Source organism: Salinicola sp. CR57, assembly GCF_003206585.1.
In the GTDB taxonomy this organism is placed as follows: domain Bacteria; phylum Pseudomonadota; class Gammaproteobacteria; order Pseudomonadales; family Halomonadaceae; genus Salinicola; species Salinicola lusitanus.
Genome location: NZ_PZJL01000001.1, coordinates 284582 through 339366, shown reverse-complemented (window position 1 = coordinate 339366; position 54785 = coordinate 284582). Strand labels below are relative to the sequence as shown.

59 protein-coding genes (2 of these 59 running past the window's edge) are annotated in these 54785 nt (G+C 64.1%); 32 read left to right on the top strand and 27 right to left on the bottom strand.

Annotated elements, in window-relative coordinates; genetic code table 11:
* The 4 genes from DOM56_RS01595 to DOM56_RS01580 all read right to left on the bottom strand — a co-directional run.
* Positions 1-522: the 5' portion of a dihydrodipicolinate synthase family protein gene (locus DOM56_RS01595; protein ID WP_110707189.1), read on the bottom strand. It extends 429 nt beyond the left edge of the window; 522 of the gene's 951 nt are visible here — the first part of the coding sequence; it begins with the start codon at positions 520-522; the stop codon falls past the left edge of the window.
* 59 nt (positions 523-581) lie between these two features.
* Positions 582-1526 carry a 4-hydroxyproline epimerase gene (locus tag DOM56_RS01590; protein ID WP_110707188.1) on the bottom strand — a complete coding sequence of 315 codons (945 nt, stop codon included), beginning with the start codon at positions 1524-1526 and terminating at the stop codon, positions 582-584.
* A 318-nt stretch (positions 1527-1844) separates the two neighbouring features.
* Positions 1845-3284 (bottom strand): NCS1 family nucleobase:cation symporter-1, encoded by a 1440-nt coding sequence (locus tag DOM56_RS01585; RefSeq protein ID WP_110707569.1) that lies wholly within the window; start codon positions 3282-3284, stop codon positions 1845-1847.
* Positions 3285-3747: 463 nt separating this feature from the next.
* A complete protein-coding gene (locus tag DOM56_RS01580; protein WP_110707187.1) occupies positions 3748-4308 on the bottom strand; it encodes a hypothetical protein in 561 nt (186 codons plus the stop codon).
* 197 nt (positions 4309-4505) lie between these two features.
* On the opposite strand from DOM56_RS01580, the gene DOM56_RS01575 reads away from it, so the two are divergent.
* Positions 4506-4991, top strand: coding sequence for an ureidoglycolate lyase (locus tag DOM56_RS01575; protein ID WP_110707186.1), 486 nt, complete (start codon positions 4506-4508; stop codon positions 4989-4991).
* A 176-nt stretch (positions 4992-5167) separates the two neighbouring features.
* On the opposite strand, the gene DOM56_RS01570 is transcribed toward DOM56_RS01575, so the two are convergent.
* The 8 genes from DOM56_RS01570 to DOM56_RS01535 all read right to left on the bottom strand — a co-directional run bounded on the left by DOM56_RS01570 (position 5168) and on the right by DOM56_RS01535 (position 12843).
* Positions 5168-6658: a sodium:solute symporter family protein gene (locus tag DOM56_RS01570; protein WP_110707185.1), complete on the bottom strand. Its 1491-nt coding sequence runs from the start codon at positions 6656-6658 to the stop codon at positions 5168-5170.
* A gap of 202 nt (positions 6659-6860) precedes the next feature.
* A complete protein-coding gene (locus DOM56_RS01565) occupies positions 6861-7253 on the bottom strand; it encodes a RidA family protein (protein ID WP_071231068.1) in 393 nt (130 codons plus the stop codon).
* A gap of 53 nt (positions 7254-7306) precedes the next feature.
* The gene (locus DOM56_RS01560) at positions 7307-8776 is read right to left on the bottom strand and encodes a D-aminoacylase (RefSeq protein WP_110707184.1); all 1470 of its coding nucleotides are present in this window, start codon (positions 8774-8776) and stop codon (positions 7307-7309) included.
* Between the two features lie 16 nt (positions 8777-8792).
* On the bottom strand, positions 8793-9656 hold the full coding sequence (locus tag DOM56_RS01555; protein ID WP_110707183.1) for a MurR/RpiR family transcriptional regulator: 864 nt from the start codon (positions 9654-9656) through the stop codon (positions 8793-8795).
* Between the two features lie 163 nt (positions 9657-9819).
* Entirely contained in the window at positions 9820-10584 is a 765-nt protein-coding gene (locus tag DOM56_RS01550; protein WP_110707182.1) for an amino acid ABC transporter ATP-binding protein, read from the bottom strand.
* Positions 10581-11255 (bottom strand): amino acid ABC transporter permease, encoded by a 675-nt coding sequence (locus DOM56_RS01545; protein WP_110602023.1) that lies wholly within the window; start codon positions 11253-11255, stop codon positions 10581-10583. Before DOM56_RS01545 ends, DOM56_RS01550 begins: the two co-directional genes overlap by 4 nt.
* 1 nt (position 11256) lies before the next feature.
* Complete coding sequence (locus DOM56_RS01540; protein WP_110707181.1) at positions 11257-11922, bottom strand: amino acid ABC transporter permease; 666 nt, start codon at positions 11920-11922, stop codon at positions 11257-11259.
* Positions 11923-12003: 81 nt separating this feature from the next.
* Positions 12004-12843, bottom strand: a complete 840-nt coding sequence (locus DOM56_RS01535) for a transporter substrate-binding domain-containing protein (protein WP_110602027.1) — start codon at positions 12841-12843, stop codon at positions 12004-12006.
* Between the two features lie 166 nt (positions 12844-13009).
* Here DOM56_RS01535 and DOM56_RS01530 point away from each other — a divergent pair, with 166 nt between their 5' ends.
* The 3 genes from DOM56_RS01530 to DOM56_RS01520 all read left to right on the top strand — a co-directional run bounded on the left by DOM56_RS01530 (position 13010) and on the right by DOM56_RS01520 (position 16263).
* The gene (locus DOM56_RS01530) at positions 13010-13780 is read left to right on the top strand and encodes an IclR family transcriptional regulator (RefSeq protein ID WP_110707180.1); all 771 of its coding nucleotides are present in this window, start codon (positions 13010-13012) and stop codon (positions 13778-13780) included.
* 23 nt (positions 13781-13803) lie between these two features.
* Positions 13804-15024 carry an amino acid deaminase gene (locus tag DOM56_RS01525; RefSeq protein ID WP_110707179.1) on the top strand — a complete coding sequence of 407 codons (1221 nt, stop codon included), beginning with the start codon at positions 13804-13806 and terminating at the stop codon, positions 15022-15024.
* 498 nt (positions 15025-15522) lie between these two features.
* Positions 15523-16263, top strand: a complete 741-nt coding sequence (locus DOM56_RS01520) for a DUF481 domain-containing protein (RefSeq protein WP_110602032.1) — start codon at positions 15523-15525, stop codon at positions 16261-16263.
* A gap of 82 nt (positions 16264-16345) precedes the next feature.
* Here the strand turns inward: DOM56_RS01520 and DOM56_RS01515 are convergent, their stop codons facing one another.
* Entirely contained in the window at positions 16346-17143 is a 798-nt protein-coding gene (locus DOM56_RS01515) for an SDR family oxidoreductase (RefSeq protein WP_110707178.1), read from the bottom strand.
* Positions 17144-17352: 209 nt separating this feature from the next.
* On the opposite strand from DOM56_RS01515, the gene DOM56_RS01510 reads away from it, so the two are divergent.
* Positions 17353-19422, top strand: coding sequence for a TonB-dependent receptor (locus DOM56_RS01510; protein WP_110707177.1), 2070 nt, complete (start codon positions 17353-17355; stop codon positions 19420-19422).
* A gap of 86 nt (positions 19423-19508) precedes the next feature.
* Positions 19509-19688 (top strand): hypothetical protein, encoded by a 180-nt coding sequence (locus tag DOM56_RS01505; protein ID WP_110707176.1) that lies wholly within the window; start codon positions 19509-19511, stop codon positions 19686-19688.
* Between the two features lie 78 nt (positions 19689-19766).
* Here the strand turns inward: DOM56_RS01505 and serA are convergent, their stop codons facing one another.
* Positions 19767-21017, bottom strand: coding sequence for a phosphoglycerate dehydrogenase (gene serA / locus DOM56_RS01500; RefSeq protein ID WP_110707175.1), 1251 nt, complete (start codon positions 21015-21017; stop codon positions 19767-19769).
* A gap of 390 nt (positions 21018-21407) precedes the next feature.
* Here serA and DOM56_RS01495 point away from each other — a divergent pair, with 390 nt between their 5' ends.
* From DOM56_RS01495 to DOM56_RS01475, 5 genes are all read left to right on the top strand, one after another.
* Entirely contained in the window at positions 21408-21686 is a 279-nt protein-coding gene (locus DOM56_RS01495) for an exodeoxyribonuclease VII small subunit (protein ID WP_232822127.1), read from the top strand.
* On the top strand, positions 21676-22566 hold the full coding sequence (locus DOM56_RS01490) for a farnesyl diphosphate synthase (protein WP_110707174.1): 891 nt from the start codon (positions 21676-21678) through the stop codon (positions 22564-22566). Before DOM56_RS01495 ends, DOM56_RS01490 begins: the two co-directional genes overlap by 11 nt.
* 17 nt (positions 22567-22583) lie before the next feature.
* On the top strand, positions 22584-24557 hold the full coding sequence (gene dxs / locus DOM56_RS01485; protein ID WP_110707173.1) for a 1-deoxy-D-xylulose-5-phosphate synthase: 1974 nt from the start codon (positions 22584-22586) through the stop codon (positions 24555-24557).
* 7 nt (positions 24558-24564) lie between these two features.
* Positions 24565-25341, top strand: coding sequence for a co-chaperone DjlA (djlA, locus tag DOM56_RS01480; RefSeq protein ID WP_110707172.1), 777 nt, complete (start codon positions 24565-24567; stop codon positions 25339-25341).
* Positions 25342-25441: 100 nt separating this feature from the next.
* Complete coding sequence (locus tag DOM56_RS01475) at positions 25442-26038, top strand: class I SAM-dependent methyltransferase (protein WP_110707171.1); 597 nt, start codon at positions 25442-25444, stop codon at positions 26036-26038.
* Here the strand turns inward: DOM56_RS01475 and DOM56_RS01470 are convergent, their stop codons facing one another.
* Positions 26039-26623 (bottom strand): TetR/AcrR family transcriptional regulator, encoded by a 585-nt coding sequence (locus DOM56_RS01470; RefSeq protein ID WP_157958135.1) that lies wholly within the window; start codon positions 26621-26623, stop codon positions 26039-26041.
* Between the two features lie 103 nt (positions 26624-26726).
* Between DOM56_RS01470 and DOM56_RS01465 the strand changes: the two genes are divergently transcribed.
* From DOM56_RS01465 to DOM56_RS01455, 3 genes are all read left to right on the top strand, one after another.
* Positions 26727-27044 carry an SMR family transporter gene (locus DOM56_RS01465; RefSeq protein WP_110602051.1) on the top strand — a complete coding sequence of 106 codons (318 nt, stop codon included), beginning with the start codon at positions 26727-26729 and terminating at the stop codon, positions 27042-27044.
* Complete coding sequence (locus DOM56_RS01460) at positions 27044-27373, top strand: multidrug efflux SMR transporter (RefSeq protein WP_198655632.1); 330 nt, start codon at positions 27044-27046, stop codon at positions 27371-27373. Before DOM56_RS01465 ends, DOM56_RS01460 begins: the two co-directional genes overlap by 1 nt.
* Positions 27374-27483: 110 nt before the next feature.
* Complete coding sequence (locus DOM56_RS01455) at positions 27484-27990, top strand: YetF domain-containing protein (protein ID WP_110707169.1); 507 nt, start codon at positions 27484-27486, stop codon at positions 27988-27990.
* A 31-nt stretch (positions 27991-28021) separates the two neighbouring features.
* Here the strand turns inward: DOM56_RS01455 and DOM56_RS01450 are convergent, their stop codons facing one another.
* Positions 28022-29881 (bottom strand): ABC transporter ATP-binding protein, encoded by a 1860-nt coding sequence (locus DOM56_RS01450; protein WP_110707168.1) that lies wholly within the window; start codon positions 29879-29881, stop codon positions 28022-28024.
* Between the two features lie 306 nt (positions 29882-30187).
* Here DOM56_RS01450 and soxR point away from each other — a divergent pair, with 306 nt between their 5' ends.
* Positions 30188-30643 (top strand): redox-sensitive transcriptional activator SoxR, encoded by a 456-nt coding sequence (gene soxR, locus DOM56_RS01445; protein ID WP_110707167.1) that lies wholly within the window; start codon positions 30188-30190, stop codon positions 30641-30643.
* Between the two features lie 32 nt (positions 30644-30675).
* Here the strand turns inward: soxR and DOM56_RS01440 are convergent, their stop codons facing one another.
* Both DOM56_RS01440 and ribA read right to left on the bottom strand, forming a co-directional pair.
* Positions 30676-31362, bottom strand: coding sequence for a hemolysin III family protein (locus DOM56_RS01440; protein WP_110707166.1), 687 nt, complete (start codon positions 31360-31362; stop codon positions 30676-30678).
* A 161-nt stretch (positions 31363-31523) separates the two neighbouring features.
* A complete protein-coding gene (ribA, locus tag DOM56_RS01435) occupies positions 31524-32159 on the bottom strand; it encodes a GTP cyclohydrolase II (RefSeq protein WP_110602060.1) in 636 nt (211 codons plus the stop codon).
* A 136-nt stretch (positions 32160-32295) separates the two neighbouring features.
* Between ribA and hemE the strand changes: the two genes are divergently transcribed.
* The 9 genes from hemE to DOM56_RS01390 all read left to right on the top strand — a co-directional run bounded on the left by hemE (position 32296) and on the right by DOM56_RS01390 (position 39783).
* Positions 32296-33411 carry a uroporphyrinogen decarboxylase gene (hemE, locus tag DOM56_RS01430; RefSeq protein WP_110707165.1) on the top strand — a complete coding sequence of 372 codons (1116 nt, stop codon included), beginning with the start codon at positions 32296-32298 and terminating at the stop codon, positions 33409-33411.
* A complete protein-coding gene (locus tag DOM56_RS01425; protein WP_157958134.1) occupies positions 33383-33877 on the top strand; it encodes a DCC1-like thiol-disulfide oxidoreductase family protein in 495 nt (164 codons plus the stop codon). Before hemE ends, DOM56_RS01425 begins: the two co-directional genes overlap by 29 nt.
* Positions 33874-34275 carry a VanZ family protein gene (locus DOM56_RS01420; protein ID WP_110707163.1) on the top strand — a complete coding sequence of 134 codons (402 nt, stop codon included), beginning with the start codon at positions 33874-33876 and terminating at the stop codon, positions 34273-34275. The genes DOM56_RS01425 and DOM56_RS01420 overlap by 4 nt, the downstream gene beginning before the upstream one ends.
* 290 nt (positions 34276-34565) lie before the next feature.
* Positions 34566-35594: an amino acid ABC transporter substrate-binding protein gene (locus DOM56_RS01415; RefSeq protein ID WP_110707162.1), complete on the top strand. Its 1029-nt coding sequence runs from the start codon at positions 34566-34568 to the stop codon at positions 35592-35594.
* Positions 35595-35679: 85 nt separating this feature from the next.
* Positions 35680-36870 (top strand): amino acid ABC transporter permease, encoded by a 1191-nt coding sequence (locus tag DOM56_RS01410; RefSeq protein WP_110707161.1) that lies wholly within the window; start codon positions 35680-35682, stop codon positions 36868-36870.
* Between the two features lies 1 nt (position 36871).
* The gene (locus DOM56_RS01405; protein ID WP_110602069.1) at positions 36872-37984 is read left to right on the top strand and encodes an amino acid ABC transporter permease; all 1113 of its coding nucleotides are present in this window, start codon (positions 36872-36874) and stop codon (positions 37982-37984) included.
* A gap of 64 nt (positions 37985-38048) precedes the next feature.
* Complete coding sequence (locus DOM56_RS01400) at positions 38049-38828, top strand: amino acid ABC transporter ATP-binding protein (protein WP_276309666.1); 780 nt, start codon at positions 38049-38051, stop codon at positions 38826-38828.
* Between the two features lie 11 nt (positions 38829-38839).
* Positions 38840-39232 carry a Rid family detoxifying hydrolase gene (locus tag DOM56_RS01395; RefSeq protein ID WP_232822126.1) on the top strand — a complete coding sequence of 131 codons (393 nt, stop codon included), beginning with the start codon at positions 38840-38842 and terminating at the stop codon, positions 39230-39232.
* Between the two features lie 134 nt (positions 39233-39366).
* Complete coding sequence (locus DOM56_RS01390) at positions 39367-39783, top strand: host attachment family protein (protein WP_110707160.1); 417 nt, start codon at positions 39367-39369, stop codon at positions 39781-39783.
* Between the two features lie 30 nt (positions 39784-39813).
* On the opposite strand, the gene DOM56_RS01385 is transcribed toward DOM56_RS01390, so the two are convergent.
* Positions 39814-40740 carry a LysR family transcriptional regulator gene (locus tag DOM56_RS01385; protein ID WP_110707159.1) on the bottom strand — a complete coding sequence of 309 codons (927 nt, stop codon included), beginning with the start codon at positions 40738-40740 and terminating at the stop codon, positions 39814-39816.
* Between the two features lie 152 nt (positions 40741-40892).
* Between DOM56_RS01385 and DOM56_RS01380 the strand changes: the two genes are divergently transcribed.
* Positions 40893-41669: a ferredoxin--NADP reductase gene (locus DOM56_RS01380; protein ID WP_110602074.1), complete on the top strand. Its 777-nt coding sequence runs from the start codon at positions 40893-40895 to the stop codon at positions 41667-41669.
* A gap of 135 nt (positions 41670-41804) precedes the next feature.
* Here the strand turns inward: DOM56_RS01380 and glnK are convergent, their stop codons facing one another.
* The 3 genes from glnK to DOM56_RS01365 all read right to left on the bottom strand — a co-directional run bounded on the left by glnK (position 41805) and on the right by DOM56_RS01365 (position 43926).
* Positions 41805-42143 (bottom strand): P-II family nitrogen regulator, encoded by a 339-nt coding sequence (gene glnK, locus DOM56_RS01375; protein WP_075568466.1) that lies wholly within the window; start codon positions 42141-42143, stop codon positions 41805-41807.
* A 168-nt stretch (positions 42144-42311) separates the two neighbouring features.
* Entirely contained in the window at positions 42312-43562 is a 1251-nt protein-coding gene (locus DOM56_RS01370; RefSeq protein ID WP_110597807.1) for an ammonium transporter, read from the bottom strand.
* A 25-nt stretch (positions 43563-43587) separates the two neighbouring features.
* Positions 43588-43926: a P-II family nitrogen regulator gene (locus DOM56_RS01365; protein WP_110707158.1), complete on the bottom strand. Its 339-nt coding sequence runs from the start codon at positions 43924-43926 to the stop codon at positions 43588-43590.
* A gap of 267 nt (positions 43927-44193) precedes the next feature.
* On the opposite strand from DOM56_RS01365, the gene DOM56_RS01360 reads away from it, so the two are divergent.
* The gene (locus tag DOM56_RS01360) at positions 44194-44520 is read left to right on the top strand and encodes an accessory factor UbiK family protein (protein WP_110597806.1); all 327 of its coding nucleotides are present in this window, start codon (positions 44194-44196) and stop codon (positions 44518-44520) included.
* A gap of 176 nt (positions 44521-44696) precedes the next feature.
* Positions 44697-46217 (top strand): YifB family Mg chelatase-like AAA ATPase, encoded by a 1521-nt coding sequence (locus tag DOM56_RS01355; RefSeq protein ID WP_110707157.1) that lies wholly within the window; start codon positions 44697-44699, stop codon positions 46215-46217.
* A gap of 13 nt (positions 46218-46230) precedes the next feature.
* Here DOM56_RS01355 and DOM56_RS01350 read toward each other — a convergent pair whose 3' ends face one another.
* From DOM56_RS01350 to DOM56_RS01340, 3 genes are read right to left on the bottom strand one after another with little or no spacing between them, the layout of a single operon-like run.
* Entirely contained in the window at positions 46231-47343 is a 1113-nt protein-coding gene (locus tag DOM56_RS01350; RefSeq protein ID WP_110707156.1) for an aminotransferase class I/II-fold pyridoxal phosphate-dependent enzyme, read from the bottom strand.
* A 24-nt stretch (positions 47344-47367) separates the two neighbouring features.
* A complete protein-coding gene (locus DOM56_RS01345; RefSeq protein WP_110707155.1) occupies positions 47368-47865 on the bottom strand; it encodes a hypothetical protein in 498 nt (165 codons plus the stop codon).
* The gene (locus DOM56_RS01340; RefSeq protein ID WP_110707154.1) at positions 47862-48857 is read right to left on the bottom strand and encodes an alpha/beta hydrolase; all 996 of its coding nucleotides are present in this window, start codon (positions 48855-48857) and stop codon (positions 47862-47864) included. Before DOM56_RS01340 ends, DOM56_RS01345 begins: the two co-directional genes overlap by 4 nt.
* 249 nt (positions 48858-49106) lie before the next feature.
* Between DOM56_RS01340 and DOM56_RS01335 the strand changes: the two genes are divergently transcribed.
* On the top strand, positions 49107-51287 hold the full coding sequence (locus tag DOM56_RS01335) for a malate synthase G (protein ID WP_110707153.1): 2181 nt from the start codon (positions 49107-49109) through the stop codon (positions 51285-51287).
* A 27-nt stretch (positions 51288-51314) separates the two neighbouring features.
* On the opposite strand, the gene DOM56_RS19630 is transcribed toward DOM56_RS01335, so the two are convergent.
* Positions 51315-51491, bottom strand: a complete 177-nt coding sequence (locus DOM56_RS19630) for a hypothetical protein (RefSeq protein ID WP_157958133.1) — start codon at positions 51489-51491, stop codon at positions 51315-51317.
* Positions 51492-51532: 41 nt separating this feature from the next.
* On the opposite strand from DOM56_RS19630, the gene DOM56_RS01330 reads away from it, so the two are divergent.
* A complete protein-coding gene (locus tag DOM56_RS01330; RefSeq protein WP_110597800.1) occupies positions 51533-51949 on the top strand; it encodes a PaaI family thioesterase in 417 nt (138 codons plus the stop codon).
* 21 nt (positions 51950-51970) lie between these two features.
* Here the strand turns inward: DOM56_RS01330 and DOM56_RS01325 are convergent, their stop codons facing one another.
* A complete protein-coding gene (locus tag DOM56_RS01325) occupies positions 51971-52363 on the bottom strand; it encodes a DUF423 domain-containing protein (RefSeq protein WP_110707152.1) in 393 nt (130 codons plus the stop codon).
* 142 nt (positions 52364-52505) lie between these two features.
* On the opposite strand from DOM56_RS01325, the gene DOM56_RS01320 reads away from it, so the two are divergent.
* The 3 genes from DOM56_RS01320 to DOM56_RS01310 form a co-directional block, all read left to right on the top strand.
* A complete protein-coding gene (locus DOM56_RS01320) occupies positions 52506-53984 on the top strand; it encodes an alanine/glycine:cation symporter family protein (RefSeq protein ID WP_110707151.1) in 1479 nt (492 codons plus the stop codon).
* Between the two features lie 86 nt (positions 53985-54070).
* Positions 54071-54271, top strand: a complete 201-nt coding sequence (thiS, locus tag DOM56_RS01315) for a sulfur carrier protein ThiS (protein ID WP_110707565.1) — start codon at positions 54071-54073, stop codon at positions 54269-54271.
* A 32-nt stretch (positions 54272-54303) separates the two neighbouring features.
* Positions 54304-54785, top strand: the 5' portion of a protein-coding gene (locus DOM56_RS01310; RefSeq protein WP_110597795.1) for a thiazole synthase. It continues 316 nt past the right edge of the window; the window shows 482 of its 798 coding nt (coding positions 1-482); its start codon is at positions 54304-54306; its stop codon lies off the right edge, out of view.

Below are 54785 nucleotides of genomic sequence, written 5' to 3'. Positions count from 1 at the left end.
GTAGCGCAGATCGTCCGCACCACCGAACTCCTTGAAACCGATCAGGTTGGGATGTTCGCGACGCAGCGCGAAGAACAGCTCGGCGCGGGTGGCGAAGCCGTAATAGGGGCTGTTGTAGATCACCGCCGGCAGTTCGGGCGCGGCTTCCAGAATCGCCGAGAAGTGCGCCTTCTGGGCGGCGAGGGCGGTACCACGGGAGAGCACCCGGGGAATGACCATCAACCCTTGCGCGCCGACCCTGGCCGCATGGGCGGCGTGGGAGACCGCTTCCTTCGAATTGACCGCGCCGGTGCCGACGATGACGGGCACGCCGGCGGCGACCAGCCGGGCCACGCCCTCCTGACGCTCGGCTTCGCTGAGCAGCGGCCAGTCGCCCATGGAGCCGCAGTAGACCACCGCGCGCATGCCGAGATCGACCAGCTCGCGCCCCTTGGCGACCAGGGCGTCGTAGTCGGGCGTGCGATCCGCGGTGCAGGGGGTCATCAGGGCGGGAATGCAGCCGGTGAAGATGGAGTCGTTCATGGTTGTCCTCTGGCACTGTTTTCGGAAGTCATGCGTGGTCGGGAGTGATGCGTGAGCGGCTAGGACGCGGTGATGCCCCAGGCGAACGGATCGCTGTCGTCGATCAGCAGGGTGGCATCGGCGGTGACGTAGGCGCTGCCGGTGATGAAGGGAAGGACGCGATCGCCCTGCCATTCGTAGCGCCCCTCGAAGCGGCTACCGGTGATGCTGGCCTGCACCCAGGTCTCGCCGGGGGCCAGCTTGCCGTCCGCCGCCAGGCAGGCCAGCTTGGCGCTGGTGCCGGTGCCACAGGGGGAGCGGTCGTAGGCCTTGCCGGGGCAGAGCACGAAGTTGCGGCTGTCGGCCGGCGGGTTGCCGTGGGTGTCCGCGGCGAACAGCTCGATATGATCGATGTGGCCACCGTTCTCGCCGGTGATGGCCTGCGCATCCAGCGCCTGGCGGATTGCCCAGGTAAAGGCCGTCAGCGCTTCCTCGTTGGCCAGCGCCAGCGTCTGGTCGTGCTCACCCACCAGGAAGAACCAGTTGCCGCCCCAGGCGATGTCGCCATGTACCACGCCATAACCCGGCACCTCGACCGGCACGCGCTGGCGATAGCGGTAGGCGGGCACGTTGCCCACGGTGACCGCACCGTCGTCGTGGAGGATGGCGCTGACCTGTCCCACCGGGGTATCGATGCGATGGGTGCCCGGATTCAGCTTGCCGAGGTGGTGCAGCGACGCCACCAGCCCGATGGTGCCGTGGCCGCACATGCCCAGGTAGCCAGTATTGTTGAAGAAGATCACTCCGCAGCTGGCGTCCGGGGAGACCGGCTCGCAGTAGAGCGCTCCCACCAGCACGTCGTTGCCCCTCGGCTCGAGCAGACAGGCCCGCCGCCATTGATCATGGTGCTCGCGCAGCAGATCGCGCTGGGCGGCCATGTCGCCGGTCAGCGCCGGGAAGCCCGACATCACCAGCCGGGTCGGCTCGCCGCCGGTGTGGGAGTCGATGACGTTGATACGCTGCATGCGGATTTCCCCTCTGATCTGGGCGTGGTCTGGGCGGGCCGGAGTGGCGGCCGACAGGCATCGAAGAGCGTGGCCGATTTCGATATTGTAGATTTTATACAATCTTTGAGGCGATAAGGAAAGCGGGCGGGAGGTCGGGGACGGATAATCCTGTCACAAGGCGGCGGTTGGGAGTCGTGCGTTCACGGCCGTGACAAGGAAGAAGGGCGCAAGGCCTAGGCATGAGGCAGCGGGATGTCAGCTACCGACGACCGATATGGAGAGGGTCAAGAGAGATAGCTGGCAGTGCCCCGGCGGCCAGCCGCCGGGGCACTGGGGTCAGGAGGCGACCGCTGCCGCTGCGGTGGCGCGGCGCATGCCCATGGCGTAGAAGGTGGCGCCGAGCGCGCCGCCGATGAACACCGAGAAGTGGCCGAGATCGCCCAGCGGCAGGAAGTTGATCATGATGCCGATCAGCGACGCGGCGACGACGGCCTTCACCGCCGCCGGATTGAAGCCGTTGCGGTACCAGTAGGGGCCGTTGGGGTCGACGCTGAACAGTGCATCGACGTCGATCTGCCCGCGGCGAATGCGGTAGTAGTCCATGATCAGGATGCCGTAGAGCGGGCCGATGGCCGCCGCCAGCAGGTCCACGGTGTAGTGGATGATTTCCGGGTTGCTGAACAGGTTCCACGGGGTGAGGAAGATTGAGCCCACCGCAGCGATGAAGCCGCCGGTCCGGAAGCTGATCTTGCTGGGCGCCATGTTGGAGAAGTCGAACGCCGGGGCGACGAAGTTGGCGACGATGTTGATCCCGATGGTGGTGGTGACGAAGGTCGCGGCACCGAGCAGGGCGATGAAGGTGTTGTCGAGTCGCGCCACGGTCTGGATCGGGTCGTCGATCATCTCACCGAACACCGGCAGGGTCGCCGAGACCATCATCACCGTGGTGGCGGAGAAGACCAGGAAGTTGACCGGCAGGCCCCAGAAGTTGCCGCGCTTGACGTCCTCGAAGCTGCGGGCGTAACGGGTGAAGTCGCCGAAGTTGAGCGTCGGGCCGGCGAAGTAGCCGGCCACGATGGCCGCGGCAATCACCATCTGCCACAGCTGCTCGCCGGGGGAGAGCTGGATGTCGCTGAGGGTGAAGCTGATGTTGGACCAGCCCGCCTGCCACACCAGCCACGCCGCCAGCACGAACATCACCACGTAGACCGCCGGGCCGCTCCAGTCGATGAAGCGCCGGATCGAATCCATGCCGTGCCAGAAGACGATCGCTTGCAGGCACCACAGCAGCATGAAGCTGATCCAGCCAAGATAGGAGAGCCCCAGGAAGCTGGGGCCGGCCAGCGACTCCATGCCGGGGAAGAGCCGTAGTAGCACGATCGTCAGCGCGTTGGAGGCGAGAAAGGTCTGGATGCCGTACCACACCACGGCGATCAGGCCGCGAATCATCGCCGGGATATTGGCGCCGAATACGCCGAACGAGAGCCGGCAGATTACCGGAAAGGGGACCGCGGCCTTCTGGCTCGGTCTCGCCATCAGGTTGGCGAAGATCTGCACGATGCAGATACCCACCAGCAGCGAGATCAGTACCTGCCAGCCGGCCAGCCCCAGCGCGAACAGGCTGGCAGCGACCACGTAGCCGCCGACGCTGTGCACGTCGGAAAGCCAGAAGGCGAGAATGTTGTACCAGTTCCAGTTCTGTTGCGTCGGCGCAAGATCGGCATTGTGCAGCCGGTTACTGTACTGGTGTGATGAGTGATGCGGTTGCTGTGGCATGGCGAACGCCCTCCGCGGGGCCGTGTTGTGATTGTGATTGTGATCCGCATTTTTTGTATACAAGATGCGTGCCATGTTCGCCATCCACGAATAGTAGAAGGCCGTCGTCGTGGTACAGAATCCGTCGCTCATGGATAATTTGGCCACCTATCAAGCGTCTGAGCGGCCACGGTGGGTGGAAAGCGGGGTCGAGCGAGTGTCACGGACGGTAGTGCTCTATCTCCTATATTGCCGGGAGTTGCACGATTTTTGGGCAGATCGGCGATGCTCGGCACGGTTTGGGGGCAGTGGCTGCACACAGGTATCAATCAGAGGGAACTCGAGCCATCCTGGTACCTGTGCTGAAAGTTTTTGTATACGACGATCGCTTGTTGCGGCCTCGATAAGGTCGATGAGTGGATGATAGCGATTCAATGGGTTCTGTTTTTCATGCCCGCGGCACTAGCACGAGCCTCGTATCACGTCAGTTAGCTAGTGAAACGACGACGTCGATGACGCAGACCGGTACGTAGATCAGCGCGATGGAGGAATACACCTTACGCGATCTGGCAAAGAAAGCGCCGATGGGAAGCGCAATCATGATGAGGTCCATAACGCCCCAGAGAGCAAGGGGAGAGGTCCTCAGAAACGCGATATTTACGATAGACCCGAAAAAAAGATACGCCGAAAGCGAGAGCAGCGCGTAGCGACCATCCTGTTCAAAGTAAACGCGAAGTTCGGCTTGCTCGTCCTCGCTTCGGTTTGGCAATAGCAACGCCGCGGACACGAACAGCGACAACGCCAGCAGAACGAGCAATAAGAATTCGGGGAACGAGAACGTCGTTTTGACTTCAGGGAGCGAATTGATTGCCCACCAGAACTCCAATTGCATCGAGAACAGAATGGCGGCCCAGACAATAGGCACCCAATCCAGCTTCGCGGCACGACGAATACGGAACACCGTTACCGCCCCCAGTAGAAGGCGGGTGACGGAAAGCCCCAGTACCATGGAAAGCATGGTGGCGATGATGGGAAAATTGCTCACGATGCCTCCTGATCGACGGCTTTTCGACAAACGGATCACAATGCGATGTCTGTCGACAGAATGGCCCTCCTGGATCATCGTCGCGACTCCCATCTTGCAAGGGAGGCACGAGTCGCGCTGGACCTGAATTAATGGAGAATAGACTCGAACCGATTGAAAACCGCAACGCCCCGGCAACAACGACGAGAGAAACCGGAATGTTGGAATTGATAGCTCAACCGCTGAGCGCCAAGCCCTTCGCGCCGTTCGGCGATGTGATCGACTCACGCGGCAGCGAGTCGTTCCCGATCAACAACGGCCGCACCCGGCGTCACCACGCGCTGGCCAAGATCGAGATCGTCGATACGCCATCGCCACCGCTGATCAGCATCTTCGTCAGCCAACCGGTGACGCTGCCGCTGGAGATCGAGCTGCTCGAGCGCCATCCGCTGGGCAGCCAGGCATTCATGCCGCTGCACGAGGAGCGCTTCATCGTGGTCGTGGCGCCGCCGGGCGACGATATCGATCCGAACGCGATTCGCGCCTTCGTCACGGACGGCCACCAGGGGGTCAACTACCGGGCCGGCACCTGGCACGCGGTCCATTCGGTACTGGAGAAAGAGGGGGAGTTTCTGGTCGTCGATCGCGGTGGCGCCGACAACCTCGACGAGCGGGAGATAGGGATTCGGGTCGTGCTGCCTTAGCGAGTCGGTGGCGCGAAGAACTGGCGATCCATGTCGGGTTGGTCGATGTCGGAGAGTTCGAAAAGCATCTCCCGCACGTGCTCGCTCATGCGCGCGGACCGGGCGTGAATACGGTGACCGCTACAAGAACGCCACCCCGATGGGGTGGCGTTTTCGTTGGTGTCGACGGTTCCGTATCAGACTGACTTGCCGCTGAGCGCGCTGGCGGGGTCCTCCTCCAGTTCCATGTGCTCGCGTTCGTCGTCGATGATCTTGAGCGCCTGTTCCGGTGTCACCTTCGAGGCCGGGGTGACCAGGCTGACGACGATGCCCACGACCAGTGCGACCAGGACGGCGGGGATACTGGGGTTGCCCCAGAAAGCGGTCCAGCTGTCGACATTGATCACCGCCAGCGAGGTCGCCGATGCGGCGATCAGGGTGGCGATGGCGCCCTGCCAGTTGTAGCGTGGCCAGAAGCGCCCCAGCACGCCACAGACGAACATCCCCGCCATCACCGTGGCGATCATGCTGGTGATATAGCTGATGACGTTGTTGGAAGTGAGTGCGAACAGCAGCGCCAGGCCGATGGTGGCGACCAGCGCCAGCCGGGACAGCCCCACGACCTTGCGAGCCGACGGCGTGTGGCCGGTAAACAGCACATAGACATCGCGCAGCAGGATCGAGACGCCGGCAATGGCATCGGAGCTGGCGCTGGACATGGTCGCCGACAGCCCCGCCACCAGCAGCAGCAGGCCGAGCCACAGCGGCAGAATCTCGGTGGCGAGGAACGGGAAGGCGAAGTTGCTGTTGTCCAGGCCGGGATTCAACGCGTGCGTCGCCATGCCGATGATCGCCGGGATGATCGAGAAGAATAGATAGAGGATGCCGGTGATCACGAACGACTTGCGCACCGAGCCCACCGAGTTGCCGGAGTAGATCCGCTGGCGGTAGGAGGGCGTGGCCAGCACGCCGACAGCAATGACGGCGGCGAGCGAGATGGCCGGTATCAGTCCGATCTTGTCGATGCCGAGGAAACTGGTGGCCGCGACGTCCATGTTGGCACCGAGTCCGGAGAAGCCGCCGACCTCGAATAGCGCGATGATCGCCATCACGATGAAGCCGACGAACAGCACCACCGCCTGCACGGTATCGGTCCAGATCACCGCCATGTAGCCGCCGATCACGCAGTAGATACCGAAGCCCAGGGCCACCAGTATGCGTGCGGTGGTCAGGTCGATCCCCGCCATCCATGACAGATAGAGGCCGCCGCCGAGGATATGGGCGCCCAGCCAGCCGATGCAGGCGATATAGATCAGCACCGCGACGATGTTGCGCACCCAGCGATTGGCGCCGACGTAGTAGGAGAGCTCCTCGCTCATGGTCATGAAGCGGAAGCGGCGTACCGGGGCGAACCAGAACGCCAGCAGCAGCACGCCGATGGCGCCGCCGATGCCGTAGAGCGCTCCGGCCCAGCCATTGGCATAGCCGAACCCGACGGCGCCCATGCTCGAGCCGGTGCCGACCATGGTCGCCACCGTGGTGCCGATGGTGAGGAAGATCGGAACGCTACGCCCGCCGAGCAGGAAATCGTCGCCGTTACTGCGACTGTTGCGAGAGACCCACCACCCGAACGCGATCATGACGAGCACGTAGGCGACGAAGGCCCCGAGGAAAACGTGACTGTTCATAACGACCTCTTATAATTGTCGTTCCGGTCGTTGCCGCGACCGGAGCAGTGTGGAATATCATGGCCCATGAGGTTTTTCACTGCGGTCGCGCCCTTGCCGGGGCGCGACCACCTTTCTTTCTCACGCCTTTTCCGGCGTCTCTTCCTTGCTTGCGAGAGTGTCAGTGAATCGGCGCTGCCTCGAAGCGCAGCAAGCTACGAGACTAGGCGCGATCGGCGCGATAGCACTTGATGTCCACTTCCACCTTGCAGTCCACCACCAGGTCCTGGACGCTGCAGATCCGCGCCGGCGGGTGGTCGCCGAACACTTCCTTGAACACCTTGTTGAACGAGCTGAAGTAGCGCGCGTCGGTCAACACCGCAGTGACATGGACGACGTCTTCGACGCCGTAGCCGGCTTCCTCGGCGATCTTCAGGCAGTTGGCGAAGGCCAGCCGCGACTGCTCGATGATGCTGCCCTCGACGACTTCGCCATCGGTCATCGGGGTCTGGCCGGAGACGAACAGCCAGCCGGCCGCTTCGGTGGCGCGGGCGAAGGGCAGTTTCTGGCCACCGGTGCCAACGCCGCCTTCGACGCCATAACGTTTGATGCTCATACGGTTTGCTCCTGGGTTGTCTCAATGATCGGATGGGTAACGCGAGTGAAAAATCATGACGCCGTACGGGACGGTTGAGCGGACAGCCGGACCTGGCGTCGCAGCAGTCGTCCTGCCCTATGTTCGCTGGCCTCGCCTTGGCGATAGCTGACCACGCCGTTGACGACGACCAGCTCGATGCCGCCGGCCCTGGCGATCGGCGCGGTGTAGGTCGCGGTATCCTCGAGGGCGTCGAGGTCGAATAGCACCAGATCGGCAAAGGCGCCGACACGGATTTCGCCGCGATCGGTCAGGCCGAAGTTGGCGGCGGAAAGCCCGGTCATCTTGCGCACCGCCTCGGTCAGCGGCAGCAGTTTCAGATCGCGACTGTAGTGCGCCAGTACCCGCGGGAACGCGCCCCACAGCCGCGGATGCGGATGCGGATCGTTGGGCAGGCCGTCGGAGCCGACCATCGACAACGGATGCGCCAGGACCTGACGCATGTCCGCCTCGCTCATGTTGTGATAGACCGCGCCGGCCGGCTGCAGACGCCGGGCCGCGTCCATCAGCGATACGTCCCATTGTTCGGCGATCGCCTTCAGCGGTTGGCGGGCCATTTCCGGGTGCGGGTCGGACCAGGTGATGAAGATATCGATCTCGTCGGTGACCTGGCCCAGATCCAGCGTCGACGAGCCGGCGGTGTAGGGGTAGCAGTCGCAGTGCACGCCGTGGGAGCGCGCGGCATCGTCGAGCTTGGCCAGCGCCTTGGGGGCATTGCCCCAGTTGCCGGCCCCGGCGCACTTGAGGTGCGAGATCACCAGCGGTGCCCGCCCGTGCCTGGCGGTGGCGAAGGCCTCGTCCATCGCTTCGGGAAGCCCGGCGAATTCGTCGCGCAGATGCGTGGTATAGACGCCGCCGGCTCGGCCGACCGTCTCGACCAGCGTGTTCATCTCGGCGGTGGGGGCGTGATAGGCGTTGCGATAGGCGAGTCCGGAACTCATGCCCACGGCGCCCTCGGCCAGCGCCGTTTCCAGCTGTTCGCGCATGGCGGCGATCTCGGGATCGCTGGCGGCCCGGTCGAAGCGATCCATCACCTGGCTGCGCAGGCTGGTATGGCCGATCAGCGCCGCCACGTTGACGCTGGGCTGCGCCTGCTCGATCGCCTCGGCGTAGGCGGCGAAGGTCGGGTAGCGGAAATCCTCCGCTCGGCCGAGCAGGTTCATCGGGTCCGGCACTTCGCCGGAAAGTCGCACCGGGCTCGCGCTGATACCGCAATTGCCGACCACCACCGTGGTCACGCCCTGGGACAGCTTGGGCAGCATCTGGGGAGTGCGGATGACATTGGTGTCATCGTGGGTATGCACGTCGATGAACCCTGGCGTCAGCACCAGTCCTTGCGCCTCGACCGTCTCGCGGGCGTCGAGGTGACCCAGATCGCCGATGGCGACGATCCGGTCACCGTCGATCGCCACGTCGGCGAGGAAGGGCTCGCGTCCGCTGCCATCGATGAGGCTGGCGCGGCGAATCAGCAAATCGTGAGACATGGGAGCTCCCGGATTCTCAATCCCCCAGCGGCTGGCGGTTGTCGCCGCCACGATGGGCATCGAGGGTGATCTTGAGTCGTCGTAGCTTGTCGCGGGTGCGCGAGCGGTGACGCAGGGCCAGGCCGAGGGCCAACATGTCGATGGCGGCCATCATGGCGTAGCGCGACGACGACGGAAAATAGATGTAGTCGGTCTCGCGGGCTGCCAGCGGCAGCGTGATATCGGCGACCTTGGCCAACGGCGAGCCGGTAGCGGTAATCGCCAGGACCCGCGCGCCGTATTCATGCGCCAGCTCCGCGGCATCATTGATCTCCGGCGTGTAACCGGTGACCGAAAGCGCGACGACCACGTCGGTAGGCTCCAGGGTCGAGGCGACCATGCGCGGCAGCAGCGCCTGGGGATAGGCGCTGATGGCATAACCGAGCCGCACCAGGCGGAACTGCATCTCCTGGGCCATCACCGTCGAACCGCCGCCGGCGCCGAACACCAGGATCTGGCGGGCATCGTCGAGCATCGCCACCGCGCCCTCGACATCGGCCTGCTCCATCAGCGTGCGATTGAGCGCCAGGGTCTGGGCGGCGGTATCGTAGACCACGCCCAGGCCATCGTCCTCGCTGGCCTCCTGGATGAAACGGCGGCCGGCCGCCAGCGCGCGGGTCAGGCGGGTCTTGAGATCACGCACGTTGCGGCACTCCACCGCCCGAGCGAAACGGGTCACCGTGGCATCGCTCACCTCGGCGCGCCTGGCGATCTCACCGATGCTCGCCTCCGCAACGAAGTCGATATCGTCGAAGATCAGGTTCGCGACCTTTTTCTCCGCCTCGCGCAGGCTCGGCAGGCAAGCGGTGATATGCGACAGGATGTCGATCTGCTGGCTCACGGGGCTGTCCTTCGGCATCACTTCGGAGGCGACTCTGTTCTGATACTTTCTAACCTAAAAATATTTTATTTGAAAGTTATTACCACCCTGCGGCGAAGAATCCCGCCCAAAGTCGTAGACATTGCTGCCCCGAGCGGCTCCAGGAGTCAGGCACAAGAAAGCGCTAGAACGACGACGTCTTGAGAAACGCTTGCAGACGTGGCGACTCGGGGTTCAGGAACAGTCGCTGGGGCGGCCCCTGTTCGGCGATTCGACCGTCCTCCATGAATACGACCTTGTCGGAGACGTCCCGCGCGAATCGCATTTCGTGGGTGACCAGCACCATGGTCATGCCTTCCTGGGCGAGGGATCGAATCGTCTCCAGCACCTCGCCGACCCGCTCCGGGTCGAGCGCGGACGTGGCTTCGTCGAACAGCATCACCTTGGGGCTCATGGCGATCGCCCTGGCGATGGCCACGCGCTGCTGCTGGCCGCCGGAGAGCTGGGACGGCCGATGATCGCGCCGCTCGAGCATGCCCACCCGGTCGAGCCAGTGATCGGCCAACTCGACCGCCTGAGGCCTCGGCATGCCCCGGACCTTGGTCAGGCCGAGCGTGACGTTATCCAGCGCACTCATGTGGGGAAACAGGTTGAAGGCCTGGAACACCATGCCGGTCATCGCTCGCTGACGCGCGACTTCCCGCTCGCCGATGCGGACCCGCTGGCCACGGCGGAGGTGATAGCCAATCGCTTCGCCGCCGATCAGAACGTCGCCCTGGTGAAACTCCTCGAGCAGGTTGAGGCAGCGCAGCAGGGTGGTCTTGCCGGAACCGCTGGCGCCGATGATCGATACGACCTCGCCCTCGGCGACGGTGAAATCGATGCCCTTCAGCACCTCGAGCTCGCCGAAACGCTTGTGTAGATCGCGCACTTCCACGATAGGGGTCATACCGCTCTCCTCGTCGGTTGGTCGAGACGCCGACCGATGAAACGCCCGACCTGCTCGATGGCGAAGTCGATCAGGAAATAGATCACCCCGGCCAGCAGGTAGAACTGCATGTTGAGAAAGTTGTTGCTGATGATCTGCTGGGTCGTGAGCAGCAGCTCGGCGACACCGATCACCGACAGCAGCGTCGAGGCCTTCACCATCTCCACCGCGGCGGTGATCCAGGTCGGCAGGGCGTAGCGCAACGCCTGGGGGAACAGGATGTAGCGGAAGATACCGCCGAAGGTGAGGCCGATGGCGCGGCCGGCTTCGATCTGGCCGCGCGACAGCGACTGCAGGGCGCCTCGCAGTATCTCGCTGACATGGGAGGCGCAGAACAGCGTGAGCGCCAACGCGCCGGCCTGGAAAGCGTTGAGGTTCAGACCCACGGCGGAAGAGACGTAGAACGTCGCCAGTACCAGAACCAGTACGGGCGTCCCGCGGATGATGTCGATGTAGAGGCGAGCGGGCCATCTGAGCGGCTTGCCACCGTAGGTGACGGCGATGCCGATCACGATGCCGAGCACGGTGCCGGCCAGGATCGCGATCAGTGATACGGCGAAGGTGATCGCCGCGCCATGCAGCAGCGCGTCGCGATTGGCGACCACTTCATTCAGAAAGTAATCCCATTCCATGTCAGTTTTTCTCCAGCACCAGTCGCTTCTCCATTGCCCTGAGCACCAGCGTGATGGCGTAGCAGCAGACGATGTAGAGCAGCGAGGCGACGAGCCAGACCTCGATCACCCGGAAGGTCTCGGAGTTGATCTTGCGGGCGTAGAACGTCAGTTCGGGAACCGCGATGGTGGCCGCCAGCGAGGTGTCCTTGAACAGCGAGATGAAGTTGTTGCCGAACGCCGGCAGGGCGTTGCGAAACATGATCGGCAGCACGATGTAGCGCTTGATTCGGAATGACGTCAGCCCGATCGCCTGTCCGGCTTCGATCAACCCTTTGGGAACGCTGAGCAGCCCGCCACGGAAGACCTCCGCCATGTAGGCACTGGCGTAGAGCGACAGGGCCACGATGAAGCTGGTGATCTTGTCCAGCGACAGCCCGAGTTGCGGCATGCCGAAGAACAGGAACAGCACGATCACCAGAATCGGCAGATTGCGAAGGATCGATATCCAGGTAAAGGCCAGGCTGCGTAGCCAGGGGCTGGGGGCGCGGCTGGCAAAGGCCACGACCAGCCCCAGCACGGAGCCGATGGCGATCGACACCAGCGCCAGCAGCAGGCCGAGGCCGATACCACTGAGCAGTACCGGCCACTGCGCCAGGATGGGGGCGAAGTTGAAGTGATAGTTCATGTCAGTCCATCCGCTCGGGGAAGCGGTTCGGGAAAGCGTCGCCGGGCCAGAGAGCGCCCGGCAACGCCTGCGGGCCGGGGGTCAGCGCATTTCGGCGGGGAAGCCGGTCTGCGGTGCGGGAGGACGCTCGCCGAACCACTGTTCGAACGCATCGGCATAGCGCTGGAACTCGACGCCGTACATGGCTTCCTCGAGGGTGGTATTGACGAAGTTCAACCAGCGCTGGTCGTCCGGCGAGACCGCGCAGGCATAGGATTGCGGGTTCCAGCTGTAGCCGGCATCGACATAGCGTCCGGCGTTGTTCTTCATGTACCACTTCAACGTCGACAGATCGGTGGCCACGGCATTGGCGCGACGAGAGTTGAGCGCCTGGTAGATCAGGTTCTGGCTCTCGTACTGGTCGACCTTCGCCTGTGGCAGCGCCTGGTGAACCATCTCCTCGGCATAGACGTTCTGCAGCACGGCGATCGTGATGTCGCTGCCGGCCGCCTTGAGCGCGTCGTAGTCGGCATAGTCGCTACCCTTGAGCATCAGCAGGCCGACGCCTTCCCGGTAGTAGGGCACGGTGAACGCCACCTGCTGGGCGCGGGCCGCCGTGACCGTCATCCCCTGGCAGGAGATGTCGACCTTGTTGGTCAGCAGGTTGGGGATGCGGGCATCCGAGGACTGGTTGACGAAACGGACCTTGCTCGGATCGTTGAACAGGCCCTGGGCCAGAATGTGGCCGATATCGGCATCGAAACCGACGGTCTGGCCGTTGTCGGTGAAATGCCAGGGCGGATTCGAGCTGCCGGTGCCGACGATCAGTTCGCCGCGGTCGAGTACCGTCTGCAAGGTATCGGCCTGGGCGGTCGCGGCGGCAAGAGAGGGGATGAGGGTGAACGCCGCAACGGCGCCCAGCGCTTTGAGGATCGTTTTCATGGAGTGGACTCGTCTTGTTGCTGTTATTTGTCCGATATTTCGGACCGTTGTCCGATTTACCGGATGAAATTATACTGCACCCATCCATCGCCCCTGCGCAAGTGGGTTTTCCGGCCGCAGGCGAGGGCCGCTAGACTGATGCCCAGACAGTCATCAACGAGGTGATATGAGCCGTTCCAGTACTACATCGACGCCGCGAGCTCGTGGCGTCGATCGCGTCATCTCGCTGTGCGAGCAGCTTCACTTGCACCGTCAACCGATGACGCCGAAGGAGTTGATGGCGGCCACCGGCGCGCCGCGATCGAGCGTCTACGAGCTGGTCAACCTGCTCAGTGAAGCGGGCTGGCTGGAGACGGAGAGCGACGGCCGGATCTTCTTCGGCCGGGCAATGCACTACTTCGGTCTCGACTATGCCGACCACAACGATCTGCTGCGCCGTGCCCGGCCCGTGATGCGACAGTTATCGGCGCGTTTCGACGAGACCACCCAGCTGTGCATGCTGGATGGTGACAAGTACACGGTCATGCTCAACGAGAACGGCGCCCGGCCTTTTCGTATCAGCTCCGAAGTCGGGGTGAAGGTGCCGATTCCCTGGACCGCATCCGGCCGGGTGCTGCTCGGCGGCATGAGTCGGGAAGCGATGCTGGAGCTGGTACCAGAGGAGGATTTCACGCTTCCCAGCGGCGAGCGTATCGATATCGATGGGTTCATCGCCGATATCGAGTCGACGCGTCGCCGGGGTTACGCCCTGACCGAAGGGCTGGTCGACAGTTTCGCCTGCTGCATGGCCGTTCCCATCCACGAGGGTGCCGGTCCAGCCCTGGCCACGCTCTGCTTCACCGTCGGCCGTGACGCCGACGAAGCGCGCCGTGAAACCTTGCTTACGGCCTTGCGCGAGGCATCCTGTTCGCTCTCCCGCGAGACCGCCCCCCGCTGACATCCCCATCCGGAGAACAGATCATGAACAAGACGACTCCCCCGGCAACGCGGCAGAAAGGGACCCCAAGGTCGACGCCTGCCCAACTGCTGACCGACGTGCCACTGCCGGCGGCGGCGATACTCGAGACGCCGCTGGCCCACAACCTGGCATGGATGCAGCGCTTCGCCGATGACCACGGTGCCAAGCTCGCTCCTCACGGCAAGACCACCATGGCGCCAGCGCTGTTTCAGCGTCAGCTTGAGGCGGGGGCCTGGGGCATTACCCTGGCCACGGCGGTGCAGACGGTGGCGGCGCATGCCCATGGCATAGCGCGGGTGTTGATGGTCAATCAACTGGTCGGTCGGCCGAACATGGCGCTGGTGGCGGATGCCATCGAGGCGGGCCTGGAGTACTACTGCGTGGTCGACGGCGCGGACAACGTTCGCGACCTGGGGGCATTCTTCGCCGCCAGGAACCTGACACTGAACGTACTGGTCGAGCTGGGTATCGACGGTGGCCGCTGTGGTTGCCGTAATGCCGAGCAGGTCGACGCGCTGGTGGCGGCGATCGCCGCCGAGCCGGCGCTGGCGCTGGTCGGCATCGAGGGTTACGAGGGCATGATCGGCGGCGACGACGAGATCGCCGCGGTACGCGCCTACGGCGAGCGGCTGGTCGATACCGTCAAGACGTTCCGCGCCAGCGGCGCACTCCAGCGCGAGGCGCCGATCGTCACGGCCTCCGGCTCCAAGTGGTTCGATCTGATCGCCGAAGCGTTCGACAAGGCGGAGCTGCGCGAGCACTACACGCCGGTGCTGAGACCGGGCTGTTACGTGGTTCACGATCACAAGCTCTATGCCGGAGCGATGGAGGCGATCAAGGCCCGTGATCCGGCGCTCGAGGGCGAGTTGGAGCCGGCGCTGGAAGTGTTCGCCCATGTCCAGTCGCTACCCGAGCCGGGCCTGGCGATCATCGCCCTGGGCAAGCGCGACATCGGTCACGAGCCGGATCTGCCGTTGCCGCTCCGTCTCTATCGCCGGCTCGACGATGACATTTCGGCGCCCATCGACATCCGCTCGTGGCGAACGACGAAGATCATGGATCAGCACGTCTTTCTCGAGATTCCCGACGGTGCCGAGGTTGCGGTTGGCGATGTCATTGCCTTCGGCACTTCGCATCCCTGTCTGACGTTCGACAAATGGCGGCGGATGCTGCTGGTCGACGAGCGATTGGCGGTGAAGGAGGTGATCGAGACCTGCTTCTGATTGGCGCTGCCGCATTCGCCATTAAAAAAGTGGAAATGGTTTCCATAAATATTGACGCCCGGTCGTCGCTCGCTTAACTTGGCACCCATGAGCGGCGATGACGGGTGGGTCTCGTTGTCGACGGCACTCTCTTGACAGGGTGCGTCGCGCGTCCGGCCGACGAGCCGGTTCGGCAGTCTCGCGATGCACTCCCCGAGCGCTCTTCCGTCGGGATGAGACCTAACGAATCATTGACGGAAGTTTGTGGCGAGCCAATGGCTCGCCTTTTTTATATCCAGCGCATCGATCTCCAGTTCATGTCGAGCGGGTGCCTTGAATTCGCGGGCAAATAAGGAGCAAAACGGCGTTCGGTTGTTTCCTCGTCGTGGGTTACGTCTAATGAAAAGTGCTGACGTCAATTCGACGTATGGCGCATTTCGACTGCCACAAGAGGCCGACAGTGTGAATCATCAAGGACGAAAGCCCGCTCAGGGACATTCGCGGCGCCTGAAAGTGCTCATGGCCGCCAGCCTGGGCATCGCGGGTCTGACCGGTGCCGGTATGGCGCAGGCCCAGCTCGAGGATTTCGAGGTCATGGACAATCCGGCGCAGGCCGAGAAGCCTTTCGAGGGAACCGCCGAACTGGGCTACAACAAGATCAGCGGCAACAGCAACAGCGAGAGTCTGCGCGCCGGGGTCGACATGACCTGGTTCCGGCAGGCGTGGTCCTACAGTTTCAAGGCGGCTGCCAAGAGCGCCAGCGACAACGACGAAACCTCGGCGGAGGAGTATCTGGTCGCCGGGCGGACGCGCTACAACCTTTCTGCCTCCAACTACCTGTTCGGCCTGGCCCGCTGGGACAAGGATCGCTTCTCCGGCTACGACTCCCAGTCGACCCTGGCCGGCGGTTACGGGCGCCAACTGCTGAGCGGTCCGCCGCACTCGCTGGCCGTGGAGATCGGCCCGGGCGTGCGTCACGATGAGTACGAAGAGGGTGGCCACGACAACGTCGGCCTGCTCTATGCCGGGCTCGACTACGACTGGCAGTTCTCGGAGACATCGAAATTTTCGCAGTCGCTGGCGACAGAGGCTTCCGACGAGAACATCATCGGGCGCTCGGAAACCGCCTTGACGGTGGCGATGAACGACACGCTGGCGCTCAAGGTTTCCTATGAGGTCGAGTTCAACGACAGCCCACCGCCGGGCGCGTCCAGCCAGACCGATACCGCCACGGGGGTGTCGCTGGTCTACAACATGTGATCGGCCGGCGCAGAGATGCCGAACCAGAACGGGGCTTCGGCCCCGTTTTTCATGGCAGCGCTTGGGTGGGGCGCGATTCGACTCAATTCTGGACCGAGATGACCGAGCCGCCGTCGACCCTCACGTTGCTGCCGTTGACGAACGAGGCGTGCTGCGACACCAGCATGGTGATGACGAAGGCCACCTCGTCGGCTTCGCCGCGGCGCTTGGCGACGATCCCGGGGCGCTCCTCCTCCAGAAAGCTCTCGATCGCTTCCTCGAAGGTGCAGCCGAGCGCTTCGGCGCGCTGCTTCATCATGCCGTCGGTCATCGGCGAGGCGACGAAAGCTGGCGCAACCGTGTTGCACAGCACCCCATTGGCGGCTTCCTTGTAGGAGAGATTCTTGACGAATGTGCTGAGCGCCGCCTTGGCGGTATTGTAGACCGCCTCCTCCCAGTAGGGCTGGATGGTGTTTTCCGAGGTCAGGCAGATGAAGCGCCCCCAGCCGCGGTCGCGCATCGGCGGGATGGTCGCTCGCGCCACCCGGACCGCCGAGAAGAAGTCGATTTGCCAGGCGTGTTCGTAATCCTCGTCGCTGAGTTCCAGCGGGTCGCCCTTGGCCCCGGTGACGCCTGCCGTATGGACGACGATATCGATCGCGCCGAAGCGCTCGACGCCCTGGCGAACCAGCGCATCGATTTCGGCCTGATCGGTGACGTCCGCCACGATGCAGAGCGGGTCGCCACCGAGCTCGGCGGCAGCGCTGGAGAGCGCCTCCGAATCGAGATCGCTGAGAACCAGGTTGACGCCTTCGGCGGCGAGCGATTTGGCCGTAGCCAGACCGATACCGCCCTGAGCGCCCGTGATCAGCGCCGTTTTACCGCGAATCGCCAGATCCATGATCAAGCCTCCTTGCCTAATGCGGGATGGGTGCGAAGGGATACCGAGTTCGCGCCTCCAGCATGGTCGAGCTTGTCGGTTCCCGCCAATCCCGGCCAGGGCGGATCGCCTTGCGGGGGCGGGCTGGAGACGCAAGAATGGAGCTTCTCACGCCAGCTCGTGATTCAAGCCGCGGGAAAAGCGGTGACATTCTGATTGCAGGGAACGCCATGACATTCCGTTATCTCTCGACGGCGCTGACTCTCGGCGCCGCCATGCCCGGCGTCGTGCTGGCGCAGCCCGCGCCGGCAACGTCCTCGTCCGGCGCGCAGCCCCAGGCGCAGCCGGTGATCGAGATCACTGCGCCACGGCTTGCCCGTGAGCTTTACGCGACGCCTGCCGCGGTCTCGGTGGTCGATCGTGACGAGATCCAGCAGGGCCAGCAGCGTGTCCGCCTGGACGAATCGTTGGTCACGGTCCCCGGTCTCTTTCTGCAGAATCGCGACAATTTCGCCCAGGGGCAGCGAATCTCCATCCGCGGCTTCGGCGCCCGTGCGCCCTTCGGTGTGCGCGGGATCACCGTCGTTGTCGATGGTATTCCCTACACGCTGCCGGACGGTCAGGCCCAGCTCGATGCCATCGATCTCGACAGCGCCGAGCGCATCGAGGTGATTCGCGGTCCTGCGGCCGTCCAGTACGGTAACGCCGCCGGCGGCGTGATCAGCGTGACGACCGCCAATGGCAGCGATGACCCGGGTAGCCACATTCGGGTGGAAGGCGGCAGTGACGGTTATCAGAAGTACGCGGTCAGCAACGGCGGGGTGAACGGGCCGTGGTCCCACCACGTCAGCGTGTCGGCGCTCAATGTCGATGGCTATCGCGATCACAGTTCGACCGAGAAGTATCTGCTCAACGCCAAGTTGCGCCGCGAGCTGGGCAGCGACCGTGCGCTGACGGCGATCGTCAACCTGCTCGACAACCCTCGCTCGGAAGATCCGGGCGGCTTGACCCGCGAGCAGGTCCACGAGGATCGCGATCAGGCAGGGCGTTTTACCGAGGCTTACGACACCGGCCAGTCGGTCGATCAGCAGGTGCTAGGCCTGCAGTACGAGGATCTGTCGGCCGGTCCGGGGGAGTTCTACCTCAAGGGGTTCTATCTCAAGCGGGATTTCGAACAGCAGTTGCCTTACCCCGGCGATAGCCTGATCGACTATCAGCGCGACTACTATGGCGCCAGCGCCGAGTATCACCAGACGCTCGACGTGGGCGACATGCCGCTGCGCTATGTGGCGGGGCTCGACCTGGCGCGTCAGCAAGACGATCGCGGACGCAAGAACGTCGCCTTCAATGGCGATGTCACCGGCAAGGTCGCCGATGAGACCCAGACGGCCACTTCGGTCGGCACCTTCCTGCAGGGCGACCTCGATCTCACCGAGCGCTGGACGCTGTCGCTGGGAGGGCGCTACGACCGGGTCGATCTCGATATCGATGACGACTATCTCAGTGACGGTGACAACGGCGGCGATCGGACTTTCCATCAATGGAGCGGCTCGGCCGGGTTGAGCTATCGCTATCGCCGCAACCATCAGGTCTACGTCAATACCGGTACCGCCTACGAGACGCCAACCTTCTCCGAGTTCGCCAACCCTGCCGGCATCGGTGGTTTCAATCCGGATATCGAGCCGCAGAGATCCTGGAATCGCGAGATCGGCCTGCGCGGCAATTTCGACAACGGTCTCGACTACGACGTGGCGTTGTTCTCGGTGCGCGTGCGCGACGAGCTGGTGCCCTACGAGGGCGATGATGGACGCACCTTCTACGAGAACGCCGGCGACAGCGATCGTGACGGACTCGAGGTCGCGCTCGGCTGGCAGTTCGATCCGAGCTGGCGAGTCGACAGCGCCTTGACGCTGGCCCGCTACGAGTTCGACAGCTACGACAGCGACGCGGTCGACTACGGTGGTAATCGTATCCCCGGCCTGCCGGAGCAGACCTGGGTCAATCGATTGACCTGGCAGGGGCTGGATCGGCGCTTCGCGGCGCTCGAGACGCAGTACGTCGGCGATATGGTGGCCGACAACGCCGGCGACGTTCACGTCGGCGACTACTGGCTGGTCAACCTGCGTGGGGGGGATGGCTGGCGTCTGGGCGGCGATACCGTGCTCAAGCTCTACGGTGGCATTCGCAACCTGTTCGACGTCGAGCATTACGCCAACGTGCGTATCAATGCCAGTAACGACCGCTATTTCGAGCCGGCACCGGGGCGAACGGTCTATGCTGGTATCGGAGTCGACTTCTAAGGCATCGCTGGCCGATGCCACGAGGTGGAAAATACCAGAGCGGCGACAGCGTATCGCCGCCATCATCGATGATTCAAGGAACCGTTATGCGCACTCTCGTCCCGTTTGTCGGAGCCCTGGTCCTGCTCTCCCTCGTCAGCGGCTGCACGTTCAACCGCTACAACGATGGCCATCGCGAGGTGAAGCCCGGCGTACCCCAGGAAGGGCCGACCAGCAACCCGGCAGACGCCTCCCGCGGCCAGAATGGTACTGGCGAACTGCCCTAGGCGGCGATGATTGTCGAGACCTGACGCAACAAGCCGCCCGCGGGCGGCTTGTCGGTCGACGGCGCATCGCGGCGGCTATCAGGCCTGATAGTCGCTCTCGGAGTAGAGCACCCGCAGGCGCAGGGTGTGGTTCACCTGCTTGAGCGCTTCCAGCGCCTGCTTGCCGTAGGCCTTGTCGACGTCGATGACGACGTAGCCGACCTTGTCGTTGGTCTGCAGGAACTGGCCGGCAATATTGATGCCGTTCTCGGAGAGCACACGGTTGATCTCGAAGAGCACGCCGGGCACGTTCTCGTGGATATGCAGCAGGCGGTGCTTGTCCGGATGCGACGGCAGCGCCACTTCGGGGAAGTTGACCGAGGTGATGGTGGTGCCGTTGTCGGAGTAGGTGACCAGCTTCTCGGCGACCTCGATGCCGATGTTCTGCTGGGCTTCCAGGGTCGAGCCACCGATGTGCGGCGTCAGGATCACGTTGTCGAGCCCGCGTAGCGGCGAGGTGAACTCCTCGTCGGCACCCTTGGGTTCGACCGGGAAGACGTCGATCGCCGCGCCCAGCAGCTTGCCGCTTTTGAGCGACTCGGCCAGCGCGTCGATATCCACGACCGAACCGCGCGAGGCGTTGATCAGAATACCGCCCTGCTTCATCAGCGCGATCTGTTCGGTACCGATCATCCAGCGGGTGGAGGGCAGGTCCGGCACGTGCAGCGTGACCACGTCGGCGCGGGCGAGCAGCTCTTCCAGGCTGCCCACCTGGCGCGCATTGCCCATGGCCAGCTTGGTCACCACATCGTAGTAGAGCACGTCGAAGCCGAGCCCTTCGGCGAGCACGGAGAGCTGGGCCCCGATGCTGCCGTAGCCGATGATCCCCAGTGTCTTGCCGCGCGCCTCGTGGGAGTTCTTGGCCGACTTGAGCCAGCCGCCCTGGTGGGCGCGGGCATTCTTCTCGGGAATGCCGCGCAGCAGCATGATCGTCTCGGCCAGGACCAGCTCCGCCACCGAGCGGGTGTTGGAGTAGGGCGCATTGAATACCGGGATGGCGCGCTTGAGCGCCGCATCGAGATCGACCTGATTGGTGCCGATGCAGAAACAGCCGACGGCGGTCAGCCTTTCCGCCGCGGCGAAGACCCGCTCGGTGAGCTGCGTCCGGGAGCGAATGCCGATGAAGTGCACGTCGCGGATCTTGTCGATCAGATCCTCTTCGGTCAGCGACGTGGAGAGCGTCTCGATACTGGTGTAACCCGCGTTCAGCAGCGTGTCCACGGCGGACTGATGAATGCCCTCGAGCAGGAGGATCTTGATCTTGCTCTTGTCCAGAGACGTCTTGGCCATTGGTGGATCAACCCTTCTTCATCGGCTTGTGGCGACGGTGGCATGACGAGCGGCGTCGCATTCATGGGAAGATCTGGCGAACCAGGGCGGGGAGCCCCCGACTCGGTGGCGCCAGCGGGCGCATAGCTTAACACAGGCACCGCCGGGCACGATGAAAATGACGCGGCTTCGACGTGAAGCGCATGCATTGCCAAGTGCGCTGCCGAGCCCTGCCTGGGCGGTCGCGAGGGCGTCGGGCCGGATTTGCCGCCGGGGGCAGACGCCCCCCCCGGGCGGCGGTGTATACTGGGAAGCCGTTTCCGAACTGGCGTGGCGTTATCCGGACGTTCGCGCCTCGATGAGAGCTCCCGGCGCCATCTGGATGGCCGCGAGCGATGACACGAGAGCCCCATGCCCGACAAGATGGCTGACAAGGACGTTTCCCAGGACGACCCCAAGGACTTCGCCGCGACGCTGGATCGGCTCGAGACGCTGGTGGCTCAGCTCGAATCCGGCGAACTGACGCTGGAAGCCTCGTTGAGCGCGTTCGAGCGTGGCGTCCGGCTGACACGAGATGCCCAGCACCGCCTCGACAGTGCCGAGCTCAAGGTCCAGGCCCTGCTCGAGCAGGGCGATGGCAGCCTGCAGCCCGTGCCGTTCGAGACCCGGGAGCCGGACCATGAGCGCTGATCAACCCGGCGTCGCGGCGGTGATCGACGCGGCGCGGTCACGTAGCGAGCGCGTGTTGACCGGCTGGCTCGATCGCCAGAACGGCAGTTGCGCCACCCTCGACGATGCACTCCGGTACAGCGTGCTGGGGTCCGGCAAGCGGCTGCGTCCGGTGCTGGTCTATCTCGCCGGCCGTGCGCTCGGGGCCGAGGACGACACGCTGGATGCGCCGGCGGCGGCGATCGAGATGATCCATGCCTATTCGCTGGTTCACGACGATCTGCCGGCGATGGACGACGACGACCTCCGCCGCGGCCGACCGACGGTCCATCGCGCCTTCGACGAGCCGCTGGCCATTCTGGCCGGCGATGCGCTGCAGACACTGGCGTTCGAGGCGCTCGCCTCCAGGCCGCACCCGCGGCTGGCGGCGCTGATCACCACGCTCGCCCGGGCCGCCGGTCGGGATGGCATGGCGGCGGGGCAGGCGATCGATCTCGGTGCCGTCGGCGCCCCGATGGATCTCGCGGCACTGCAAATGATGCACCAGCACAAGACGGGGGCGTTGATCCGTGCCGCCGTGCGCCTGGGCGCGCTGGTCGCGGTCGAGGAGTCCGATCCCAGGGTGGTGGCGCTGGACAATTACGCCGCGGCGATGGGGCTGGCGTTCCAGATTCACGACGACGTGCTCGACGTCACCGGCGACACCCGGACGCTGGGCAAGACCTCCGGCGCCGACGCGCGCCGCGACAAACCGACCTATCCTGCTCTTCTCGGTGTCGCACAGGCCCGTGAGCGCGCGCTCCACCTTCTCGACGAGGCGCTCGAGGCCCTGCAGCCGCTGGGCGAGGCAGGCCTGCCACTGGCGGCTCTGGCCCGTTTCATGATCGATCGCGATCACTGACCCGGTAACGACATTTTATGAAGCTGTTCGATGAAATCCCCACTCGGCGCCCATTCACCCCGCTGCTCGACACGCTCGAGTCGCCTGCGGGCCTGCGCACGCTGTCGCTGACCCAGCAGCGACAGGTCGCCGACGAGCTGCGCGCCTACCTGCTCTACAGCGTAGGCTGCAGTGGCGGCCATTTCGGTGCCGGCCTCGGCGTCGTCGAGTTGACCGTGGCGCTGCACCGCGCGCTGGAAACACCTCACGATCGCTTACTGTGGGACGTCGGCCATCAGGCCTATCCGCACAAGATTCTGACCGGACGCCGCGAGGCGCTGGCGAGCATCCGCCAGTATGGCGGCCTGGCGGCGTTCCCGCGGCGTGAAGAGTCGCCGTTCGACACCTTCGGCGTCGGCCATTCGAGCACCTCGATCTCGGCAGCGCTGGGCATGGCGCTGAGCGCCCGGACCAAGGGCGAGAAACGTCGCGTCTGCGCGGTGATCGGCGACGGCGCGCTGACCGCCGGCATGGCGTTCGAGGCGCTGGCCCACGCCGGCCACGTCAACGCCAACCTGCTGGTCGTGCTCAACGACAACGAGATGTCGATCTCGGAAAACGTCGGTGGCATGGCGAGCTACCTGACCCGGATCCTGACCAGCAAGCCCTACACCGCCATGCGCGAGAACGGCAAGCGGGTCCTGTCCCATCTACCCGGCGCGCTGGAGCTCGCCCGGCGTACCGAAGAGCACGTCAAGGGCATGATCAGCCCGGCGACGCTGTTCGAGGAGATGGGCTTCAACTATCTCGGGCCGATTGACGGCCACGATCTGGCGGCGTTGAACCAGGCGCTGGAGACCGTGCGTGATCTCGACGGCCCGCAGTTTCTCCACGTCCGCACCCGCAAGGGGCGTGGCTTTCGTCCGGCGGAAGCCGACCCGATCGGCTTTCATGCGATCACCAAGCTGGAAAAGACGCCACCGCCGCCGCCGCAAGTGGATGCCATCACGCCGCCGGCGGCTGCCATGAGCGCTGCCGGGGCGTCGGCGCACTCGACCCCGCGTCCGAAGCCGAGAAAGTATTGCAACGTCTTCGGCGACTGGCTGTGCGACATGGCGGCCGAGGATCCGAGACTGATCGGGATCACGCCCGCGATGCGCGAAGGCTCCGACCTGATCCGCTTCTCGCAGACCTATCCAGAGCGTTACTACGACGTGGCGATCGCCGAGCAGCATGCGGTGACGCTGGCGGCCGGCATGGCCTGCGAGGCGATGAAGCCGGTCGTCGCGATCTACTCGACCTTCCTGCAGCGCGGCTACGATCAGCTGATTCACGATGTTGCCGTCCAGCACCTCGATGTGACCTTTGCCATCGATCGCGCCGGTCTCGTCGGCGAGGATGGCCCCACCCATCACGGTGCCCTGGATCTCTCCTACCTGCGCTGCGTGCCGGACATGATCATCCTGGCGCCGGCGGACGAGGCCGAGTGCCGGGCGATGCTGTCGACCGCCTACCATCACCCCGGCCCCGCCGCGGTGCGCTATCCGCGCGGTACCGGTCCCGGCAGCGAGCTGCCGACGGATCTGGCCGCTAGGGTGCCGATCGGCAAGGCCGAACGGCGGCGTGATTCGACCGCATCGGAGAAACGCGTTGCGCTGTTGGCCTTCGGCAGTCTCAACACGCCGGCGGCCGAGGTCGCCGAGCATCTCGACGCGACACACCTCAACATGCGCTCGGTCAAGCCGCTGGATCGGGAGGCGATCCTGGCGGCCGCACGGGATCACGACCTGCTGGTGACGCTGGAGGAGAACGTGGTGGCCGGCGGCGCTGGCAGCGGCGTCAACGAACTGCTGGCGGCGGAAGGCGTCGAGGTCCAGGTGCTCAACCTGGGCATTCCCGATGCTTTCGTCGAACATGGCAAGCCCGCCGAGCTACTGCGCGATTGCGGCCTGGACGCCACGGGAATCGAGGCCGCCATCCGCCTACGCTTGAACACCAACAACGACCGATAGGACTTTCATGTCAATTGCCATTCTGATCGGCGCCGTCATCGGCTATCTCTTCGGCAAGCTGCCGGGCCTTCTGATCGGTGCCGCCATCGGCTGGTGGATCAGCCGCAAGCTGCGCAGCTCGCTGGTGGGGCGCGTCGTCAATATCCAGCACCAGTTCCTGGAGTCGACCTTCGCGGTGATGGGTTGCGTGTGCAAGGTCGACGGCCATATCACCCAGGACGAGATCCGCACCGCCGAGATGCTGTTCGATCGTCTCAATCTGAGCGGACAGATGCGCGAGCGGGCCAAGGCGGCCTTCAATCGCGGCAAGTCGCCGGAGTTCGACCTCGACGCCGAGGTGGAAACGGTACGCCGCGTCACCGGTGGCCAGCGCGCGCTGCTGCAGGTGTTCTTGCAGGTGCAGCTGGCGGCGATCGCCGCCGACGGCCAGATGCACCCCGCCGAGCACGACATGCTGCTTCGCGTGGCCCGGGGTCTCGGCTTCTCCGAAGCGGAGATCCAGCAGATCGAAGCGATGTTGCGCGGTGGCGCCCAGCAGGGTGCCGGCGGGGCGAGCAGCGGTAAGTCGCTGGAGGACGCCTATCGCGTGCTGGGCGTCTCCGAGGACGCCTCCGACGCCGAGCTCAAGCGCGCCTATCGCAAGCTGATGAGCGAGAACCATCCCGACAAGCTGGCCGGCAAGGGGTTGCCGGAGAGCATGCGCGAGATGGCCAAGGAGCGGACCAGCGAGATCAGCAACGCCTACGATCTGATCAAGAAGACACGGGAGCAGCGCGCGGGCTGAAGCCGTCTCGCGCCGATATCGGTCGCTATTGTCTCGTGGCAGGTAACACGCTTAGATAGAGGTTCGAACGCCGAGACTCCCACCACAGGGACGTGACTGGATGCCAGCGAAGGCCGATCTCTACCGCACTGCCGCCCGCATGCTGGGCACGATCGACAAGAGTGGATGGATACTGCGTTACCGCTACGGCGACCGAAGACTGCTCGAGGACGTGGTGTTGCCCGCGCTCGACCGCGACCCGGCGGTGGAGTCTTTGCTGCTCGTCGGGTGTGCCTGGTATACCCGCCACTATCCGGCGCTGCTGCCGCGCAAGCGGGTGATGACCATGGAGATCGATCCTGCCAAGGCGGCTTTCGGTGGTGACCCGCACATCGTCGCCAACATGACCGACATTACCGAGCACATCGCTCCGGCAAGCCTCGATGCGGTCATCTGCAACGGTGTACTGGGATGGGGGCTGGACGAGCCCGACGCGGTGGAAACGGCTTTTGCTGGTGCGGCGGCATGCCTCAGGCCCGGCGGCCTGTTCCTGCTGGGGTGGAACGACGTACCGCCGCGTAACGACTGCCCGCCCGACTCCATCGCCGCGCTGGATGGATTGGAGATCGCCGACATTCCCGGCCTCGACACCCACTCGCTGGTTGCCCTAGAGCGCAACCAGCACTGCTATCAAGCGTATCGCAAGCCCGAAGGCTGATCAGGCCGCCTTCACGCCCGCCCAGAATACCGACCAGACGCCTTCGAACCGGCGCTCCAGTTCAGGCCTTTCATACATGAAGGTTTCCGATAGCAGCCCATCGACGACGCAGTAGAAGGCGGCGACGAAGTGATCGTAAGCCAAGGTCTCGCGCAGGGCGCCGGTTCGGTGTCCTGCCTGGACGAAGGCGAGCAGGCGCCGATCGATTCGTGATTCGCCCTGCTCGGTGATCGCCTCGGTCTCGTCGACGAGGTCGTGGGGAGGAAACAGCAGGAAGCGCTTGTAGAAAACGCCTTGATGCTCACGATAAGCGAACGTGGCGCACTGCTGCAGCAGGTGTCGTAGCCGCTGTTCGAACGGGGCGTCCACCATCTCGGCCAGGCTGGCGTCGATCAGCGCGATCATGTCGTCGTCGGCATCGCGGGACAGCTCCAGGAACAGCGCGGCCTTGCTGTCGAAGTGATTGTAGATCGAGGGCTTCTTGATGCCCGCTGCGGAGGCGATCTGGGCCAGCGTCGTGGCTTCGTAGCCGTGGCGAGCGAACAGCGAGAGGCCGATCTGCTTGAGGCGGTCGCGGGTCTTCAAGGGTCGTCTTCCATTGGGACAGAGAGCGTAGCTTGCCAAGTTTGATGGGGCGAAATAAACTAACGACCGTTAGTTAGTCATTCTTTGCCGATGGGTGCAAGTCATGATGCGACCGCAGTGGATTATCCTGCCGCTGGCGGGCCTGGCCGAGGTCGGCTGGGCAGCCGGCCTGAAGCATGCCGAAACCGTGCCGGACTGGGTGCTCACCGTCGTGCTCGCGGTCACCAGCCTGTGGCTGGCCTCGCGGGCGGTGCGCTACATGCCCACCAGCACCGTCTATACGGTCTTCGTCGGCCTGGGCGCGGCGGGCACGGCCGTCGCCGACTGGCTGCTGTTCGGCGTGGCGTTTCACTGGCCGGTCCTGGCCTTCATCGCGCTGCTGCTGACCGGCGTGATCGGATTGCAACGGGTGAGCGACTGATGGAACCGACCACACTGCACTGGATCGCCCTGCTGGTGTCGGGCGCTTTCGAGATCGTCGGCGTCGCCGGCTTCGATCGCCTCAATCGCGGCCAGCGTCTGCACGGCCTGCTGCTGCTCGTCGTCGGTTTCGGCAGTTCGCTGGGCCTGCTGTCGATCGCCATGCGCTCGATCGACATGGGCGTGGCCTATGCCATCTTCACCGGGATCGGCACCCTCGGCAGTACGCTGATGGGCATGCTGCTGTGGGGTGAGTCGCGCAGACCGCTGCGCCTCGCCTTCGTGGGGATGATCGTCTCGGCAGTGGTGGGGTTGAAGCTGGTGAGCTGAGTCATTCTTGATCGAGAGCTTGCGCTGGGATCGGGGCGTCACGGCTGGCGGCATCGGCACAAGCCGCCTAGGCTGACAGGTCGCTGTTCACTCGTTCACGGAGTTCGTTCATGCCGCCTGTCCTGCACACCATCGTCGTCGGCATCATCAGCTATCTGGTCCTGATCGCCATCATCCGGCTCTCCGGCAAGCGCACGCTATCGAAATGGAATGCCTTCGATTTCGTGGTCACCATCGCCTTGGGGTCGACGCTGTCGACGGCGCTGGTGTCCACGCAAGTATCGCTGGCGCAAAGCATCACTGCCTTCCTGTTGATCGTGCTGTTGCAGTTCGCGATCACGTTCACGTCCGTCCGCTCCCGCGCGATCAAGAACCTGGTCAAGTCGCAGCCGGCGCTGCTGCTTTTCCAGGGGTGTTTTCAGCAGGCGACCATGACCCGGGAGCGCGTCGCCGAAGCCGAGGTACGCGCCGCCATCCGCGAGAACGGCATCGCCGACGTCGAAGGCGTCCATGCCGTGGTGCTGGAGACCGACGGCACCTTCAGCGTGATTCCGGACGCTGGCCGCAGCGACTCGGCGCTGCAGGGAGTATCGGGCCTGCCGTTCTCCCGGAGCTGACCGCGCGCCGGTTCCCACCGCGCGGCCTGGTTCAGCGAACCTCCTGCGTCGATGGCGGCGCGGCTTCCGCTTCCAGGAAGCCGCCGGACTGGCGCCGCCACAGCCGCGCGTAGAGACCGTTGTGGCGGATCAATTCGGCATGGCTGCCCTGTTCGACGATGCGCCCTTGCTCCATCACCACCAGCCGGTCCATGGCCGCGATGGTGGAGAGCCGGTGAGCGATGGCGATCACCGTCTTGCCCCGCATCAACTGGTCGAGGTTTTCCTGGATCGCCGCCTCGACATCGGAGTCCAGCGCCGAGGTAGCCTCGTCGAGGATCAGGATCGGCGCATCCTTGAGCATCACCCGGGCGATGGCGAGCCGCTGGCGCTGGCCGCCCGAGAGCTTGACCCCGCGCTCGCCGACATGCGCCTCGAACCCCTCTCGACCGTTAACGTCGCGCAGTGACTCGATGAAGTCCGAGACGTGGGCCTGCTTCGCCGCCTGCCAGGCCATCTCGTCGCTGGCGTCGGGGCGACCGTAGAGCAGGTTGTCGCGCACCGAGCGGTGCAGCAGCGAGGTGTCCTGGGTGACCATGCCGATCTTGGCGCGCAGGCTCTCCTGGGTGACCTCGGCGATATCCTGGCCGTCGATGCGGATGGCCCCGCCCTCCAACTCGTAGAAACGCAGCAGCAGGTTGACCAGGGTCGACTTGCCGGCGCCGCTCGGGCCGATCAGGCCGATCTTCTCGCCGGGCCGGATGGTCAGCGACAGGTCGTCGATCACGCCGCCACCCTTGCCGTAGTGGAAGCGGATATGGTCGAACGCGATCTCGCCGCGATCGATGGCCAGCGGCCGGGCCTCGGGTGCGTCCTCGATCTGGCGCGGCAGCGACAGCGTCGCCATGCCGTCCTGGACCGTGCCGATATTCTCGAACAGGCCCGAAACCTCCCACATGATCCACTGCGACATGCCCCACAGCCGCATCACCAGGCCCAGCGCCACGGCGACGGCACCCACGCTGATCGCTTCCCCCAGCCACAGCGCGATGGAGAGCCAGCCGACACTGAACAGCAGTAGCGCATTGAGCAGGTAGAGCATTCCGTAGAGCCCTGTCACCAGGCGCATCTGGCGGTAAACGGTGACCAGGAAACCGTGCATGCCCTCCTTGGCGAACGACGCCTCCCGCTGGGCATGGGAGAACAGCTTGACGGTCTGAATGTTGCTGTAGCTGTCGACGATGCGTCCGGTCATGCGCGAGCGGGCGTCGGCCTGGGATTTCGACACCCGGCCCATGATCGGCACGAATACCCGCAGCAGCACCAGGTAGCCGGCCAGCCAGGCCACCAGCGGCATCGCCAGGCGCCAGTCGGCATTGCCCACCAGCAGCAGCGTGCCCAGGAAATAGACGCTGACGTAGTTGAGCACGTCGAACAGCTTGATCACGCATTCGCGCACGGCCAGCGAGGTCTGCATCACCTTGGTGGCGATGCGTCCGGCGAACTCGTCCTGGTAAAAGTGCATCGACTGGCGCAGCAGGTAGCGGTGCGCCTGCCAGCGGATACGCATGGGGAAGTTGCCCATCATCGTCTGCTGCTGGAACAAAGAGTGCAGCCACACCATGCCCGGCAGCAGGATCAGCACCACGAAGGCCATGCCGGCCAGTTTCCAGCCCTGGTTGGCCAGGAACGTCTCCCGATCCTGGGCGGCAAGCCAGTCGACGATGTTGCCGAGAAAGCCGAACATCCATACCTCGATGCCAGCGATCAGTGCCATCAGCGCCGTCGCCGTCAGCAAGTAAGGCCAGGCACCACGGGTGTAGTGGAGGCAGAAGGCGACCAGGGTATCGGGGGGACGCTGAGGTTCCTGGGGCGGAAAGGGATCGAGGCGGTTTTCGAACCAGCGAAACATGGCAATCCTGGAGTCTGGTTTCATGATCGGGGCGACGACTCGCGAGCGCGGTCGTTCGGTCGCCCGGGGGCAGCCTTGATTGTACGCCGGTTCGGCTACCCTGGAGTCATCGATTGGCCCCTGCGTGGCCTGGCTTAACTGCCGGAGACGAGGGTAACCACGGCAGCTGGCGGCGGTCGAGCGTGTCGAGAACTGCCCCGGCTCGGCGGTTGAGGCGTATCGGATGGCATGGTGTCGCTCGCTTGCGAGAAGGTTGGAATCGCTGCACTCTAATTCCTCAAGCAAGCTTGAGGTCAAGCGTGGAACATGACGACGAGAGCACCGCGGAGGGGGGCGATCTCCGCCACCAAACAGGCTTTGAGCGTCGGTGATGTGGCCCGGCGAAGCGGCGTTGCGGTATCGACGCTGCACTTCTACGAGACCAAGGGGTTGATCCACAGCTGGCGCAATGCCGGCAATCAGCGGCGCTATACCCGAGACGTGCTGCGCCGTGTGGCGGTGATCAAGATCGCCCAGCGTACCGGTGTGCCGCTGACGGAAATCCGCGAGGCACTGGCAGCGCTACCCGACTCGCGCACCCCCACGGCGGCGGACTGGCGGCGGCTGTCGGAGCGCTGGCGCGCGGCCCTGGACGAACGCATCGCCCAGCTCACCCTGCTGCGCGACCAGCTCGATGGCTGTATCGGCTGCGGTTGCCTGTCGCTGTCGCAGTGTCCGTTGCGCAATCCAGGCGACGTGCTGGGCGGTAACGGGGGCGATTGATAGCGTCTGGAGCGAGATCGCCGGAGGCCAGTTCAGGTCTCGAACGGCAGCACTGCGGTGTAGACGGCCAGGAAGTGACAGACGCTGCCACCGATGACGAACAGGTGCCAGATCGCGTGATGGAACGGGATTGCCCGGATGGCGTAGAAGATCACGCCCACGGTGTAGGTGATGCCGCCAGCCACCAGCAGGGCGAGGCCGTTGGGGGATAGCTGGGCGGTGAGGCTGTCGGAGGCGATCAGGATCAGCCAGCCCATGATCAGGTAGATGAACACGCGCAGTATGTCGAATCGATGGGGCCAGATCAGACGCAGCGCGATACCGCCGAGTGCCAGGCTCCAGATGACGGCAAACAGCGCCCAGCCCATCGGCCCGCGCAGGTTGACCAGCAGGAAGGGGGTGTAGGTGCCGGCGATCAGCAGGTAGATGGCGCAGTGATCGAAGGCCTGGAAGACGCGCTTCAGGCGCTGGCCGCGAAAGCCGTGGTAGAGGGTCGAGGTGGTGTAGAGCAGCAGCAGGCAACTGCCGTAGAGCGAGACGCTGACGATCTTCCAGGGGTCGACGTGGGCGGCGACGCTGGCGAGCACGATCAATACGATCATGCCGACGAGACTCAGCGCCGCGCCGATGCCGTGGCTGATGCTGTGCAACCACTCCTCTAACCGGGAGAATTCGTCGGGTTCATGCGCGCTGGCGGACTCTGGCGGCTGATCGGACATGATTTTCGAGACCTCACTGTTCGAGGCGGCTGCCACTACGGCGGCAGAATTCGGAAAGCTGTCTCTTATGTGACTGAATCGAGACCTCGGCGTTCAGTCTGTGTGGCCATGATGACGCCAATATGACGCCGGCAGAAGTTCGCGGGTGAGGAAGCGGTCGTTCAGGCGTCGCGTTCTATATCCACGTCGCTGGCGGGCGTGAAATCGTCGAGATCCATCATGTGGTCGAGCTTGCCGACCTTGGTGGTCAGGTAGTGCTCGTTGAACGGGTTGCGACCGGTGGTGATCGGCAGGCGCTCGTGGATCTCGACGCCATCCTGGCTCAGCGCCTCGACCTTGCGCGGGTTGTTGGTCATCAGCCGCAGCGACCGAATGCCCAGATGTTCCAGCATCGGCACACAGATATCGTAGCGGCGCTGGTCGGCACCGAAACCCAGGCGCTCATTGGCTTCGACGGTGTCGGCGCCATCGTCCTGCAGCGCATAGGCACGGATCTTGTTGAGCAGGCCGATGCCGCGGCCTTCCTGACGCAGGTAGAGCAGGGCGCCGCGCCCCTCGTCGGCGATCCGCTTGAGCGCTTCCTGAAGCTGATAGCCGCAGTCGCAGCGCATCGAGAACAGGGCATCGCCGGTCAGGCATTCGGAGTGCACCCGCGCGAGCACCGGTTCCGACGTGGTGACGTCGCCAAGGGTGAGCACGACGTGCTCCTTGCCGGTGGCCTCTTCCTGGAAGCCGTGCAGCATGAACGTCGCCCAGGGAGTGGGTAGTTGCGATGCGGCGATGAAGCGGATCGTCACGATGACCTCGCGGTAGGAGGGGCTCCGGCGTCGAATGCTGGCCGAGAGCGCCGGACAATTAAAAAGGGCGGCATTATAACAGGCCTGGCGGCCGATCCGTTACAATGCCGGCAAATCTCGAACGCAAAAGGCTGTCATGACTCTGTCCCGTGATTCCCAGTCGCAGGCGCTTTCCGACGCTGTCCAGCCGCCGGCGCTGCATAACGACCGCCTGCTGCGGGCGTTGGCCCGCCAGCCGGTGGACCGCACGCCGGTCTGGATGATGCGACAGGCGGGCCGTTATCTGCCGGAGTATCGTCAGACCCGGGCCCACGCCGGCAGTTTCATGGATCTGTGTCGCAACGCCGAACTGGCCTGCGAGGTAACGCTGCAGCCGCTCGAGCGTTATCCGCTGGATGCCGCCATTCTGTTCTCGGATATCCTGACCATTCCGGACGCCATGGGTCTCGGGCTCTATTTCGAGACAGGTGAAGGCCCCAAGTTCCGCAAGACGGTGCGCTCCGCCGCCGAGGTGGCCGCGCTGAGCGCGCCGAACGCCGAGCGCGATCTCGACTACGTGATGAACGCCGTCTCCACGATCCGTCGCGAGCTCGGTGGCCGGGTGCCGCTTATCGGCTTTTCCGGTAGCCCGTGGACGCTGGCGACCTATATGGTCGAAGGCGGCTCGAGCAAGGATTTCCGCCACCTCAAGGCGATGCTCTACGGCGACCCCGACACCCTTCATGCGTTGCTCGGCGTACTCGCCACCGCGGTCACCGACTACCTGAATGCCCAGATTCGCGCCGGCGCCCAGGTGGTGCAGATCTTCGACACCTGGGGCGGGTCATTGTCGACGCCGGCCTATCGCGAGTTCTCCCTGGCCTACATGCAGCGCATCGTCGATGGCCTGATTCGCGAGCACGACGGCCGCCGGGTGCCGGTGATCCTGTTTACCAAGAACGGCGGGCAGTGGCTCGAGTCGATCGCCGACAGCGGCTGCGACGCGGTGGGCCTGGACTGGACCACCGAGCTGAGCGACGCCCGTCGGCGCGTCGGCGAACGGGTGGCGCTGCAGGGCAATCTCGACCCCAACGTGCTGTTTGCGCCGCCGTCGCGGATCCGCGAGGAGGTTGCCCGCATCCTCGAAAGTTTCGGCCCGGGCGAAGGTCATGTCTTCAACCTGGGACACGGCATCAGTCAGTTCACCGATCCGGATCACGTCACGGCGTTCATGGATGCCCTGCATGAGCTCAGCCCCGCCTATCATCGATGAGTCCGCTGGCGGCGAGGCCGGCAATGGCCTGCTGCTGTTCGATGCCGACTGCCCGTTCTGCCGGCGTTCGGTTCGCTGGCTGCTGGCCCGCGAAAGGCCGGACAGCCGGCTGCGCATCGCGGGGCTGGAGGGCTCGGTCTCGCATCGGCTCGGTGAGCATTTCGGCATCGATTTCGCGCGTTCAGACAGCATCTGGTGTTTCGCCGACGGCGAACCCCGCCGTAACAGCGATGCCGTCTGGCGCCTGGCCGCCCGGCTGCGGGGTGGTTGGCAGCGACTCGAGTGGTTGCGCTGGATCCCGCGTCCTCTGCGCGATGGCGGCTACCGTCTCGTCGGCAACCACCGGCATCGACTCTCGTCGCTTGGTGCCGCGCGTCTCGAGGATCATCCACGCTGGGTGAATCATCTTTCTGCCGGGCTCTGCCATCGCTGCGGGCTGCCTGGCGAACTGGCGGACGAGCCATGAAAGCCGGCCGCCGCCGAGAGTGGGACGACGCTGGGCCATCGCGCTGGCCAAGAGTGGCCGCGGTGGTGGCGACGCTGGTCTGGGCGGCGGGGATCGCCTGGGGAAGCTTGAGTCCCGCTCAAGAGTTGCCGCAGCACCTGCCCTGGGACAAGTTCAACCACTTCATCGCCTACGCCGGCCTGGCGCTAGGGCTGCGTCTCTCCGGGTGCCGCTGGCTGTCGGCCTGGCTGGCGGCGGTGACATTCAGTATCGCCATCGAATACCTGCAGCTCTACGTGCCGGGGCGTCAAGGCGGTGACTGGGACGATATTCTCGCCAATGCGCTCGGCGCCAGCGTCGCCCTGGGCGTGTCATCGATCGGATCGCGGTACCGTCGCGGTCGCGGAATTCAACGTTAGTCGAATCAAGCACCAGGGTTTCCCGGCGGGCATGGGTCCGGGAAGGATCTTCAGCGCGGGCACCACCATGGTGCAGGTGTGTTATTTAGGCACTGTTTTGAAACAATTTGTTGTCATTTCGGCGACCCGGGCGGTCCGCCGGACTCGATGTGGGCAGGATCGTCGAGGCTAGGGTAGCGTTGAAACAGGGTTTTACGGCCCTCGGCGCGAAAGTGGAACGAACTTTGCTAATTTCATCTGGGCATGTTCCGGCATGCACTCAAATGATAATGCGAGGGAGTTGATTCCATATGCGCCACAAGAACAAAAGCCTGATCGTACTGCCAGCCGCCATGCTTGCCGCGGCTGCCGTCACCCAAGTTCAGGCTGCCACTCTGGATGATGTCAAAAGCAGCGGCGAGTTCACCTGTGGTGTCAGCACGGGGCTGACCGGGTTCTCGTCTCCCGATGAAAATGGCAAATGGACCGGTATCGACGTTGAAGTCTGCCGTGCCGTTGGCGCGGCCGTCCTGGGCGACCCGGAAGCCGTTGTTTTCTCCCCGCTGACCGCCAAGGAGCGTTTCACCGCGCTGCAGTCCGGTGAAGTCGACGTGCTGTCCCGCAATACGACCTGGACCGCCACCCGCGACAACTCGCTGGGGCTGAACTTCACCGGGGTCAACTTCTATGACGGCCAGGGTTTCCTGGTGCGCAAGGATCTCGGCGTCAAGAGCGCCAAAGAGCTGGATGGCGCTTCCATCTGCGTGCAGGCCGGTACCACCACCGAACTCAACATGGCCGACTACTTCAAGGCCAACGACATGCAGTTCCAGCAGGTCGCCTTCGATACCTCCGACCAGACCGCCCAGGGCTTCGACAGCGGCCGCTGCGACGTGCTGACCTCCGACTCCTCGCAGCTGGCCGCACTGCGTCTGCAGCTGGCGGATCCGGACGGTGTCGTGATTCTGCCGGAACGGATCTCCAAGGAGCCGCTGGGCCCGGTCGTGCGTCAGGGCGACGATCAGTGGTTCAACATCGTCAAGTGGACGTTGTTCGCCATGCTCGACGCCGAAGAGCTCGGCATCACCAGCGAGAACGTCGACGAAATGCGCGACACCCCGCCGAATCCGGACGTCGCCCGCCTGCTGGGCAAGGACGGCAACTTCGGCGAGCAGATGGGCATCAGCAACGACTGGGCCTACAACATCGTCAAGATGGTGGGCAACTACGGTGAGGTGTTCGACCGCACCGTGGGCGCCGACTCGCCGATGGGACTCGAACGCGGCATCAACGCACTGTGGAACGACGGCGGCATCCAGTACGCACCGCCGGTTCGCTAAGCGTTACCTCGTGCTCTCGACACCGCGCCCCTTCGGTCTGAGCGCCGGGGCGCGGTGCCTCTCCACGCTCGAGTAGAGACAACTCATGCTGCGTCCATCCACTACCTTACCGCGACGGGGGCACGGGCCCTTGTGGCGGAACCCCGCCATACGCGCCCTGATCGTTCAGGCCGTGCTGTTTCTGGTACTGGCGGCTTTCATCGGTTATCTGGTTCACAATACGCTGCTCAACCTGGAAGCCCGCGGTATTCATACCGGTTTCGGCTTTCTGGAGGGGCGAGCCGGCTTCTCGATTCCACAGACGCTGATCGAGTACACCAGCGACAGTACCTATGGCAGAACCTTCGTCATCGGCTTGCTCAATACGCTGCTGGTGTCGGCGCTGGGTATCGTCGCCGCCACGATCATCGGGTTTCTGGTCGGGATCGCGCGCCTGTCGCCGAACTGGCTGCTGGCGCGCCTGGCGACGATCTACGTCGAAACCTTCCGCAATATCCCGCTGCTGGTTCAGATCCTGTTCTGGTACTACGCCGTACTGCGGGCCCTCCCGTCGCCACGACAGAGTCTGTCGCTGTTCGACGCCTTCTTTTTCAACGTGCGGGGCATGGTGATGCCCGACCCGCAGCCGCTGGATGGCTTTGCCGCCACGCCCTGGGCACTGCTGGTTGCCGTCGTCGTCACGATCCTGTTCGGCGTGTTCGCCAAGCGTCGCCAGGCGAGCACGGGCAAGTCGCTTCCCGTCTACTGGATCGGCCTGACGGTCATCGTCGGCCTGCCGCTGATCGTCTTCCTGGCTACCGGGTCACCGCTCGAGTGGACGCTGCCGGAAATGGCGGGCTTCAACTTCCGCGGCGGTATCAACATTCTGCCGGAACTGCTGGCGCTGTGGCTGGCGCTGTCGATCTACACGGCGGCGTTCATCGCCGAGATCGTGCGCTCGGGCATTCTGTCGGTCTCTCACGGTCAGACGGAAGCCGCGCGCTCGCTGAGCCTGCCGGAGGCGATCACGCTGCGCAAGGTCGTCATTCCTCAGGCGATGCGCGTGATCATCCCGCAGATGACCAGCCAGTATCTCAATCTGATCAAGAACTCGTCACTGGCGACCGCCATCGGCTATCCCGATCTCGTCGCGGTATTCGCCGGTACCACGCTGAACCAGACCGGGCAGGCGATCGAGATCATCGCCATGACCATGGCGGTCTATCTGGTCATCAGCCTGACGGTCTCGTTTTTGATGAATCTTTATAACGCGCGCACGCTGCTGAAGGAGCGTTGAGATGACGACTGACTCTACCTTCCGCACTGAAATGATCGAAGCGCGTGATGCGCCTGACCAGCGCCGGGGTGTGATCGGCTGGTTTCGAGCCAATCTGTTCAACGGCCCTATCAACAGTATCGTCTCGATCGTCGTCATCTACCTGCTGGCACGACTGATCTGGCCGTTCCTCGAATGGGCGGTGATCGACGCTGACTGGATCGGTACCACGCGGGACGCTTGTACCGGCCAGGGCGCCTGCTGGGTGTTCATCTCGGCGCGCTTCGAATCCATCATCTACGGCTTCTATCCGGAAGCCGCGCGCTGGCGCGTCGACATCGTGTTCGCGCTGCTGGCGATCCTGGTCGCCTGGCTGGCGGTCCCCAAGCTTCCCTACAAGAAGTGGGTGGCGCTGTTTGCGCTTATCGGTCTGCCGATCATCGCCTACTTCCTGCTGGTGGGGGGCTCGTTCGGGCTCGAGTACGTGCCGACGCGCGCCTGGGGTGGCCTGATGCTGACGCTGACGATCGCCGTGCTGGGCATCGTCGGTTCTCTACCGCTGGGGATCATTCTGGCCCTCGGTCGACGCTCCAAGATGCCGTTCGTCAAAGGCATCTGCGTGATCTTCATCGAGTTCTGGCGCGGCGTTCCGTTGATCACGGTACTCTTCATGGCCTCGGTCATGCTGCCCCTGTTCGTGCCCGGGAATCTTGATTTCGACAAGCTGCTGCGTGCACTGATCGGGATCATGTTCTTCTGGAGCGCCTACATGGCGGAGGTGATCCGCAGCGGCCTTCAGGCGATCGGCAAGGGGCAGACGGAAGCGGGCCAGGCGCTGGGTCTGAACTACTGGCAGAGAACCGGCCTGATCGTACTGCCGCAGGCACTCAAGCTGGTGATCCCGGGAATCGTCAACACCTTTATCGCGCTGTTCAAGGATACGTCGCTGGTGCTGATCATCGGCCTTTTCGATCTGCTGGCGATCATTCGTGCCGGCCTCACCGACTCCAACTGGCTGGGCTTTTCCACGGAAGGCTATGTCTTTGCGGCGGCCGTCTACTGGATATTCTGCTTCAGCATGTCCCGCTACAGCCTGTACATCGAGCGACGTCTGAACACCGGACATAAACGGTGAGTGCGACCAGCGACTGCGCCTTCACGCACTCCCATAACAAGATTGTCATCAGGAAATCATTGCCATGAGCGAAGCGACAGCGTCTCAGACAACCGCGTCCGGCAGCGACCGACCGATGATCGAAATCGATCATCTCAACAAGTGGTACGGCAGTTTCCATGTGCTGCGCGACATCAACCTGACCGTGACCAAGGGCGAGCGGATCGTCATCTGCGGCCCTTCCGGCTCGGGCAAGTCGACGATGATCCGCTGCATCAATCACCTCGAGGAGCACCAACAGGGCTCTATCGTGGTCAACGGCGTACCGATGACCAACGACGTCAAGCGGATCGAGCAGATCCGCCGCAACGTCGGCATGGTCTTCCAGCACTTCAATCTGTTCCCGCACCTGACCGTGCTCGAGAACTGCTGCCTATCTCAGATCTGGGTACAGAAGAAGCCGCGTGCCGAGGCAGAGAAGACCGCGATGGAATATCTGGAGCGGGTTCAGATCGCCAATCAGGCGCTGAAATATCCCGGCCAGCTCTCGGGGGGGCAGCAGCAGCGCGTGGCGATCGCCCGGGCGCTCTGCATGCGCCCGGAGGTGATGCTGTTCGACGAGCCGACTTCGGCGCTCGATCCGGAGATGATCAAGGAAGTACTCGACGTCATGATCGAGCTTGCCCACGAAGGCATGACGATGCTCTGCGTCACCCATGAGATGGGCTTCGCCAAGACCGTCGCCGACCGGGTGATCTTCATGGACCAGGGGCAGATCATCGAAGAGGCGCCGCCGCACGAGTTCTTCAACAACCCGCGCTCCGAGCGAACCCAGCTGTTCCTGAGCCAGATTCTGGGGCATTGAGGATAGACCAGATGGGTATCGAAAAACTTTTCGTCAGCGGCGCCCCGCAGCCGATCGCACCGTTCTCCCACGCCTGCAAGGTGGGGGAGCTGGTCTTCATCACCGGCCAGATGCCGACGGTGCCGGAGACCAATGAGATGCTGCTGGGCACGTTCACCGAGCAGACGCACCGGGTGATGCAGAATCTGGCGATCGTCCTCGAAGCCGCCGGCACCAGCTTCGAGCATGTGGTCCAGAGCCGTGTCTTCATCACCAACATGGGGCACTTCGAGGAGGTGAACGGTGTCTACGCCAGCTATTTTGTGGACCCGCTGCCAACGCGAACCTGCATCGGTGTCACCGGCCTCGCCGGCGGTGCCGATGTCGAGGTGGACATGATTGCCTGGATTCCGCATGTGGAATGATCGACCGACGTTCGGTCTTTGCGACTTCGCCCTGCACCTGCGGGGCGAAGTCGTTTCTGCAGGACTGAAGGTTGAGCGATGAAGGAATCTCTACCAAGCTTGGATCACGATCCACGGAACAGGAGAGCGTGATCATGGACAAGACCTTCGTTGTTGCCGCCGACGCATCCCGCGCGCGTATCTTCGCCCTAGAGGCTCGGGTACTGCGTGAAATCGAGACACTGACGCATCCGGAGTCCCGGCTGCATACGGGGGATCTGCGCACGGGAGGCGAGGGGTCGGCCACTTCCGGGCCCAGTCAGCGTCAAACCGGCAACGACAATGCCACGTCAGAGAAGCAGGCGATGTTTTTCGCCAAGGAGGTAGCCGGCTACCTGCGCACAGCGAGAACCCAGGGCAAGGCCGACAAGTTCGTGCTGATTGCCGCGCCGCAGTTCCTGGGCCATCTGCGCGAAAAACTCGACAAGCCAACGCTCGACTGCGTGGTCCAGACGCTCGACAAGGACCTCTCGAAAGCCAACGAGGACGAAATCATCAGCAAGCTCGATTGATCCTCGACCGGGGCCGACGATGACTCTCTGTCAGGGGATCGTCGGCAGGTCGATCTCGTCGCTGCGCTGAATGCCGGTTGTCATCTCGCGACACAGGCGCAGGAACTCGCGCATGCCGGTCGTCAAGTATTTCTGACGATGCCAGATGAAGGCGAAGCGGCGGGAAAGATCCAGCTCCGGTGTCGCGATCGGCACCAGGCTGCCGCGTCGGAAAGCGTCTCTCAACGCCAGGCGAGAGACGCAGCCGATGCCGAGACCGGACTCCACGGCGCGCTTGATCCCTTCGGTATGCTCCAGTTCGAGCAGAATATTGAAACGCCCTCGCCGGTGACGCATGGCATGTTCCAGCGTCCGACGCGTGCCTGAGCCCACTTCGCGCATGATCCACGCCTCGCGCAGCAGCCGTTCGACATCGGCGCTTCCAGCCTCGGCCAGAGGGTGGCGTGGCGAGCAGAACACGGTCAGGTCGTCTTCGATCCAGGGTTGGATGACGATATCGTCGTGTTGGCAGTCACCCTCGATCAGGCCCAGGTCCAGCTCATGCAGCGCGATGCGCTCGACGATGGAGGCGGTGTTGCGGACGTGCAGCCGAACCCGGCTCTCCGGGTAGCGCTGCATGAAATCGCTGATCAACAGTGTCGCCAAGTAATTGCCGATCGTCAGCGTCGCGCCCACCTCCAGCGAGCTGATACCGCTCTGGCCCTGCAGCAGTTCCTCGATCTCCTCGCCGCGATCCAGTAGCGCGACCGCCTTGGGCAGCAGTTGAAAGCCCAGCGCATTCAGCTTGAGGCGCTTGCCGAGCCGATCCAGCAGTTGGCAGTCGAACTGTCTTTCCAGTTCCGCCAGCGCGGTACTCGTTGCCGACTGCGACATCGACAGAGTCTGCGCGGCCCGAGATACGCTCTGGTGCTGGGCAATCGCCACGAAAACCTCGAGTTGTCGCAGGGTGTAGCGCATGAGTCGCGTCTCTTATCGATTTTATGGATATAGGATATCCAAATAATCCACTTAACAGAATACCTACGCTTTCTTATAGTCGTCACATCTACTCGGCATCCCGTTTATGCCTTTTCGCTATTATCGATTGTCGTCATCGCAAGGAGCCGGTCATGAGCAAGTTTGCGCTGGAAGAAGTCTTGAGCGTTCACCACTGGAACGACACCCTGTTCAGCTTCCGGACCACGCGTGAGCGCAGCCTGCGCTTCAAGAACGGGCAGTTCGTGATGATTGGCCTGGAAGTGAACGGCAAGCCGTTGGTGCGTGCCTACTCCGTCGCCAGCCCCAATTACGAAGACCACCTGGAGTTCTTCAGCATCAAGGTCCAGGACGGTCCGCTGACGTCGCGCCTGCAGCATCTCAAGGTCGGCGACCAGATCATGGTCAGCCGCAAGCCCACGGGTACGCTGGTCTGCGACGATCTGTTGCCGGGACGCAACCTCTACATGCTCTCCACCGGCACTGGCCTGGCGCCGTTCATGAGCCTGATCCAGGATCCCGAGGTTTACGAGCGTTACGAGAAGGTCGTGCTGATCCACGGCGTGCGTACCGTCAGCGAACTGGCCTATGCGGACTTCATCTCCAAGGAGCTGCCGGCACACGAGTACCTGGGCGACGAGATTCGCGACAAGCTGGTCTACTACCCGACGGTGACCCGCGAGGAATTTCATACCATGGGCCGTCTGACCGACCATATCCGCAGTGGCAAGCTGGTCGAGGATACCGGCCTGCCGCCGCTGGATCCGAAACAGGACCGGGCCATGATCTGCGGCAGCCCGGCGATGCTCGAGGAGACCAGCGAGCTGCTCGACGAACTCGGGTTTGCCATCTCGCCGCGCATGGGCGAGCCGGGCGACTACGTCATCGAGCGGGCGTTCGTCGAGAAGTAAGCTCGAAGCGCAAAGCTTGAAGATCGCCGCTCAGCGGCTGTAAGTAAAAGAAACCCCGTCAGGTGACATTTCCGCCTGACGGGGTTTCTCTCGTCTGGATTCAGCAACCGCGGCTTTGCCGCTGCCCGGCGTGGATCAAACGGCGTCCTTACCGGTTTCACCAGTACGAATGCGAATGACCTGCTCCAGCGGCGAGACGAAGATCTTGCCGTCGCCGATCTTGCCGGTATTGGCCACCTTGGTGATGGCATCGATTACCTGGTCGCTCATGCCGTCGTCGACGGCGACTTCCAGCTTGATCTTGGGAAGGAAGTCGACCACGTATTCGGCGCCACGGTAGAGCTCGGTGTGGCCCTTCTGGCGACCGAAGCCCTTGACCTCGGTCACGGTGACGCCCTGCACGCCGATCTCGGACAGAGACTCACGCACGTCGTCCAGCTTGAACGGTTTGATAATGGCGGTAACCAGTTTCATGGAAGTTCTCCTCACGTGCGATAGACGGATGATGTGCGCTCAACGCTTCGAGTGGCCGTTCGAATGCCCGACGACTAGTAGTTTAAGCATACACCGCCGATCGCGGGAATTAAAAAAGGCCCCCCGAAGGGGGCCAGGGGAGCACGCCAGCTCACTCGGTGTGTCGGCTTACTTCTTGCCGACGTTGAATTCAGGATAGGCTTCCATACCGCATTCCGCGATATCGACGCCTTCATATTCTTCTTCTTCGGAGACCCGGATACCCATCACGGCCTTGATGATGCCCCACACCACCAGGCTGGCGATGAAGGTCCAGGCGAAGATGGTCGCGATCCCCAGGAGCTGAGCGCCGAACGTGGCGTCGCCGTTGGATAGCGGTACGGCGAGCAGGCCCCAGATGCCGACGACGCCATGGACCGAGATCGCGCCGACCGGGTCATCGATTTTCACCTTGTCGAGCGTCACGATGGCGATGACCACCAGCAGACCACCGACAGCACCGATCAGCGTTGCGCCAAGGGCAGTGGGGGCCAGCGGTTCGGCGGTGATGGCGACCAGGCCGGCCAGCGCGCCATTCAGCGCCATGGTCAGGTCCGCTTTGCGGAACCACAGCTTGGCCAGGATGATCGCGGCAATGACGCCGCCGGCAGCCGCCGCGTTGGTGTTGACGAAGACCTGAGCAACGGCGTTGGCTTCATCGACATTGGATACCATCAGTTCGGAGCCGCCGTTGAAGCCGAACCAGCCCAGCCACAGGATGAAGGTGCCGAGCGTTGCCAGCGGCAGGTTGGAGCCAGGGATCGCGTAGATGGCGCCGTTCTTGCCGTACTTGCCCTTGCGAGCGCCCAGCAGCAGCACACCGGCGAACGCGGCCGTGGCACCACAGAGGTGGACCACGCCAGAGCCGGCGAAATCCTGGAAACCGGCCGCGTCGAGGAAGCCGCCACCCCATTTCCAGTAGCCCTGAATTGGATAGATGAAGCCGGTCATGACGACTGCGAAGAGCATGAATGCCCACAGTTTCATGCGCTCGGCGACGGCGCCGGAGACGATCGACATTGCCGTGGCAACGAAGACGACCTGGAAGAAGAAGTCGGAGCGTGCGGAGTAGTAGACGTCGCCGCCGCTGGACATCACGTCGTCGACGCTGTTTTCTGCGCCGATCAGGAAGCCGAGGTTGGGCAGGAAGCCACCGCTCTCGCTGGAATACATGATGTGATAGCCCACCAGCAGGTACATGGTGCAGGCAATGGCGTAGAGAACGACGTTCTTGGTCAGGATCTCGGTGGTATTCTTGGCGCGGACCAGTCCCGCCTCGAGCATGGCGAACCCTGCCGCCATCCACATCACCAGGGCGCCCGTCACCAGAAAGTAGAAGGTGTCGAGTGCGTAGGAAAGTTGAACTACTTGATCATTCATTCTTTTGTCTCCTCGTTCCGCGCCGTCAAACGGCGTCGGCCCCGCGTTCCCCGGTACGAATCCGGATCACATCTTCGAGTGGCGTGACGAATAGTTTGCCGTCGCCGATCTTGCCGCTGTTGGCGGCATTGCGGATCGAGTCCAGCACACCATCGACACGATCGTCTTCGACAGCGATCTCGACTTTCACCTTCGGCAGGAAATCGACGACATACTCCGCGCCGCGGTAAAGCTCTGTGTGGCCTTTTTGACGACCGAACCCTTTTACCTCAGTGACGGTGATGCCTTGCACGCCGTTATCGGCCAGCGCTTCGCGCACATCGTCGAGCTTGAAGGGTTTAATGATGGCGGTGATGAGTTTCATCCCTTGTCTCTCCCGTAATCGGCTTGCGCCTTCAGGTGATAGGCAGGACACATGCCATTTGCCGGTGAGGGCAAAAGAATCAATAAGTTGTCGGTGGTCTCGAGTGCGGCCGCTAGCGATGCGTCGCCGCCGAGGCTGGTGGTTGCACCAGAATCACGCAGGCCGGTTTTGTGGCTGCACCTTTTGTGCGCAGGCGTAAAGCCGGGAGTTTGCGTAGACTTGAGTGACGGGTCATCGAAGACATCGGGAAATCAAGGAGACAATTTCATGTCGGCACAGGATCGGTTCGAGCGTCTGACCAGGCAGCTGAGTGACAAGCTTCATGGTGCCTCCCAGGCGCCGGGTGACATCCAGCGCAATGTGCAGGGCGTATTGCGGGGCGCCATGGAGCGTATGGAGATCGTTTCCCGGGAAGATTTCGACATCATGATGGAAGTGCTTCAGCGCACGCGTGAGCGTGTAGAGGCGCTGGAGGAGCAGGTGGCGGCGCTGGAGAACACCCTGCAGAGCGAGCAGGCGGCCCAGCCCCGTGTAGAGCCCAGCACTCCGCCGGGCGACGACACCGATGGCAGCGCCCACGGAACCAAACCCTGACCACGCCGGGGCCGATTCCAGTTGATCCGTGTCGCCGCCGGGCATCCTCGCCCGGCTGGTGGCGGCGATCGAGTTGCGATATCACGTAACATTATGTAGTTGTAGGGCCATGAAGGATGTCGCCCCGGCATCCCCTGGCCTGCGGCGACTGCCCAGGTGCCGACCTGGGAGCTCCCATGACGCTTGCCATCGTGCGCGCCCGCGCCAGCCTCGGACTCGAGGCCCCCGAAGTGCTGATCGAGGTTCATCTGAGTAACGGTTTGCCAGGGTTGACGCTGGTGGGCCTGCCCGAGGCCGCGGTCAAGGAGAGTCGCGAACGGGTTCGCAGCGCGCTCATCAACGCCGGCTTCGAGTTTCCTTCACGTCGCATCACGCTCAACCTGGCGCCTGCCGACCTGCCCAAGGATGGCGGTCGCTTCGATCTCCCCATTGCGCTGGGCATTCTGATGGCGTCCGGCCAGGTTCCCGTCGAGGCGGCCGAACGGCTCGAAGTCGTCGGCGAGCTGGCGCTGGACGGTGCGCTGCGGCCGGTCACGGGCGCACTCCCGACGGCACTTGCCGCGCGGCGCGCAGGCCGGGGGCTTGTCGTTCCGCTTGCCAATGCCGATGAAGCGGCGTTGGCCGAGGGGTGCGAGGTGTTCGCGGCGGGGCATCTTCTCGAGGTTGTGAGCCATTTACTCGGTCGCGAGAAACTCGTTGCGCACCAATTTGGCGCGCCCGTCAACGCTGAGCTGCCCCAGCCGGACATGGCAGATGTCAAAGGGCAGCATCAGGCGCGCCGGGCATTGGAGGTCGCAGCGGCGGGTGGTCACAACCTGTTGCTGGCGGGTCCGCCAGGCACGGGCAAGACCATGCTGGCCAGTCGCCTGGCAGGCATTCTGCCACCGCTGACACAGGATGAGTCGCTCGAGGTGGCGGCGGTGCGGTCGGTGTGCGGGCTGCCGATCATGGAACGCTGGGGGCAGAGGCCGTTTCGCAATCCGCACCACACCTCGAGCAGCGTGGCGCTGGTGGGCGGCGGCTCGCGGCCGCGGCCCGGCGAGATCTCGCTCGCGCACCAAGGCGTGCTGTTTCTGGATGAACTGCCGGAGTTCGACCGCCACGTGCTGGAAGTGCTGCGGGAGCCGATGGAGTCGGCGCAGATCCTGATCTCGCGTGCCAATCATCAGCGCCGTTTCCCGGCCCGCTTTCAGCTCGTCGCGGCGATGAACCCTTGCCCGTGTGGCCATCTCGGCGACCCGCGCCAACGCTGCCACTGCAGCCCCGCCCAGATCCAGCGCTACCAGTCGCGGCTGTCTGGACCGCTGCTGGACCGGATCGACCTGCAGGTCGAGGTGCCGGCGTTGCCGGCCACCCAACTGACCGACCAAACGGCCGGTGAGTCTTCCGCCAGCGTGAGGGAGCGGGTTCTCGCCGCCCGCCGGCGCCAGCAAGCGCGGGGCTATCTCAACGCCCATCTGCCCGGCCCCGAGCTGGAAGCCGCCTGCGCCTTGTCCTCGGATGAGCGGCAGTGGTTCGCCAGCGTGCTGGATCGGCTCAATCTCTCCGCGCGGGCCTATCACCGTGTATTACGGGTGGCGCTGACTCTGGCCGATCTCGGCGGTGAAGCGCGGGTCGGCAAGGCGCAACTGATGGAGGCGATCGGCTATCGCCAGCTGGACCGCATGCTCAAGGCCAACGATCCCATGCGGGCGTGATTCAGAATGCGCCTCACGTCCCGTGCCGCAGGGCCGACGCCAACGTCTCGAGTCTGCCCGGCGCCAGGGCGTCATCCAGCGCGCTGATGCGCAGTAGGTGGCCCAGGGCCGGATGCGCGGGGCGGTGGATTACCGTGCCTTCCCCCAGCAGTTGCCGATGGATCGCGCTGGCGTGCTCGGCGTCGTTCAGGCGCAACGCCACGAAATTGGTCGTGCTGGGGAGCACATCGCCGCCGCATTCTCGCAGCCAGGCACTCAGGGCTTCGCGCCGACTTACCACCGCGGTCACGTGCTCGCGGGTCTCGTCGGGGTGCGCGAGAACGGTCTCCGCGGCCGCCAGGGCCAGCGACGAGACGGCGTAGTGAATCCTCACTTTCAGCAGCATGGCGTGGGTTTCCGACGTGGCGATGGCGTAGCCGACGCGCAACCCGGCCAGCCCGTGGGCCTTGGAGAAGGTGCGCAGGCGTATCACCCCCGGCCACACCGCACTCGCCGCTGGTGCCCAGGCGTCGTCGCGGAAATCATGATAGGCCTCGTCGAGGACCAAGGTGCAGTCGTCGGGGAGGGCGTCGCGAAGCGCCAGCACGTCGGCGTCGTCGTGGAGATGGCCGCTGGGATTGTCGGGGTTGGCGAGATAGACCACGCGAGCACGCTCGCGATTGGCCTCGGCCGCCAGGGCGGCGAGATCCGGCGCCAGCAGGTCGGCGCGACTGACGTACGCGACTTCCCGTTGGCGGCAGCCATGTCCCTGCACGAAGTAGCTCCAGGTGGGGTAGGTACCGGCGCTGGTGACCACGGCGTCGCCCGGTTCGCACAGGGCGCGCAGTGCCAGCGCCATCAGGCTGTCCGCGCCCGCATCCACCAGTAGCGCTTCCATCGGTAGCCCCAGGGTCTCGGCCAGCCGCCGGCGAACCTGCCACGCCTCGGCATCGCCGTAGGTGCGGGCGAGGTCGGCGACATCCTTTCCGAACCGGGCCGTCAGAGCCCGATGCGGCATGTCGAGTCCTTCGTTGGAACCGATACGGTGCGGCAGGGCATGCCCGAGCCTGCGCTCCAGCGCCTGCAACCCGGGGAAGGGGTTGTGGGGGCCATCTTGATTGCCGAGGTGGCGAGCAAAGCGTGACATGAATATCTCTCTCGGACGTGAAAATCAGGGGGATTCGGTGGTCCTGGGCAGGGCATCGGGGTCGAGGGCGCCACTGGCTTGCCACTGCCAGTGCTCGCCGCCGGGCTGGGAGAGATCGAACTGCAGGCGATAGGGCTGCAAGGTCCGGTCGCTCAATCTCAGCGGGGGCGAGTCGGCCGTCAGTTCGGCCTGGAGCAGCCATTGTCCGTCGGCTCGCGCCGATATCGAGGCCGGCGCCCAGTCCAGGACATGGGGAGCATTCTCGTTGCTCAGTAGCGCCCGACCCAGCGCCTCGTTCAATGCAGACGGCGTGATCGGCAGCGTCTCGGCGACTTCCGCGGGGCGCAGCAGGATCGTGATTGCCGGCGTGTCCTGCGCGGGCCAGGGGGGAGAGGCCAGCAATCCACGGGCGGCGTTGGCGGCGAGACCCTTCAGTGCCTCGCGGGCGTCCGGCGGCGACTGGCTGAGTCCGGCGCATCCGCCCAGCATGAGCAACACGAGCCCGGTGATCAGCGATTTCATGGCGCGGGCAACGGGTCGGGGGGATGGGTCGCGGCGAAGCGCGTCAGAAAATCGTCGAGTGCCTCGAACAGCAGGCGGCGAATCGGTTCTGACTCGTTGACCAGATGGTGGCGGGCATCGGGATGACGCACGATCTCGGCGCGGGGGAACTTCCTGCGGAGCGCCTTGAGATTCCAGCTCCAGTCGACGGTCAGGTCCTGTTCTCCTTGCAGAATCAGCACCGGCAACTCGCTGGGTGGCCGCTTGAGCAGGGTCGGCATCCAGCGGCGCATGGCCGTGACCCAGGTCAGGGCCAGGTGGTCATCCTGCAGGGGGTCGTGCAGACGCAGGAAGTCGGCGAAATCGAGATTGGTGGTATTGGCGCGATACTTTCGCGGGATGGTATCCACGAAAGGACTGGCGATACGGTGTAGCCAGCGGGACTGATTCCAGCCCCAGGGGCGGACCAGGGGCGCCAGCAGCACCAGCCCTTGCCACGGTGCCTGGTCGCCGCGCGCCAGCGCGTCGGTGGCCACGATCGACGCACCGGTGCTCTGGCCGATCGCCAGCCACGGTCCCGGCGCCAGATGTCGCTCCGCGATCTGGCGTTCGATAGCGTTGAAGCACTTCACGTAGTCGGTGAAGTCGTCGATGGTGGCACGAGCCCCGCTGGAGAGCCCATGGCCGGGCAGATCCCACATCACCACCTGCCAGCCAAGCGTCAGCAGGCGTTCGAGCAGGTGACCGTAAAGACCGAGATGATCGAAATAGCCGTGGACCACGAAGATCGTTCCCCGAGGCGACGGGGGCGCCCAGACCTGAACCCAGAGGTCGAACCTCCTCTCCTGCTCTCCCTCGGCCTGGAGAAAGCCGGCGTGGAGTTCCAGGTTGTCGATGCTGCCCAGCAGCGCCGATAGCCGATAGTGGTCGAGGTAGTCGGCCAAGGGCGAATCGGAGGGCGTCTTGATGTGATGAAGCGGGCCAACCGCCTTCAATGGCGAAAAGTCGAGCATGTACGTGTCTCCTGATCCACCTATGCTACTCGTCGTGCGCTACCGAGACCATGACAGGGTGCGGGAGACGATGATCGATAGCTCGGGATGCGAAGGGAGGACGAAGGTCGAGGGAGACAACGCCCGAGCGGCCGATTATGATGCCGTATATTCTATGGAAATATTTTCCACAAACGGTCCAGTGGGCGCGATGGCGTCGCGATTGAGGCGGCGGACGTGGCCTGAGTGACTATCGATCTGGAGGCGAACATGACATCCGACACGACGAAACGTACCACTCATCACCGGCTGCGGGTAGCGACAGCGCTCGAGCGCTTCATTGTCGACGAAGTCCTGCCGGGTACCGATATCGACGTTGATGCCTTCTGGGCCGGCTTCGACGCGCTGATCCACGATCTCGCTCCACGTAATCGCGAGCTGTTGGCCGAGCGCGATCGTCTCCAGCAACAACTCGACGACTGGCATCGCGACAATCCCGGCGAGATCAAGGATATGGCAGCCTATCGCGCCTTCCTCAAGAAGATCGGCTATCTGGTCGACGCCCCCGCGAAGGTCCAGGCCACCACGACCAACGTGGATGACGAGATCGCGCGGCAGGCCGGGCCGCAACTGGTGGTGCCGGTCAATAACGCCCGCTATGCGCTCAACGCTGCCAACGCCCGCTGGGGCAGCCTGTATGACGCGCTCTACGGCACCGACGTCATCGCCGAGAGCGATGGCGCCGAGAAGGGCAACGCCTACAACCCCAAGCGCGGCGACAAGGTGATCGCCTACGCCCGCAACGTGCTCGATATGGCCGCGCCGCTGGCGACCGGTTCGCACCGGGAGGCGGTCGGCTATGTCGTTCGCGATGGTCGGTTGTCGGTCAAGCTGAAGGGCGGACGAGACACCGGCCTGAAGAATCCGGGCCAGTTCGTCGGTTTCCAGGGCGAGGCGTCATCACCCGACGCGATCCTGCTCTCCAACCACGGCCTGCATCTCGAGATCCAGATCGACGCCGAGCACCCGATCGGCAAGACCGATCCGGCGCACGTCAAGGATCTGCTGGTCGAGGCGGCGGTGACCACGATCATGGATTGCGAGGATTCGGTGGCGGCAGTCGATGCCGAGGACAAGACGCTGGTCTATCGCAACTGGCTCGGGCTGATGAAAGGCGATCTCGAGGAGCGCTTCGACAAGGGCGGCAAGACCGTCACCCGACGACTCAACCCGGATCGCGACTACACCTTGCCGGACGGCGGCTCCCTGACCCTGCCGGGCCGTTCGCTGATGTTCGTGCGTAACGTCGGCCATCTGATGACCACGCCAGCCATTCTCGACGACGAGGGTAACGAGATCCCCGAGGGCATACTGGATGCGGTGATGACCTCGCTGATCGGTCTGCACGACCTGAAGCGGGAGCGCGGCAACTCGCGCGCCGGTTCGCTCTACATCGTCAAGCCCAAGATGCACGGGCCGAAGGAAGTCGCCTTCGCCGACGAGCTGTTCGGGCGCGTCGAACAGCTGCTCGGGCTGCCGACGGCCACGCTGAAGATGGGCATCATGGACGAGGAGCGCCGGACCTCGGTCAACCTGAAAGCCTGTATCGACGCGGCAGCCTCGCGTGTCGCCTTCATCAACACCGGTTTCCTGGACCGCACCGGCGACGAGATGCACACCGCGATGAACGCGGGACCGATGCTGCGCAAGGGTGACATGAAGGGCAGCCGCTGGATCGGCGCCTACGAGCGCAGCAACGTCCAGATCGGTCTGGCCTGCGGACTGCGGGGCCGAGCCCAGATCGGCAAGGGCATGTGGGCGATGCCGGATCTGATGGCGGCCATGCTCGATCAGAAAGTGGGCCATCCCAAGGCGGGTGCCAATACCGCCTGGGTGCCGTCACCCACCGCGGCGGTACTGCATGCGCTGCACTACCACCAGATCGACGTGGGGGCGATTCAGCGCGATATGGAAGAGCAGGGCGAAGTGGATCTTCTCGACGATCTGCTGACCGTGCCGGTCGACCCCGAGGCGGCCTGGAGCGCCGAGGAGATCCAGCAGGAGCTCGACAACAACTGCCAGGGCATCCTCGGCTACGTGGTGCGCTGGGTCGAGCACGGCGTGGGCTGCTCCAAGGTGCCGGACATCCACGATGTCGGCCTGATGGAAGATCGTGCCACGCTGCGCATCTCCAGCCAGCATATCGCCAACTGGCTGCATCACGGCATCGTCGACGAGGCCCAGGTGCGCGAGACACTGGAGCGCATGGCCAAGGTGGTCGACGGCCAGAATGCCGACGATCCGGGTTATACGCCGATGACATCGCATCTGGCGGACTCCACCGCCTTCCAGGCAGCGTCGGACCTGATCTTCAAGGGCCGCGAGCAGCCTTCCGGCTACACCGAGCCGTTGCTGCATCACTGGCGGGCGGTGGACAAGGCCAAACACTGAGGCCCAAGGTCGGTGCCCAACCGGGCATCAGCCTGCCAGCGGCATGAACCCGACGCCAGCGACCCCGGTCGCTGGCGTCGGCGTGTGTGTGGCGGCGCTGCGGTCGCGATGATCGTTGGGATAGGCCGGTGCGTCCGGCTGTGCCTGATGCGCGGCTTGCGCTATCTTGGGCGCATCGTTCTCGAGCGTCCTGTGCCTGGGCATGAGGTCCGGCGTGCCGAGAACCGCTGCCGGGGGAGAGTTCGATGACCGTGATGACCGCCGCCGAGATCGAGGATTACCTCGACGACGTCTTTCCACATCGCCAGGGGACCATCGAAGCGGTCGACCACCTGCGCGCCACCATGAGCCTGGCGATCGAGGACGAACACCTCCGCCCCGGCGCCAGCGTATCGGGGCCATCGATGATGGGGCTGGCCGACGTCTGTCTCTACGTGGCGATCCTGGCCGAGATCGGGCCCGAGGCGATGGCCGTGACCAGCAGCCTCAACTGCCACTTCCTGCGCCGTGCCCGCGGCGACCGGGACCTGATCGCCAATGCGCGCATCCTCAAGCTGGGCCGACGGCTGGCGGTGGGGGAGGTGCAGCTCTTTTCCACCGGGGACGACGACCCCGTGGCACTGGTCACGGCGACCTACGTGCTGCCGGATCGCGACGATTGATCTCCGTCGACTCGACCGCGGTCACGCCTGGCGCGTGGCCGGACGCTGTCGCCATGCGCTCCACGCCAGCACCAGCCAGCCCGCCATCAGCAACAGGCCGCCGAAGGGCGTGACGATTCCCAGCGCTCGCATTCCGCCGAGCACCAGCAAGTAGAGCGAACCGCTGAACAGCACCATCCCCGCGAACCACAGCCAGATCGCCAGCCTCTGGCCGCGCAGATCCTGCTTTCCCTGCCAGCCGAGCACGGCCATGACCGCCAGCGTGTGCCACGCCTGGTAGCGCACGGCGGTATGAAAAACCTCGAGATCGCGCGGCGACAGCGTGTTCGCCAGCGCGTGAGCGCCGAAGGCACCGGCCGCCACGATCAGGAACCCGCTCAGGGCGGCAAGAAACCAGGGCCACTTTTGGTGCATGTTGCGACTCCTCGATGGCGGCTATGCTTCTAGAGGGCATCAGCCGCGGAATTGACGCCCGCTAGTCTAGCGCGTAAAAAACCGGCTCGGCAGCCGCCTGCCAGCGTTTGCGACGTCATCGTTACCCATAAGGACTTCCGAAATGGAATTCATCAACACGCTTCACGACGCGGTCTATGCGGTCATGACTCCGGTCAGCGATTTTGTCTGGACCTACATCCTGCTGTACCTGTTGCTGGGCGCCGGGCTTCTGTTCACCGTGCTCACGCGCTTCATGCAGTTCCGGCTTTTCGGTCACATGGCTCGTGTCACTTTCAATAGTCGCGGCTCGGGTTCGGGCGTCAGCGGTTTTCAGGCCTTCGCCACCTCGCTGGCGGCCAGGGTCGGTACCGGCAACCTGGCTGGCGTGGCGATAGCGCTGTGGGTCGGTGGCCCCGGGGCGATCTTCTGGATGTGGATGACGGCGCTGGTCGGCTTTGCTACCTCGTTCATCGAGTCGACCCTGGCCCAGACCTACAAGAAGCGCAACGAGGATGGCGTCTTCCGCGGCGGCCCTGCCTACTACATCGAACGAGCGCTGGGACAGCGCTGGATGAGCGTGCTGTTCGCGATCTTCCTGCTGATCGCCTACGGGCTGGCGTTCAACGGCGCGCAGTCCAATACCATCGCCCAGGGCCTCTCCCAGGCGTTCTCGATTCCCAACTGGATGACCGGCGTCGCGCTGGTGATCATTACCGCGCTGGTCATCTACGGCGGGCTCAAGTCCGTGGCGCGCACCGCCGAGAAGATCGTGCCGATCATGGCCATCGGTTACTTCCTGGTGGCGTTGTACGTGCTGGTGGTGAACATCAGCGAAGTGCCCGCGATGCTGGAACTGATCGTCAAGAGTGCTTTCGGCTACGGACCCGCCGTCGGCGGGGCGGTGGGCTACACCATCAAGATCGCGATGGAAAACGGCATCAAGCGCGGGCTGTTCTCCAACGAGGCGGGCATGGGCTCGGCGCCCAACGCCGCTGCCCAGGCCGACGTCAAGCATCCGGCGGCACAGGGGCTGGTCCAGTCTTTCGGCGTGTTCATCGATACCCTCGTGATCTGCAGCTGCACCGCTGTCGTGATTCTGCTCTCCGGCGTCTACGAGCGCCTGATGAGCACGTCGCCGGGTCAGGATATCGTCGGTATCCAGCTGACCCAGGATGCGATGGTCGATCATTTGGGCAGCTTCGGTGAGATATTCATCGCGATTGCCATCTTCCTGTTCGCGTTCACTTCGATCATTGCCAACTTCTCCTACTCGCAGATCAATATCGAGTACCTGTTCAAGCGCCATGCCAAGCTGGCGGTATCGGTGTTGCGCGTTGCCGTGCTGGCGATGGTGATGATCGGCTCCGTCGCGCAACTGCAGTTCGTGTGGGACTTCGCCGATCTCGCCATGGGGCTGATGGCCACGACCAACCTCATCGCGATCCTGCTGCTGTGCCCGGTCGCCCTGCGCGTGCTCAAGGACTACGAGCGCCAGCGCAAGGATGGCGTGCGCGAGCCGACCTTCGATCCCAAGGGCGTGCTCAAGCGTCCCGAGCAAGTCGACGCCGATGTCTGGCCGGCGCGCGAAAGCACCGTCTGAACCCAGCATGGCGCCTGATCGGGATGCCTGAAGCGGCGTGAGGCGCTACAATGCGCCTCCTCGAGATCTGCTTCAGGGAGGCCGCCATGCAGATTCAGCTCAACGGTGAGCCCAGCCATTTCGACGGCGAGCCGACGCTGGCCCAGCTGGTCGACTCGCTCGGCCTGTCGGGCCGGCGTATCGCCATCGAGGTCAACGAGGAGATCGTGCCACGCAGCCTGCACGCGCAGACGCGCCTGCAGGACGGCGACAGCGTGGAGATCGTGCACGCCATCGGTGGCGGCTGAGTCGCCGTCAGATTTACGACCAGGAGCCAACCATGACCCAGTCGATTCAGGACGCCCCGTTGATCGTAGCCGGACGCCGCTTCGCGTCCCGCCTGCTGGTTGGCACCGGCAAGTATCGCGACTTCGAGGAGACCGCCGCAGCGATCGAGGCCAGCGCTGCCGATGTGGTGACGTTCGCGGTTCGCCGGACCAATCTGGGCCAGAATCCGGACGAGCCCAATCTGCTCGACGCCATTTCGCCGTCACGCTATACGCTGCTGCCCAACACCGCCGGCTGCTATACCGCCAAGGATGCCGTGCGTACCTGTAAGCTCGCCCGCGAGCTGCTCGATGGCCACAATCTGGTCAAGCTCGAGGTGCTGGGTGACGACAAGACGCTCTATCCCAATGTGGTCGAGACGCTGGCGGCCGCGGAAACGCTGGTCAACGACGGCTTCGATGTCATGGTCTATACCAGCGACGACCCGATCGTGGCCAAGGAGCTCGAGCGTCGTGGCTGCTGTGCGGTGATGCC

Coding starts and splice junctions, on each gene's coding strand:
- DOM56_RS01590 (WP_110707188.1), bottom strand. CDS start 1,526: ATGCAGCGTATCAACGTCATCGACTCCCACACCGGCGGCGAGCCGACC.
- DOM56_RS01585 (WP_110707569.1), bottom strand. CDS start 3,284: ATGCCACAGCAACCGCATCACTCATCACACCAGTACAGTAACCGGCTG.
- DOM56_RS01575 (WP_110707186.1), top strand. CDS start 4,506: ATGTTGGAATTGATAGCTCAACCGCTGAGCGCCAAGCCCTTCGCGCCG.
- DOM56_RS01570 (WP_110707185.1), bottom strand. CDS start 6,658: ATGAACAGTCACGTTTTCCTCGGGGCCTTCGTCGCCTACGTGCTCGTC.
- DOM56_RS01565 (WP_071231068.1), bottom strand. CDS start 7,253: ATGAGCATCAAACGTTATGGCGTCGAAGGCGGCGTTGGCACCGGTGGC.
- DOM56_RS01560 (WP_110707184.1), bottom strand. CDS start 8,776: ATGTCTCACGATTTGCTGATTCGCCGCGCCAGCCTCATCGATGGCAGC.
- DOM56_RS01550 (WP_110707182.1), bottom strand. CDS start 10,584: ATGACCCCTATCGTGGAAGTGCGCGATCTACACAAGCGTTTCGGCGAG.
- DOM56_RS01545 (WP_110602023.1), bottom strand. CDS start 11,255: ATGGAATGGGATTACTTTCTGAATGAAGTGGTCGCCAATCGCGACGCG.
- DOM56_RS01540 (WP_110707181.1), bottom strand. CDS start 11,922: ATGAACTATCACTTCAACTTCGCCCCCATCCTGGCGCAGTGGCCGGTA.
- DOM56_RS01535 (WP_110602027.1), bottom strand. CDS start 12,843: ATGAAAACGATCCTCAAAGCGCTGGGCGCCGTTGCGGCGTTCACCCTC.
- DOM56_RS01530 (WP_110707180.1), top strand. CDS start 13,010: ATGAGCCGTTCCAGTACTACATCGACGCCGCGAGCTCGTGGCGTCGAT.
- DOM56_RS01525 (WP_110707179.1), top strand. CDS start 13,804: ATGAACAAGACGACTCCCCCGGCAACGCGGCAGAAAGGGACCCCAAGG.
- DOM56_RS01520 (WP_110602032.1), top strand. CDS start 15,523: ATGGCCGCCAGCCTGGGCATCGCGGGTCTGACCGGTGCCGGTATGGCG.
- DOM56_RS01515 (WP_110707178.1), bottom strand. CDS start 17,143: ATGGATCTGGCGATTCGCGGTAAAACGGCGCTGATCACGGGCGCTCAG.
- DOM56_RS01510 (WP_110707177.1), top strand. CDS start 17,353: ATGACATTCCGTTATCTCTCGACGGCGCTGACTCTCGGCGCCGCCATG.
- DOM56_RS01505 (WP_110707176.1), top strand. CDS start 19,509: ATGCGCACTCTCGTCCCGTTTGTCGGAGCCCTGGTCCTGCTCTCCCTC.
- serA (WP_110707175.1), bottom strand. CDS start 21,017: ATGGCCAAGACGTCTCTGGACAAGAGCAAGATCAAGATCCTCCTGCTC.
- DOM56_RS01495 (WP_232822127.1), top strand. CDS start 21,408: ATGCCCGACAAGATGGCTGACAAGGACGTTTCCCAGGACGACCCCAAG.
- DOM56_RS01490 (WP_110707174.1), top strand. CDS start 21,676: ATGAGCGCTGATCAACCCGGCGTCGCGGCGGTGATCGACGCGGCGCGG.
- dxs (WP_110707173.1), top strand. CDS start 22,584: ATGAAGCTGTTCGATGAAATCCCCACTCGGCGCCCATTCACCCCGCTG.
- djlA (WP_110707172.1), top strand. CDS start 24,565: ATGTCAATTGCCATTCTGATCGGCGCCGTCATCGGCTATCTCTTCGGC.
- DOM56_RS01475 (WP_110707171.1), top strand. CDS start 25,442: ATGCCAGCGAAGGCCGATCTCTACCGCACTGCCGCCCGCATGCTGGGC.
- DOM56_RS01465 (WP_110602051.1), top strand. CDS start 26,727: ATGATGCGACCGCAGTGGATTATCCTGCCGCTGGCGGGCCTGGCCGAG.
- DOM56_RS01460 (WP_198655632.1), top strand. CDS start 27,044: ATGGAACCGACCACACTGCACTGGATCGCCCTGCTGGTGTCGGGCGCT.
- DOM56_RS01455 (WP_110707169.1), top strand. CDS start 27,484: ATGCCGCCTGTCCTGCACACCATCGTCGTCGGCATCATCAGCTATCTG.
- DOM56_RS01450 (WP_110707168.1), bottom strand. CDS start 29,881: ATGTTTCGCTGGTTCGAAAACCGCCTCGATCCCTTTCCGCCCCAGGAA.
- soxR (WP_110707167.1), top strand. CDS start 30,188: ATGACGACGAGAGCACCGCGGAGGGGGGCGATCTCCGCCACCAAACAG.
- DOM56_RS01440 (WP_110707166.1), bottom strand. CDS start 31,362: ATGTCCGATCAGCCGCCAGAGTCCGCCAGCGCGCATGAACCCGACGAA.
- hemE (WP_110707165.1), top strand. CDS start 32,296: ATGACTCTGTCCCGTGATTCCCAGTCGCAGGCGCTTTCCGACGCTGTC.
- DOM56_RS01425 (WP_157958134.1), top strand. CDS start 33,383: ATGAGCTCAGCCCCGCCTATCATCGATGAGTCCGCTGGCGGCGAGGCC.
- DOM56_RS01420 (WP_110707163.1), top strand. CDS start 33,874: ATGAAAGCCGGCCGCCGCCGAGAGTGGGACGACGCTGGGCCATCGCGC.
- DOM56_RS01415 (WP_110707162.1), top strand. CDS start 34,566: ATGCGCCACAAGAACAAAAGCCTGATCGTACTGCCAGCCGCCATGCTT.
- DOM56_RS01410 (WP_110707161.1), top strand. CDS start 35,680: ATGCTGCGTCCATCCACTACCTTACCGCGACGGGGGCACGGGCCCTTG.
- DOM56_RS01405 (WP_110602069.1), top strand. CDS start 36,872: ATGACGACTGACTCTACCTTCCGCACTGAAATGATCGAAGCGCGTGAT.
- DOM56_RS01400 (WP_276309666.1), top strand. CDS start 38,049: ATGAGCGAAGCGACAGCGTCTCAGACAACCGCGTCCGGCAGCGACCGA.
- DOM56_RS01395 (WP_232822126.1), top strand. CDS start 38,840: ATGGGTATCGAAAAACTTTTCGTCAGCGGCGCCCCGCAGCCGATCGCA.
- DOM56_RS01390 (WP_110707160.1), top strand. CDS start 39,367: ATGGACAAGACCTTCGTTGTTGCCGCCGACGCATCCCGCGCGCGTATC.
- DOM56_RS01385 (WP_110707159.1), bottom strand. CDS start 40,740: ATGCGCTACACCCTGCGACAACTCGAGGTTTTCGTGGCGATTGCCCAG.
- DOM56_RS01380 (WP_110602074.1), top strand. CDS start 40,893: ATGAGCAAGTTTGCGCTGGAAGAAGTCTTGAGCGTTCACCACTGGAAC.
- glnK (WP_075568466.1), bottom strand. CDS start 42,143: ATGAAACTGGTTACCGCCATTATCAAACCGTTCAAGCTGGACGACGTG.
- DOM56_RS01370 (WP_110597807.1), bottom strand. CDS start 43,562: ATGAATGATCAAGTAGTTCAACTTTCCTACGCACTCGACACCTTCTAC.
- DOM56_RS01365 (WP_110707158.1), bottom strand. CDS start 43,926: ATGAAACTCATCACCGCCATCATTAAACCCTTCAAGCTCGACGATGTG.
- DOM56_RS01360 (WP_110597806.1), top strand. CDS start 44,194: ATGTCGGCACAGGATCGGTTCGAGCGTCTGACCAGGCAGCTGAGTGAC.
- DOM56_RS01355 (WP_110707157.1), top strand. CDS start 44,697: ATGACGCTTGCCATCGTGCGCGCCCGCGCCAGCCTCGGACTCGAGGCC.
- DOM56_RS01350 (WP_110707156.1), bottom strand. CDS start 47,343: ATGTCACGCTTTGCTCGCCACCTCGGCAATCAAGATGGCCCCCACAAC.
- DOM56_RS01345 (WP_110707155.1), bottom strand. CDS start 47,865: ATGAAATCGCTGATCACCGGGCTCGTGTTGCTCATGCTGGGCGGATGC.
- DOM56_RS01340 (WP_110707154.1), bottom strand. CDS start 48,857: ATGCTCGACTTTTCGCCATTGAAGGCGGTTGGCCCGCTTCATCACATC.
- DOM56_RS01335 (WP_110707153.1), top strand. CDS start 49,107: ATGACATCCGACACGACGAAACGTACCACTCATCACCGGCTGCGGGTA.
- DOM56_RS19630 (WP_157958133.1), bottom strand. CDS start 51,491: ATGCCCAGGCACAGGACGCTCGAGAACGATGCGCCCAAGATAGCGCAA.
- DOM56_RS01330 (WP_110597800.1), top strand. CDS start 51,533: ATGACCGTGATGACCGCCGCCGAGATCGAGGATTACCTCGACGACGTC.
- DOM56_RS01325 (WP_110707152.1), bottom strand. CDS start 52,363: ATGCACCAAAAGTGGCCCTGGTTTCTTGCCGCCCTGAGCGGGTTCCTG.
- DOM56_RS01320 (WP_110707151.1), top strand. CDS start 52,506: ATGGAATTCATCAACACGCTTCACGACGCGGTCTATGCGGTCATGACT.
- thiS (WP_110707565.1), top strand. CDS start 54,071: ATGCAGATTCAGCTCAACGGTGAGCCCAGCCATTTCGACGGCGAGCCG.